50 protein-coding genes and 1 pseudogene (1 of these 51 cut by a window edge) are annotated in these 56812 nt (G+C 72.7%); 29 read left to right on the forward strand and 22 right to left on the reverse strand.

Annotated elements, in window-relative coordinates:
* Positions 1 to 50: 50 nt before the first annotated feature.
* Positions 51 to 1091 carry a septation protein SepH gene (sepH, locus tag ACWGN5_RS23065; RefSeq protein ID WP_351186904.1) on the reverse strand — a complete coding sequence of 347 codons (1041 nt, stop codon included), beginning with the start codon at positions 1089 to 1091 and terminating at the stop codon, positions 51 to 53.
* Positions 1092 to 1556: 465 nt separating this feature from the next.
* Here sepH and ACWGN5_RS23070 point away from each other — a divergent pair, with 465 nt between their 5' ends.
* Positions 1557 to 2441 carry a hypothetical protein gene (locus ACWGN5_RS23070; protein ID WP_453518184.1) on the forward strand — a complete coding sequence of 295 codons (885 nt, stop codon included), beginning with the start codon at positions 1557 to 1559 and terminating at the stop codon, positions 2439 to 2441.
* A gap of 3 nt (positions 2442 to 2444) precedes the next feature.
* On the opposite strand, the gene ACWGN5_RS23075 is transcribed toward ACWGN5_RS23070, so the two are convergent.
* Complete coding sequence (locus ACWGN5_RS23075) at positions 2445 to 3785, reverse strand: D-arabinono-1,4-lactone oxidase (protein ID WP_453518187.1); 1341 nt, start codon at positions 3783 to 3785, stop codon at positions 2445 to 2447.
* Positions 3724 to 4986, reverse strand: a complete 1263-nt coding sequence (locus ACWGN5_RS23080; protein ID WP_453518190.1) for an MFS transporter — start codon at positions 4984 to 4986, stop codon at positions 3724 to 3726. The genes ACWGN5_RS23075 and ACWGN5_RS23080 overlap by 62 nt, the downstream gene beginning before the upstream one ends.
* Before the next feature lie 155 nt (positions 4987 to 5141).
* On the opposite strand from ACWGN5_RS23080, the gene ACWGN5_RS23085 reads away from it, so the two are divergent.
* Positions 5142 to 6269 (forward strand): ferrochelatase, encoded by a 1128-nt coding sequence (locus ACWGN5_RS23085; protein ID WP_453518192.1) that lies wholly within the window; start codon positions 5142 to 5144, stop codon positions 6267 to 6269.
* A gap of 9 nt (positions 6270 to 6278) precedes the next feature.
* Positions 6279 to 7097: an inositol monophosphatase family protein gene (locus ACWGN5_RS23090; protein ID WP_453518193.1), complete on the forward strand. Its 819-nt coding sequence runs from the start codon at positions 6279 to 6281 to the stop codon at positions 7095 to 7097.
* Positions 7098 to 7198: 101 nt separating this feature from the next.
* Here the strand turns inward: ACWGN5_RS23090 and ACWGN5_RS23095 are convergent, their stop codons facing one another.
* Positions 7199 to 7372: a hypothetical protein gene (locus ACWGN5_RS23095; RefSeq protein WP_015036717.1), complete on the reverse strand. Its 174-nt coding sequence runs from the start codon at positions 7370 to 7372 to the stop codon at positions 7199 to 7201.
* Between the two features lie 374 nt (positions 7373 to 7746).
* Here ACWGN5_RS23095 and ACWGN5_RS23100 point away from each other — a divergent pair, with 374 nt between their 5' ends.
* The 4 genes from ACWGN5_RS23100 to ACWGN5_RS23115 all read left to right on the forward strand — a co-directional run bounded on the left by ACWGN5_RS23100 (position 7747) and on the right by ACWGN5_RS23115 (position 11396).
* On the forward strand, positions 7747 to 8400 hold the full coding sequence (locus tag ACWGN5_RS23100) for a response regulator transcription factor (RefSeq protein WP_315893449.1): 654 nt from the start codon (positions 7747 to 7749) through the stop codon (positions 8398 to 8400).
* A gap of 5 nt (positions 8401 to 8405) precedes the next feature.
* Positions 8406 to 9644, forward strand: coding sequence for a sensor histidine kinase (locus ACWGN5_RS23105; RefSeq protein ID WP_453518198.1), 1239 nt, complete (start codon positions 8406 to 8408; stop codon positions 9642 to 9644).
* 395 nt (positions 9645 to 10039) lie between these two features.
* A complete protein-coding gene (locus tag ACWGN5_RS23110; protein ID WP_003955561.1) occupies positions 10040 to 10336 on the forward strand; it encodes a DUF4193 domain-containing protein in 297 nt (98 codons plus the stop codon).
* A gap of 13 nt (positions 10337 to 10349) precedes the next feature.
* Positions 10350 to 11396: a hypothetical protein gene (locus ACWGN5_RS23115; protein WP_453518200.1), complete on the forward strand. Its 1047-nt coding sequence runs from the start codon at positions 10350 to 10352 to the stop codon at positions 11394 to 11396.
* 23 nt (positions 11397 to 11419) lie between these two features.
* On the opposite strand, the gene ACWGN5_RS23120 is transcribed toward ACWGN5_RS23115, so the two are convergent.
* Positions 11420 to 11911: a DUF3093 domain-containing protein gene (locus ACWGN5_RS23120; RefSeq protein ID WP_453518203.1), complete on the reverse strand. Its 492-nt coding sequence runs from the start codon at positions 11909 to 11911 to the stop codon at positions 11420 to 11422.
* 200 nt (positions 11912 to 12111) lie between these two features.
* Here ACWGN5_RS23120 and ACWGN5_RS23125 point away from each other — a divergent pair, with 200 nt between their 5' ends.
* From ACWGN5_RS23125 to ACWGN5_RS23160, 8 genes are all read left to right on the forward strand, one after another.
* Positions 12112 to 12696, forward strand: a complete 585-nt coding sequence (locus ACWGN5_RS23125; protein WP_351186886.1) for a PaaI family thioesterase — start codon at positions 12112 to 12114, stop codon at positions 12694 to 12696.
* A complete protein-coding gene (dut, locus tag ACWGN5_RS23130; protein ID WP_116158406.1) occupies positions 12696 to 13208 on the forward strand; it encodes a dUTP diphosphatase in 513 nt (170 codons plus the stop codon). The genes ACWGN5_RS23125 and dut overlap by 1 nt, the downstream gene beginning before the upstream one ends.
* A gap of 1 nt (position 13209) precedes the next feature.
* A complete protein-coding gene (locus ACWGN5_RS23135) occupies positions 13210 to 13971 on the forward strand; it encodes a DUF3710 domain-containing protein (RefSeq protein WP_453518207.1) in 762 nt (253 codons plus the stop codon).
* A 185-nt stretch (positions 13972 to 14156) separates the two neighbouring features.
* The gene (locus ACWGN5_RS23140; protein WP_453518208.1) at positions 14157 to 14885 is read left to right on the forward strand and encodes an ABC transporter ATP-binding protein; all 729 of its coding nucleotides are present in this window, start codon (positions 14157 to 14159) and stop codon (positions 14883 to 14885) included.
* A 107-nt stretch (positions 14886 to 14992) separates the two neighbouring features.
* Complete coding sequence (locus tag ACWGN5_RS23145; protein ID WP_453518211.1) at positions 14993 to 17539, forward strand: ATP-binding protein; 2547 nt, start codon at positions 14993 to 14995, stop codon at positions 17537 to 17539.
* Positions 17540 to 17774: 235 nt separating this feature from the next.
* The gene (locus ACWGN5_RS23150; RefSeq protein ID WP_398440035.1) at positions 17775 to 18461 is read left to right on the forward strand and encodes a response regulator; all 687 of its coding nucleotides are present in this window, start codon (positions 17775 to 17777) and stop codon (positions 18459 to 18461) included.
* Between the two features lie 69 nt (positions 18462 to 18530).
* Entirely contained in the window at positions 18531 to 18929 is a 399-nt protein-coding gene (locus tag ACWGN5_RS23155) for an OB-fold nucleic acid binding domain-containing protein (RefSeq protein WP_015036728.1), read from the forward strand.
* 3 nt (positions 18930 to 18932) lie between these two features.
* Complete coding sequence (locus tag ACWGN5_RS23160; protein ID WP_453518212.1) at positions 18933 to 19682, forward strand: DUF3159 domain-containing protein; 750 nt, start codon at positions 18933 to 18935, stop codon at positions 19680 to 19682.
* Positions 19683 to 19752: 70 nt separating this feature from the next.
* Here ACWGN5_RS23160 and ACWGN5_RS23165 read toward each other — a convergent pair whose 3' ends face one another.
* Both ACWGN5_RS23165 and ACWGN5_RS23170 read right to left on the reverse strand, forming a co-directional pair.
* Positions 19753 to 20430 carry a potassium channel family protein gene (locus ACWGN5_RS23165; RefSeq protein ID WP_351187805.1) on the reverse strand — a complete coding sequence of 226 codons (678 nt, stop codon included), beginning with the start codon at positions 20428 to 20430 and terminating at the stop codon, positions 19753 to 19755.
* A complete protein-coding gene (locus ACWGN5_RS23170) occupies positions 20430 to 21098 on the reverse strand; it encodes a potassium channel family protein (protein WP_041131658.1) in 669 nt (222 codons plus the stop codon). Before ACWGN5_RS23170 ends, ACWGN5_RS23165 begins: the two co-directional genes overlap by 1 nt.
* 234 nt (positions 21099 to 21332) lie before the next feature.
* On the opposite strand from ACWGN5_RS23170, the gene ACWGN5_RS23175 reads away from it, so the two are divergent.
* Positions 21333 to 23384, forward strand: coding sequence for an APC family permease (locus ACWGN5_RS23175; protein WP_453518216.1), 2052 nt, complete (start codon positions 21333 to 21335; stop codon positions 23382 to 23384).
* 103 nt (positions 23385 to 23487) lie between these two features.
* Positions 23488 to 24816 (forward strand): class I SAM-dependent RNA methyltransferase, encoded by a 1329-nt coding sequence (locus ACWGN5_RS23180; protein ID WP_453518219.1) that lies wholly within the window; start codon positions 23488 to 23490, stop codon positions 24814 to 24816.
* A 50-nt stretch (positions 24817 to 24866) separates the two neighbouring features.
* Here the strand turns inward: ACWGN5_RS23180 and ACWGN5_RS23185 are convergent, their stop codons facing one another.
* The 6 genes from ACWGN5_RS23185 to ACWGN5_RS23210 all read right to left on the reverse strand — a co-directional run bounded on the left by ACWGN5_RS23185 (position 24867) and on the right by ACWGN5_RS23210 (position 32021).
* Positions 24867 to 27116 (reverse strand): FAD/NAD(P)-binding protein, encoded by a 2250-nt coding sequence (locus ACWGN5_RS23185; protein ID WP_453518222.1) that lies wholly within the window; start codon positions 27114 to 27116, stop codon positions 24867 to 24869.
* Entirely contained in the window at positions 27113 to 28270 is a 1158-nt protein-coding gene (locus ACWGN5_RS23190; protein ID WP_453518224.1) for a pyridoxal-phosphate-dependent aminotransferase family protein, read from the reverse strand. The genes ACWGN5_RS23185 and ACWGN5_RS23190 overlap by 4 nt, the downstream gene beginning before the upstream one ends.
* Positions 28267 to 29445 carry a phosphonopyruvate decarboxylase gene (gene aepY, locus ACWGN5_RS23195; protein WP_453518226.1) on the reverse strand — a complete coding sequence of 393 codons (1179 nt, stop codon included), beginning with the start codon at positions 29443 to 29445 and terminating at the stop codon, positions 28267 to 28269. The genes ACWGN5_RS23190 and aepY overlap by 4 nt, the downstream gene beginning before the upstream one ends.
* Positions 29442 to 30377 carry an isocitrate lyase/phosphoenolpyruvate mutase family protein gene (locus ACWGN5_RS23200; protein ID WP_453518228.1) on the reverse strand — a complete coding sequence of 312 codons (936 nt, stop codon included), beginning with the start codon at positions 30375 to 30377 and terminating at the stop codon, positions 29442 to 29444. Before ACWGN5_RS23200 ends, aepY begins: the two co-directional genes overlap by 4 nt.
* A gap of 65 nt (positions 30378 to 30442) precedes the next feature.
* A complete protein-coding gene (locus ACWGN5_RS23205) occupies positions 30443 to 31342 on the reverse strand; it encodes a sterol desaturase family protein (protein ID WP_453518231.1) in 900 nt (299 codons plus the stop codon).
* 28 nt (positions 31343 to 31370) lie between these two features.
* Positions 31371 to 32021: a lysophospholipid acyltransferase family protein gene (locus ACWGN5_RS23210; protein WP_453518233.1), complete on the reverse strand. Its 651-nt coding sequence runs from the start codon at positions 32019 to 32021 to the stop codon at positions 31371 to 31373.
* Between the two features lie 258 nt (positions 32022 to 32279).
* Here ACWGN5_RS23210 and ACWGN5_RS23215 point away from each other — a divergent pair, with 258 nt between their 5' ends.
* Positions 32280 to 33503 carry a cytochrome P450 gene (locus ACWGN5_RS23215; RefSeq protein ID WP_453518234.1) on the forward strand — a complete coding sequence of 408 codons (1224 nt, stop codon included), beginning with the start codon at positions 32280 to 32282 and terminating at the stop codon, positions 33501 to 33503.
* A gap of 521 nt (positions 33504 to 34024) precedes the next feature.
* Positions 34025 to 34795, forward strand: a complete 771-nt coding sequence (locus tag ACWGN5_RS23220; protein ID WP_453518237.1) for an AfsR/SARP family transcriptional regulator — start codon at positions 34025 to 34027, stop codon at positions 34793 to 34795.
* 7 nt (positions 34796 to 34802) lie between these two features.
* On the opposite strand, the gene ACWGN5_RS23225 is transcribed toward ACWGN5_RS23220, so the two are convergent.
* The 3 genes from ACWGN5_RS23225 to ACWGN5_RS23235 are packed head-to-tail and all read right to left on the reverse strand — an operon-like array spanning position 34803 to position 36867.
* The gene (locus ACWGN5_RS23225) at positions 34803 to 35513 is read right to left on the reverse strand and encodes a FadR/GntR family transcriptional regulator (protein WP_453518240.1); all 711 of its coding nucleotides are present in this window, start codon (positions 35511 to 35513) and stop codon (positions 34803 to 34805) included.
* A complete protein-coding gene (locus ACWGN5_RS23230; protein ID WP_453518242.1) occupies positions 35510 to 36274 on the reverse strand; it encodes a thioesterase II family protein in 765 nt (254 codons plus the stop codon). Before ACWGN5_RS23230 ends, ACWGN5_RS23225 begins: the two co-directional genes overlap by 4 nt.
* Positions 36275 to 36309: 35 nt before the next feature.
* Positions 36310 to 36867 carry a TIGR00730 family Rossman fold protein gene (locus ACWGN5_RS23235; protein WP_453518243.1) on the reverse strand — a complete coding sequence of 186 codons (558 nt, stop codon included), beginning with the start codon at positions 36865 to 36867 and terminating at the stop codon, positions 36310 to 36312.
* Positions 36868 to 37086: 219 nt separating this feature from the next.
* Here ACWGN5_RS23235 and ACWGN5_RS23240 point away from each other — a divergent pair.
* Positions 37087 to 37521 (forward strand): annotated as a pseudogene (locus tag ACWGN5_RS23240) (4'-phosphopantetheinyl transferase family protein); the annotation flags it as partial.
* Positions 37522 to 37670: 149 nt separating this feature from the next.
* On the opposite strand, the gene ACWGN5_RS23245 reads toward ACWGN5_RS23240, so the two are convergent.
* Entirely contained in the window at positions 37671 to 39395 is a 1725-nt protein-coding gene (locus ACWGN5_RS23245) for a (2,3-dihydroxybenzoyl)adenylate synthase (protein ID WP_453518246.1), read from the reverse strand.
* The gene (locus ACWGN5_RS23250) at positions 39392 to 39679 is read right to left on the reverse strand and encodes an acyl carrier protein (RefSeq protein ID WP_453518249.1); all 288 of its coding nucleotides are present in this window, start codon (positions 39677 to 39679) and stop codon (positions 39392 to 39394) included. Before ACWGN5_RS23250 ends, ACWGN5_RS23245 begins: the two co-directional genes overlap by 4 nt.
* Before the next feature lie 262 nt (positions 39680 to 39941).
* Between ACWGN5_RS23250 and nadA the strand changes: the two genes are divergently transcribed.
* The 9 genes from nadA (at position 39942) to ACWGN5_RS23295 (ending at position 53595) form a co-directional block, all read left to right on the forward strand.
* Positions 39942 to 40988: a quinolinate synthase NadA gene (gene nadA / locus ACWGN5_RS23255; RefSeq protein WP_453518250.1), complete on the forward strand. Its 1047-nt coding sequence runs from the start codon at positions 39942 to 39944 to the stop codon at positions 40986 to 40988.
* Entirely contained in the window at positions 40985 to 42610 is a 1626-nt protein-coding gene (locus tag ACWGN5_RS23260) for an L-aspartate oxidase (protein ID WP_453518253.1), read from the forward strand. Before nadA ends, ACWGN5_RS23260 begins: the two co-directional genes overlap by 4 nt.
* Positions 42607 to 43533 (forward strand): carboxylating nicotinate-nucleotide diphosphorylase, encoded by a 927-nt coding sequence (nadC, locus tag ACWGN5_RS23265; protein ID WP_453518254.1) that lies wholly within the window; start codon positions 42607 to 42609, stop codon positions 43531 to 43533. Before ACWGN5_RS23260 ends, nadC begins: the two co-directional genes overlap by 4 nt.
* Entirely contained in the window at positions 43530 to 49148 is a 5619-nt protein-coding gene (locus ACWGN5_RS23270) for an SDR family oxidoreductase (RefSeq protein ID WP_453518257.1), read from the forward strand. The genes nadC and ACWGN5_RS23270 overlap by 4 nt, the downstream gene beginning before the upstream one ends.
* Positions 49145 to 50083 carry a 3-hydroxyacyl-CoA dehydrogenase family protein gene (locus ACWGN5_RS23275; protein WP_453518259.1) on the forward strand — a complete coding sequence of 313 codons (939 nt, stop codon included), beginning with the start codon at positions 49145 to 49147 and terminating at the stop codon, positions 50081 to 50083. The genes ACWGN5_RS23270 and ACWGN5_RS23275 overlap by 4 nt, the downstream gene beginning before the upstream one ends.
* Before the next feature lie 67 nt (positions 50084 to 50150).
* Positions 50151 to 50402, forward strand: coding sequence for a phosphopantetheine-binding protein (locus ACWGN5_RS23280; protein ID WP_453518261.1), 252 nt, complete (start codon positions 50151 to 50153; stop codon positions 50400 to 50402).
* Between the two features lie 18 nt (positions 50403 to 50420).
* Positions 50421 to 51557 (forward strand): acyl-CoA dehydrogenase family protein, encoded by a 1137-nt coding sequence (locus tag ACWGN5_RS23285; protein WP_453518263.1) that lies wholly within the window; start codon positions 50421 to 50423, stop codon positions 51555 to 51557.
* On the forward strand, positions 51554 to 52609 hold the full coding sequence (locus ACWGN5_RS23290; protein WP_453518265.1) for an HAD-IIIC family phosphatase: 1056 nt from the start codon (positions 51554 to 51556) through the stop codon (positions 52607 to 52609). Before ACWGN5_RS23285 ends, ACWGN5_RS23290 begins: the two co-directional genes overlap by 4 nt.
* Positions 52610 to 52854: 245 nt before the next feature.
* The gene (locus ACWGN5_RS23295) at positions 52855 to 53595 is read left to right on the forward strand and encodes an SDR family oxidoreductase (protein WP_453518268.1); all 741 of its coding nucleotides are present in this window, start codon (positions 52855 to 52857) and stop codon (positions 53593 to 53595) included.
* Positions 53596 to 53667: 72 nt separating this feature from the next.
* On the opposite strand, the gene ACWGN5_RS23300 is transcribed toward ACWGN5_RS23295, so the two are convergent.
* The 4 genes in view from ACWGN5_RS23300 to ACWGN5_RS23315 are tightly spaced (at most 16 nt apart) and all read right to left on the reverse strand, a layout consistent with a single transcriptional unit that may run on beyond the window.
* Positions 53668 to 54702: a hypothetical protein gene (locus tag ACWGN5_RS23300; RefSeq protein WP_453518270.1), complete on the reverse strand. Its 1035-nt coding sequence runs from the start codon at positions 54700 to 54702 to the stop codon at positions 53668 to 53670.
* Positions 54690 to 55367, reverse strand: coding sequence for a DUF5819 family protein (locus ACWGN5_RS23305; RefSeq protein WP_453518272.1), 678 nt, complete (start codon positions 55365 to 55367; stop codon positions 54690 to 54692). The genes ACWGN5_RS23300 and ACWGN5_RS23305 overlap by 13 nt, the downstream gene beginning before the upstream one ends.
* The gene (locus tag ACWGN5_RS23310) at positions 55364 to 55582 is read right to left on the reverse strand and encodes a tautomerase family protein (protein ID WP_453518274.1); all 219 of its coding nucleotides are present in this window, start codon (positions 55580 to 55582) and stop codon (positions 55364 to 55366) included. Before ACWGN5_RS23310 ends, ACWGN5_RS23305 begins: the two co-directional genes overlap by 4 nt.
* A gap of 16 nt (positions 55583 to 55598) precedes the next feature.
* Positions 55599 to 56812 carry the 3' portion of a DegT/DnrJ/EryC1/StrS family aminotransferase gene (locus ACWGN5_RS23315; protein WP_453518276.1) on the reverse strand. It continues 46 nt past the right edge of the window, so only the last 1214 of its 1260 coding nucleotides appear in the window; its start codon lies off the right edge, out of view; it ends in the stop codon at positions 55599 to 55601.

The raw sequence follows: 56812 nt of genomic DNA on the forward strand, positions 1-56812 counted from the left end.
TGGGGCGGCCCCCCGCCGCCGCCGGGCGCGGGCCCTCACTCGTACATCCGTCAGTCCTGCTTCTTCCTGCGGGTGCCGAAGACGATCTCGTCCCAGCTCGGCACGGCGGCGCGGCGGCCCGGGCGGACGCCGTCCGCCTCGGCCTGCCGGTCCGTGGCGCCGTGCAGCCGGTCCCGGTGGCCCGAGACCGCGCGCGGCATCAGGACGTCGGCGTAGGCCGAGCCCGCGCCCGCCGAGGCGGCCGGGGCCGGCGGCTCCTCCGCCTCCGCCTCCTCCGAGGGCTCGGTGTCCGGCGGCTCGGGGACGACCATGTCGCCGCGGAAGCTCGGCACGGCCTCCAGGAGGCTCGTCAGCGAGTCCCGCTCCTCCTCCGGCTCGACGGGCGCGGGCGCCCGCTCCAGCTGGCGGTCGGACCGGTCGATCTGCCGGTCGAGGGCGCGGTCGAGCGGCCTGTCCCGGGGCAGCCGGGCGATGCGCGGCACGAACGGGAAGCTCGGCTCCGGCGCGGCGGCGATCGTGTCGTCCGTCTCGCCGATCAGCGCCCGCGCCTCGTCGTCGACGGCCTGGACGAGCCGCCGCGGCGGGTCGTAGGTCCAGCTGGCCGTGTGGACCTCGCCCGCGACCCGGTAGACGAGCAGTACCTCCCAGGTGCCGTCGTCGCGCCGCCAGGAGTCCCACTGCACGGTGTCCTTCTCGGCGCCGCGCAGCAGCAGCCGCTCCTGCACCGCCTCGCCGAGCTGCGGGCCGCTGTTCTCCCCGGGCCTGCGGACCGGGGTCTTGCGGGCCCGCTCGGCCATGAAGGCGCGCTCGGCGAGCACGGGGCCCTCGAAGCGGCGCACACGGTCGACGGGGATGCCGGCGAGCTGGGCGACCTCCTCCGCGGAGGCACCGGCCCTTATACGGGCCTGGATGTCGCGGGGGCGGAGGTGGCTCTCCACCTCGATCTCGATCTGGCCGAGGCGCGCGCGGTCGTTGCGCACGGCGGCACGGAGCCGCTCGTCGATCGGAAGCGTGTACTCCGTGCTGTCAGCAGCCTTCAGCACCAGTCGTGTGCCGTCGTTGGAGACGGCCACGACACGCAGTTCGGGCATGGGGACCTCCCGGGTGGTGCCTGCCGACGTCACGTGCGTCGCTGCTTCCGCTAGTCGAGTGTGGCCTGCCCGGGTGCAGCCTGCCACTACCTTGCCGAGTTGCCCGGCGTGTCGGGCATGGACCCTGGAACGCCGTTATGGCACGGTTACCTGTTGGCTACTCGGAGTGACTGGCGGTCACTCTGTGCAGCCGGTTTCCGTGCGATGCCGAGGCGCCGCCGGTTCGAGCGCCGTGTCCGGCCCCCTCCCCGTGATCGCGGGCACCCGTGAGGGCGTCCGGACCCAGGGTTTGTCAATGTACTCCATTCGGGCCACCTGGGTGGACCGGCGCGCCGCCCAACTTCTCGGGCGGTACGGGAGTTGAGTCTCCGTGATCTTCCCCCGTACGTGTCACTCTTCACAGAAACAGCAGAAACGGAACTAATCGCTTCTCCTGTTTGTCCCTTCTGGGTGCAAGGCGAACGGATGAACCATCAGGGGCTGGAGATGCGTCACAGGCCGGAAACCGACAGGGACGAGCCGGAGGAGGGCGGGAAGAGCGACAGGAGAAGGATCGACCTGAGTGTCGCTCAGGTCTCCGGCAGCGCCCTGGCCGCGGTCATCGCCGCCAAACTCGCCTCGACCCTCGGCGTGTACGGCACGATCCTCGGCGCCGGTGTGATCAGTGTCATCGCGACGTGCGGCGGACCGCTCTTCCAGCACCTCTTCAAGCGAACCGGCGAGCAGGTCCGCGACGTGACCGCGGCGGCCAAGCCGAAGGCGCGTCAGGTCCCGCTCCCCGCCGGGCCGCAGGACGACCGCACCCTCCTGCTCACCACGGTCCAGGGCCCGCCGCCGTCCGACGAGGAGTTCGGCGCGGCGACCACCCACGGCACCCGCGTCCGGGGCTGGAAGCGCCCGGCGGTCGCCGCCGCCCTGGTCTTCGGCGTCACCATGGGCGGCATCACCGCCTACGAACTGGTCGCCGGGCAGGACTTCAGCGGCAAGCAGGGCACCACCACCTTCGGCTCCGTCGTCCGCGGAGGCGGGAGCACGGGCCGGGACGCGCCCGACCGGGACCAGGAGCCCACGCCCGCGCCGTCGGGATCCGCCGACGGCACCGGGCGGCAGCGGGGCGGCACCGCCACCCCCACGACGGGAGCCACGCCGACCGGGGAGCCGGCCACCGGGACCCCGTCGGCCGAGCCCACGCCCTCCGGTTCCGCCGGCGGCGGGACGACCCCCGCCCCGACACCGACCGGCCCGACGACGGAACCGACCGCGCCGACGCAGGAGCCGACCACGGGACAGCCCGAGGCCCCGACCACCCAGGCCCCGGCACCCGCCGCGGACGGTGCCGGAGCCGAGTGACCGTCAGTCGCCCAGGACCCGGCGCAGATAGTCGTTGCCGAACAGCCGGTCCGGGTCGAGCCGGTCGCGCAGCGCCGTGAACTCGGCGAAGCGCGGATAGGCCTCGGCGAGATAGGCGGCGTCGCGGGTGTGGACCTTGCCCCAGTGCGGCCGGCCCCCGTGCGCCGTCATGATGCGCTCCACCGCGGTGAAGTACCCGCGGTGGGGCGTTCCCCTGTAGAGGTGGACGGCGATGTACGCGGTCTCCCGCCCCGAGGCCGTGGACAGCGCGATGTCGTCGGCCGGGGCCGTGCGCACCTCCACCGGGAAGCTCACCTTGAGCGGCGAGCGCTCGACCATCGCCTTGAGCTCGCGCAGCGCGGCGACCGCCGCCTCGCGCGGCAGCGCGTACTCCATCTCCAGGAAGCGGACCCGGCGCGGCGAGGTGAAGACCTTGTACGGGATGTCGGTGTACGTACGGGCCGACAGGGCCCGGCTGGAGACCTTGGCGACCGACGGGATGACCGGCGGCACCGCCCGCCCCAGCGAGCAGGCGAGCTGGAAGATCCCGTTGGAGAGGAGCTCGTCCTCGATCCAGCCGCTGATCCGCCCGGGGGGAGCGGCGGGGCCCGCGCTGCGGTTGTTGCGCTTGGTGTTGCAGTTGTCCGTGTGGGGGAACCAGTAGAACTCGAAGTGCTCGTTCTCCGCGTGCAGCGCGTCGAAGTCCGAGGTGACCCGGTCGAAGCTCATCGGCTCCTCGCGCGCGGTGAGCAGGAAGACCGGCTCCACCGCGAAGGTGATCGCCGTGATCACGCCGAGGGCGCCGAGCCCGATCCTGGCGGCCGCGAAGACCTCCGGATTCTCCTTCTCCGAGCAGGTCAGCAGCCGCCCGTCCGCCGTCACCAGCTCCAGCTCACGGATCTGGGCGGCGATGGAGGCCGACTCGCGGCCCGTCCCGTGCGTGCCGGTGGAGGTGGCGCCGGCGACGGTCTGCTCCATGATGTCGCCCATGTTCGTGAGCGACAGGCCCTCCCGGGCCAGCGCCACGTTGAGCCGCTTCAGCGGAGTGCCCGACTCGACCGTCACCGTCATCGCCTCGCGGTCGATGCGCCGGATCCCGGTCAGCAGGCCCGGCCGGATCAGCACGCCGTCGGTGGCCGCGATCGAGGTGAAGGAGTGGCCGGTGCCGACGGTCTTGACCCGCAGCCCGTCCTCGGCCGCGCGGCGCACCGCCTCGGCGAGCTCCTCGGCGGAGGCCGGGCTCACCTCCCGCACGGGGCGGGAGGTGACGTTCCCCGCCCAGTTACGCCACGGGCTGCTCGCCGTCCTGGCGCTCCCCGACCCCGCTGCTGCCGTCCTGCTCACGCTGCCCCTCCCGGTTCGGCGCCGGCCTGCGCAGCCGGCGGTGTCCGAGGAGACCCACCGCGACCGCGAGCGCGCCCGAGACGACGGGCACCACGTACCCCGCCTCGGCCCCCGACGCGTCGACCACCCAGCCGGCGGCCGAGGAGCCGAGCGCCACGCCGACCGCGAGCCCGGTACCCGTCCAGGTCATGCCCTCGGTCAGCTTGGTGCGCGGTACGTGCGCTTCGACGAGGGCCATGGTGGTCACCATCGTCGGTGCGATGGACAGGCCCGCGACAAAGAGCGCCACGGCCAGCAACGGCAGGTTCCCGGCCAGTAGGAGGGGGATCATACTCACGGCCATCGCGCAGAGGCCCAGGAGCCACCTGCGGGACGCCTCGCCCTTGAGGTGGAGCAGCCCGAAGACGGCGCCGGCCACGCCGGAGCCCAGCGCGTAGACGGCCAGAACGAGGCTGGCGGCCGCCTTCTGGCCCTGCTCCTCGGCGAAGGCCACGGTCACCACGTCCACCGAGCCGAAGATGGCGCCGGTGGCGACGAAGGCGAGGGTGAGCACCTGGAGGCCGCGCGAGCGGAGCGCGGAGGTGCCCCGGGCCTCCTCCTTGGGGTGCGGCACCGGCTCCGTGGCGCGCTGCGAGGTCAGCCAGAAGACGCCGACGGCCAGGAACGCCCCGGCGAACATCGGACCGGCCTCGGGGAACCAGGCCGTGGACAGGCCGATGGAGAGGATCGGGCCGAAGATGAAGCACACCTCGTCGACGATCGACTCCCAGGAGTACGCCGTGTGCAGGCGCCGCTCCTCGCCCCGGTAGATCTCCGCCCAGCGGGCGCGGGTCATCGCGCCGACGCTCGGGACGCAGCCGATCACGGCGGTGAAGACGAAGAGGGTCCAGTCCGGGGCCTTCTGCTGCACGCAGAGGAGCAGTCCCGTGGCCGCGGCGAGCGAGACGAGCGTGACCGGGCGGAGCACCCTGCGCTGTCCGTGCCGGTCGACCAGGCGCGAGACCAGGGGGCCGAGGACCGCGGCGGACATCGCCAGGGTCGCCGAGAGCGCGCCGGCCAGGCCGTACCGGCCGGTGACCTGCGAAATCATGGTCACGATGCCGATGCCCATCATGGACAGCGGCATCCGTCCGAGGAATCCCGCGACGGAGAACGAGGCGGTGCCGGGCGCCGCGAAGATCGCGCGGTAGGGACTGGGCAAGAGAGGTCCTTGGTCAACACGTGTAATTAACGTCTAAAGCCTACGGTGTTGAAGTCGATAGGTCATCCCCATTTTTTTGGACAAGTGCTGCCGGACGCACGTCCCCGGACAGGCCGCGCCCCTCGCCGTCGGTGGCGGGTGGGAGGATCGGTGCCATGTCCGATCAGCACGATCCCGCCCCGTACGACGCCCTGCTGCTGCTCTCCTTCGGCGGCCCCGAGGGTCCGGACGACGTGGTCCCGTTCCTGGAGAACGTGACGCGCGGCCGCGGCATCCCGAAGGAACGGCTCAAGGAAGTGGGACAGCACTACTTCCTCTTCGGCGGCGTCTCCCCGATCAACGACCAGAACCGCGCGCTCCTCGACGCGCTGCGGACGGACTTCGCGCAGGCCGGGCTCGGCCTGCCGGTCTACTGGGGAAACCGGAACTGGGCGCCCTACCTCACCGACACCCTCCGCGAGATGATCACCGACGGGCGGCGCCACATCGCCGTCCTCACCACCAGCGCGTACGCCTCCTACTCCGGCTGCCGCCAGTACCGCGAGAACCTCGCCGACGCGCTCGCCACCCTGGAGGCGGAGGGGCTCCCGCTGCCCCGGGTCGACAAGCTCCGGCACTACTTCAACCACCCCGGCTTCGTCGAGCCGATGGTCGAGGGCGTCCTCGCCTCCCTCGCCGAGCTCGACCCGGCCGTACGGGACGGCGCCCACCTGGCCTTCACCACCCACTCCATCCCCGACTCCGCCGCCGACAGCTCCGGCCCGGTCACCGAGCACGGCGACGGCGGGGCGTACGTGAAGCAGCACCTCGACGTGGCCCGGCTCATCGTCGACGCCGTCCGCGAGGAGACCGGCGTCGACCACCCCTGGAAGCTGGTCTACCAGTCCCGCAGCGGCGCCCCCCACATCCCCTGGCTGGAGCCCGACATCTGCGACCACCTGGAGGAGCTGCACGGAGCCGGCGTGCCCGCCGCCGTCATGGTCCCGATCGGCTTCGTCTCCGACCACATGGAGGTCCTCTACGACCTCGACACCGAGGCCACGGCCAAGGCCGCCGAGCTCGGGCTGCCCGTCCGGCGCTCGGCGACCGTCGGGGCCGACCCGCGCTTCGCCGCCGCCGTCCGCGAGCTCGTCCTGGAGCGCGCCGCGAACGAGCGGGGGACCAGGACCGAGCGGTGCGCGCTCGGCACCCTCGGCCCGTCCCACGACCTCTGCCCGATCGGCTGCTGCCCGGCCAGGGCGGAGCGGCCCGCCGCGGCCGGCGCCGACAGCCCGTACGCCTGAGGAGCCAGCGTGACCCACGTTTCCGACGTAACCGACCCCCTGCTCACCGAACTGCTCGACCTCGCCCTGGAGGCCGCGCGGCGCGCCGGAGCGCTGCTCCGCGACGGCCGGCCCGACGACCTGGCCGTGGCCATGACCAAGTCGAGCCCCATCGACGTCGTCACCGAGATGGACATCGCCGCCGAGAAGCTGATCACCGGCTTCCTCTCCGAGCACCGCCCGCACGACGGCTTCCTCGGCGAGGAGGGCGCCTCGAGCCCCGGGACCAGCGGGATCCGCTGGGTGATCGACCCGCTCGACGGCACCGTGAACTACCTCTACGGCCTGCCCACCTGGGCGGTCTCGATCGCCGCCGAACGGGACGGCGAGACCGTCGTCGGCGTCGTCGAGGCCCCGATGCGCGGCGAGACGTACCGGGCCGTCCTCGGCGGCGGCGCGTACGCGGGGGAGCGGCGCCTCGCCGTCCGCCCCTCGCCCGCGCTCGACCAGGCCCTCCTCGGCACCGGCTTCGGCTACATCCAGGCCCGCCGCGCCCACCAGGCCGACGTCGCCCAGCGCGTCATCCCGCGCGTCCGCGACATCCGCCGCGGCGGCTCGGCCGCCATCGACCTCTGCGACGTCGCCGCCGGCCGCCTCGACGCGTACTACGAGCGCGGCCTCAACCCCTGGGACCTCGCCGCCGGCGCGCTCATCGCCCGCGAGGCGGGCGGCCTCACCGGCGGCCGTCCCGGTGAGCCGGAGTCCGGCGAACTGACGCTCGCCGCCTCCCCCGGCCTCTTCGGGCCGCTCCAGGAACTCCTGGAGGAGCTGGGCGCCTGGCACGACTGACGCCCCTCCCGGCGGGCCGGGAGGCGGACGCACGGGGGCCCCGGTGCCGGGTACGGCGCCGGGGCCCCCGCGTGCGTCACAGGTCGGACGGGTGGGACGGGTCAGACTCCCGGCGCGGCCACCTCCACGCCGTGCTCGGCGGCCAGCCGGTGCAGGTCCTCCAGCTCCGCCTGCTCCACCTCCGCCAGGTAGTCGTCGCCCGTCTCACGGGCCCGCGTGAGGTCCGTCTGCGTGGTCCTGATGCGGTGCAGCAGTCCTGCGGTGAAAGCGTCCATCGTGCGCCCCCTCCTCGTGGGTCCGGTGGCACGGGGGTGTGCCGAGGGTGGGTGGATCACACACTGCGAACTCTGGGGGACAGAGAGCGGTAGGTGGCGCGCCACATACAGGGCGTGATCACGGGGTGTGCAGTCGTCCTCCCCAGCCCTTTCCTCAGAGAAACCTCAACTGGCCCGAGAATCCGGTGAATTCTTGGTTCCGGGCCGCGCGCCCCACCGCGCGCCCCCCGCTCACCACCCGCCCGCCCCGGGCCCCGCACCGCCGTCTTACAGCCGGTTTACGCGCGTACGGGGCAGGATGGACACGCACAGTCAGTGCTCGGATTTCAGCCGGTCCCCACCTCGGACAGCGGCTCAACGGAAGGATCTACGACGTGCGCGTACTCGTCGTCGAGGACGAGCAGCTGCTCGCCGATGCGGTGGCCACCGGACTGCGCCGGGAGGCCATGGCCGTCGACGTCGTGTACGACGGCGCCGCGGCCCTGGAGCGCGTCGGGGTCAACGACTACGACGTCGTCGTCCTCGACCGCGACCTCCCGCTCGTCCACGGCGACGACGTCTGCCGCAAGATCGTCGAGCTCGGCATGCCCACCCGCGTCCTGATGCTCACCGCCGCCGGCGACGTCAGCGACCGCGTCGAGGGCCTGGAGCTCGGGGCGGACGACTACCTCCCCAAGCCCTTCGCCTTCACCGAGCTCACCGCGCGCGTGCGCGCCCTCGGCCGCCGCACCACCGTCCCGCTCCCGCCCGTCCTGGAGCGCGCCGGCATCAAGCTCGACCCGAACCGCCGCGAGGTCTTCCGCGAGGGCAAGGAGGTCCAGCTCGCACCGAAGGAGTTCGCCGTCCTGGAGGTCCTCATGCGCAGCGAGGGCGCCGTCGTCTCGGCCGAGCAGCTCCTGGAGAAGGCCTGGGACGAGAACACCGACCCCTTCACCAACGTCGTGCGCGTCACCGTCATGACCCTGCGCCGCAAGCTCGGCGAGCCGCCGGTCATCGTCACCGTCCCCGGCTCCGGCTACCGGATCTGACCCCGATGGCCACGACTCCCGCGCCTCACCCGCAGGCGCCACCGAAACCGACCTGGGACCCCCGGGACCCCGTCCGTCCGCTGCTGCGCCCGACCATCCGGATACGACTGACGCTGCTGTACGGCGGGATGTTCCTGATCGCCGGCATCCTGCTGCTGTCGATCATCTACCTGTTCACCGCGCAGGCGCTCACCGGCAGCGTCTCGGAGCTGCCCTTCAAGGTCGTCGAGGGCAAGGTCCAGCCGACCACCTCCTGGTGCCAGCTGCCCGCCCAGGGCACCGGGGAACAGCTCAACGACGCCGTGTCGGTCTGCCTCCGGCACCAGAGCGACATCGCCCTGGAAGACCTCCTGCGGCGGTCCCTCTTCGCCCTGCTCGGCCTGAGCATCATCGCCTTCGCCTTCGGTTACGCCATGGCGGGACGGGTGCTCTCCCCGCTCGGCCGGATCACCCGGACCGCCCGCCAGGTGGCCGGCTCCGACCTGTCCCGGCGGATCGAGCTGGACGGCCCGGACGACGAGCTCAAGGAGCTCGCCGACACCTTCGACGAGATGCTGGACCGCCTGGAACGGGCCTTCACCGCCCAGCAGCGGTTCGTGGCGAACGCCTCGCACGAGCTGCGGACCCCGCTCGCGATCAACCGCACCCTCCTGGAGGTCCACCTCTCGGACCCCGGGGCACCGGTGGAGCTCCAGCAGCTCGGCAAGACCCTGCTCGCCACCAACGAGCGCAGCGAACAGCTCGTCGAGGGCCTGCTGCTGCTCGCCCGGAGCGACAACCAGATCATCGAGCGCAAACCCGTCAACCTGGCCGAGGCCGCCGAGCGGGGCGTCGACCAGGTGCACGCCGAGGCCGAGGCCAAGGGCGTGGAGATCCGGGGCGAGCGCGCGCCGGCGGTCGTCCAGGGCAACGGCGTGCTCCTCGAACGGATCGCGCTGAACCTGCTCCAGAACGCCGTCCGGTACAACGTGCCGGAGGGAGGCTGGGTGGAGGTCACCACCGAGGTCAAGGACGGCCAGGCGGTCCTGGTCGTCTCGAACACGGGACCGGTGGTCCCCGCGTACGAGATCGACAACCTCTTCGAGCCGTTCAGACGACTCCGTCAGGAGCGGACCGGCAGCGACAAGGGGGTGGGTCTCGGCCTGTCGATCGCCCGATCCGTGGCGAGAGCCCACGGCGGCCGTATCATCGCGGAGCCGCGCGAGGGCGGCGGACTCGTGATGCGCGTCACTCTGCCGATCTGACACACTGCACGAGCCGACCGGTTCCGTTCGCTTTGCGCGGAATTCCGGAGCCCCGATTCTGAGACGCTCATGTGTGATCGATCACAGGAGAGGGTGTTCGGCCCTCCACTCTCCGTGACCGGGAAATCCCTCGGAAAACCAGTAAAAGTCCGGGTTTCCGGGGCCCGGAATGACGGGAAGTACACGGGGTGGCGCCCGTGAGGGCCGCCCGGAGGACCGTGTACGGTCCGGTTCGCCACCCGAAGCCGATCACTCGCGAGAGTGCGCGACGGGTGTCGATTGAGTAACAGACCTTGATGTGAGGCAAAATCTCCGCCTCAGGTCGGGCACAAGTCCGACCTCTCACGCGTTACGTGCGCTGGAGACACCGCAACCACCCAGAGGGGGAGAGCGACATGGCAACGGATTACGACACCCCACGCAAGACCGACGACGACGTCGACTCGGACAGCCTTGAAGAACTGAAGGCCCGCCGGAACGACAAGTCGACCTCGACCGTCGACGTCGACGAGTTCGAGGCCGCCGAAGGCCTGGAGCTTCCCGGCGCCGACCTCTCGAACGAGGAGCTGGCCGTCCGGGTCCTGCCCAAGCAGGCCGACGAGTTCACCTGCATGAGCTGCTTCCTCGTGCACCACCGCAGCCAGCTGGCCCGGGAGAAGAACGGCCAGCCGATCTGCCGCGACTGCGACTGAGACCGGCCCGGCCGTGGCAGGCGACACACCGTCCCGGAAGCGGCGTCTGCGGCTCCCCCGGAGCCCGGAGACGCACAAGGGCGGCCAGGGCCCGGCAGAGGGCGCCCAGGAGGCACCCGAAGCCGAGCGCACCGCCTCCCTGCCCTCCCTCGGCGCACGTGACGACGAGCGAGGCCTCCCGGCCTCGCTCGAAGCAGTCATCGAGATCGCCGAGACGGATCCGGCACGCCTGCCCGCGCGGCAGGAACAGGCCGGGTCGGGTGAGGCACGGCAGGGCGGACACCTCGGCGGCGTCCGGCGGCTGGCGAACCCCGCGCGGGCCCAGCTCGACCGGATCAGGATCGACTCCGGCCGGATCGACGCCGTCCGGCGCGGCGTCACCCAGGGCGTCCGGCAGGGCGTGAAGCGCGGCGGCGACAGCGCCAAGGCCGGCCTGGGCTACCTGGCCGACCGGCTGATCGAACTCGCCCCGCGGATCCCCGTCCGCGACCTGGCGACCCTGAGAAGACAGTTCCCCGGGCTCGGCCCCGAGCAGCTCGCCGACAAACTCGTCGCCGGCGCGGCGAACGCGAGCTCGACCGTGGGCGCGGGCGTCGGTGCCGCCGCCATGCTCCCCGTGGCCCCGGCCTTGCCCGCCGAGCTGGCGGCCGAGATCACCGGCGTCGCCGCCGTGGAGCTCAAACTCATCGCCGAACTGCACGAGGTCTACGGGCTGCGGCCCCCCGGCCGGATCACCCAGCGTTCGACGGCCTATCTGACCTCCTGGGCCGAGGAGCGGGGCATCGACCCCTCCAAGCCCACCACGGTCAACGCCGCACTCGGCGGTCAGCTCAAGCGCGAACTGCGCCAGCAGATCATGAAACGCATGGTGCGCAACCTGCCGAACCTCATGCCCTTCATGGTGGGCGCCGCCGTCGGCGCCGTCATGAACCGCCGCGACACCAAGAAGCTCGCCGCGCACATCCGCAAGGACCTGCGCGCCCGCCAGATCCCCTGGGACGCCCTCCCGGAGCTGCCCCCGCTGGAGCAGCCCGAGAACCCCAAGGAGCTGGGCTTCTAGGGCCTGTCTTTCGGATCAGGCCCTTAGGCGCGCTCCGCCTCCAGGGCCGCGACCAGCGCCTCCGGCTCGCGGCTGGACAGGTACACGTACGGCGTCGGGTCCGCCGGGTCCGTGACCTCGACCCGTACCGCCCCGGGTACATAGCTGCGCATCAGCATGAAGGCGCGCGGGTCCGCCTTGTGGGTGCGCCAGGCGCGCGCCTCCTCCGCGTCCAGCGCCTCGGCCGCCCCGAGCGCCGAGACCGGGATCCGCGCGTCGCCCGCCACCAGCGAACCGGCCACCACCCGGATCCGGGCGGAGCCGTACGAGGAGACCGCCACCCCGGCGAGCACCGCGGCCACGATCAGGCCGCCCAGCATCGGGACCGTGCCCAGCGGGAACATGATCAGGCCGCCGGAGATGCCCAGCAGACCCACGATCACCCACCACGAGCGCGGCGCCGTGAGCCGCTCGTCGAAGCGCGGCGCGGCGGCGGGCGCGGGGGAGGAGGCCTGGGACGGTACGGAAGGCTGCATGCGACCAAGCTTGGCACGACGCGAGCCGCCCCCCTCCGCGCGGGTCCGGCCCGACGCGCCCCCCCGCCGACACGGTGCGCCCCCGCCCCCGCCCGCATGGCGTGGCGCTGCCCCCGCCCGCACGGCGTCGCCCCGCCCCCGCCCGCGTGGGTCCCGTACAGCGCGACCTGCGGCCATCCGCGCGGGTAAGGTCTGCGGCTGTGACTGCAACATCTGCCGCCCTCACCCCGCCGGCCGACGCCATACCGCCGGTACGCCACCCCGACGCGCCGGCCCCCGGCGAGCTGCTCGGTGCGCACTACGAGCACTGCTTCGGGTGCGGCGGCGGGCAGCCCCACGGCCTCCACCTGGAAGCGCGCGCGGGCGAGGGCGTGACCGTCACCGCCGAGTTCACGGTGACCCCCGACCACCAGGGCGCCCCCGGCCTCGCGCACGGCGGCGTGCTCGCCACCGCGCTCGACGAGACCCTCGGCTCCCTGAACTGGCTGCTGCGGGTCATCGCCGTGACCGGCCGCCTGGAGACCGACTTCGCCCGGCCCGTCCCGGTCGGCACCGTCCTCCACCTGGAGGCCGCCGTCACCGCCGTGCACGGCCGCAAGATCTACTCGACCGCCGTCGGCCGGATCGGCGGGCCCGAGGGCCCCGTCGCCGTCCGCGCCGACGCCCTCTTCATCGAGGTCAAGGTCGACCACTTCATCGACAACGGCCGCCCGGAGGAGATCCAGGCAGCCATGTCCGACCCCGACCAGGTCCGGCGCGCCCGCGCCTTCGAGGTGAACCCCTGATGCGCAACCCTGTCGACGTACTGATCCGCCGCGTGGACCCGGAGGTGCCGATCCCGGCCTACGGGCATCCCGGCGACGCCGGGGCCGACCTGGTGACCACCGAGGCCGTCGTGCTGGCCCCCGGGGAGCGCGCCGTGCTGCCCACCGGGGTCTCCATCGCCCTCCCGGACGGGTACGCGGCCTTCGTGCACCCGCGCTCCGGTCTCGCCGCCCGCTGCGGAGTGGCGCTCGTGAATGCCCCGGGGACGGTGGATGCCGGGTACCGTGGAGAGATCAAGGTGATCGTGGTCAATCTCGACCCGCGCGAGGACGTGCGGTTCGAACGATTCGATCGGATTGCCCAACTTGTCGTCCAGCAGGTCGAGAAGGTGCGCTTCCACGAGGTGGCGGAGCTTCCCGGTTCGGCGCGGGCCGAGGGGGGCTTCGGGTCCACCGGCGGTCATGCCGCCGTGGACGGCACAACGGGTGGGAATCGATACGCTTCGGTCGTATCCGACCGGGAAGGACAGTGACGTGTTCGGACGTCGCAAGAAGAGCGGTGCCGCCGAGGACGCGGCGAGCGAGGCCGAGCAGGTCGTCGACGCGGTGGAGGACGAGGACGCGGCCGAGGCGCCGCGCCGCGTGAACCTTCCGCCGGCGCCCCGGCCCGACGGCCCCTGGGACGTCTCCGAGGTCGCCAAGCCCGACGAGGGCCGCGTGGACCTCGGCGGGATCTTCGTGCCCGGAGTCGAGGGCATGGAGCTGCGGGTGGAGGTGGCGGGCGACGCGATCGTCGCGGCCACCGTCGTCCTGCGGGACAGCGCAGTGCAGCTGCAGGCCTTCGCCGCCCCCAAGAACGAGGGCATCTGGGGCGAGGTCCGCGACGAGATCGCCACCGGCATCGTCCAGCAGGGCGGTGCCATCGACGAGGTCGAGGGCCCGCTCGGCTGGGAGCTGCGGGCGCAGGTCCCGGTGCAGCTGCCGGACGGCAACCGCGGCGTGCAGCTGGTGCGCTTCGTGGGCGTCGACGGACCCCGCTGGTTCCTGCGCGGAGTGATCTCCGGGCAGGGCGCGGTCCAGCCCGAGGCCGCCGGCCTCCTGGAGCAGATCGTCCGGGACACCGTGGTCGTCCGCGGCGAAGGCCCGATGGCCCCCCGCGACCCGATCGTCCTCAAGCTGCCGAACGACGCGCAGATGGTGCCGGACGGCGTGCAGCAGGAGGAGCAGGAGAACTCCCGCTTCTCGGGCGGCATGGGCCAGCTCCAGCGCGGCCCGGAGATCTCCGAGATCCGCTGAACCCCCGTCGGGCCGTCGCGGCGGCCCGGCATGACCGAGACACGGCCGGTGGGCCGCTTCCCGTACCTCACGTGCGGGCAGCGGCCCACCGGCTGTTTTCCACAGGCCCGCCCCCGGGCTCTGGCCCTCGGACGCGGCCGCGGACCATACTGACGGCGCACATGTTCGAGGAGGGGGAGCACAGGGTGAGTGAGAGCAGCACCGGGTCCGCCACGGCCGTCGTCGAGGACCCGGCCGGCCGGCCGATGGTCCGCGTCGAGGACCTGCGCCGTTCGTACGGCACGGGCGAGGCCGCCGTCCACGCCCTGCGCGGGGTCTCCTTCGACATCCCGCGCGGCGAGCTCGTCGCGCTCAAGGGCCGCTCGGGCTCGGGCAAGACGACCCTGCTGAACCTCGTGGGCGGCCTCGACACCCCCGACGGCGGCCGGATCGTCATCGACGGCACCGACCTCTCCAGCCTCGGCGAGAACGGGCTCCTGGAGCTGCGCCGCGACCGGATCGGCTTCATCTTCCAGTCCTTCGGGCTGCTCCCGATCCTCTCCGCCGCCGAGAACGTGGGCGTGCCCCTGCGGCTGCGCAAGGCGGACCCCAAGGAGCGCGAGGAGCGGGTCGCCCTGATGCTCGGTCTCGTGGGCCTCGCCGACCACGCCAACCAGCGGCCCGGCGAGCTCTCCGGCGGCCAGCAGCAGCGCGTCGCCATCGCCCGCGCCCTCGCCAACAAGCCGGCGCTGCTGATAGCCGACGAGCCGACGGGCCAGCTGGACGCGGAGACCGGGCTCGCCGTCATGCAGCTGCTGCGCGCCGTGGTCCGCAGCGAGGGCTGCACGGCCCTGGTCGCCACCCACGACCCCCAGCTCCTCGGCCTGGCCGACCGGGTCCTGGAACTGAGCGACGGCGAGATCATGGAGCACTGAACCGACGGCGGGGGTGGCCGCGGGGCGACATCAGGATCACGTCAATACCGTCCAGGGGTCGCTGCCCGCGTGCGGAATGTCCGATTGGCTGGACGTATGGTCGAGCCATGGGACGCGGCAAGCTTCGGATCTACCTCGGCGCTGCGCCGGGCGTCGGCAAGACCTACGCGATGCTGTCGGAGGGCCACCGGCGGGTCGAGCGCGGCACGGACTGCGTGGTGGCCTTCGTGGAGCACCACGGACGGCCGCGTACGGAGGTGATGCTGCGCGGCCTGGAGAAGGTCCCGCGCCGCCTCCTGGAGTACCGGGGGGCCACCTTCCCGGAGATGGACGTCGACGCCGTCCTCGCCCGCCGTCCCGCGGTCGCGCTCGTCGACGAGCTCGCCCACACGAACGTGCCGGGCTCACGGAACCCCAAGCGGTGGCAGGACGTCGCCGAACTCCTCGCGGCCGGCATCGACGTCGTGTCCACCCTCAACATCCAGCACCTGGAGTCCCTCGGCGACGTCGTCGAGGCGATCACCGGCGTACGGCAGCGGGAGACCGTCCCCGACGAGGTGGTGCGCCGGGCGGACCAGATCGAGCTGGTCGACATGTCCCCGGAGGCCCTGCGGCGCCGGATGGCCCACGGCAACATCTACACCCCGGACAAGGTCGACGCGGCCCTCTCCAACTACTTCCGCCCCGGCAACCTGACGGCGCTGCGCGAGCTGGCCCTGCTCTGGACCGCCGACCGGGTCGACGAGTACCTCCGGCAGTACCGGGGCGAGCACAACATCCGCTCCACCTGGCAGGCCCGGGAGCGCATCGTCGTCGGTCTGACCGGCGGCCCCGAGGGCCGCACCCTCATACGCCGGGCCACCCGGCTCGCCGAGAAGGGCGCCGGAGGCGAGGTCCTCGCGGTCTACATCGCCCGCAGCGACGGACTCACCGCGGCCTCGCCGAAGGAGCTGGCCGTCCAGCGCACCCTCGTCGAGGACCTCGGCGGAACGTTCCACCACGTCATAGGCGACGACATCCCCTCCGCGCTCCTGGAGTTCGCCCGCGGGGTCAACGCCACCCAGATCGTGCTCGGCTCCAGCCGCCGCCGGACCTGGCAGTACGTGCTCGGCCCCGGCGTCGGCCAGACCGTGGCCCGCGACTCCGGGCCCGACCTCGACGTCCACATCGTCACCCACGAGGAGGTCGCCAAGGGCCGGGGCCTGCCGGTCGCGCGCGGGGCCCGCCTGGGCCGCTCCCGGATCCTCGGCGGCTGGCTCGTCGGCGTCGCCGGCCCCGTCGGTCTCGCGCTGCTCCTCACGCACGTCGACGCCGACCTCGGCCTCGCCAACGACATGCTGCTCTTCCTCGCCCTGACGGTCGGCGCGGCGCTCCTCGGCGGATTCCTGCCGGCGCTCGCCTCGGCCGCCGTCGGCTCCCTCCTGCTCAACTGGTTCTTCACCCCTCCCCTCCACCGGCTGACCATCGCCGACCCCCTGAACATCGTCGCCATCGCCGTCTTCTTCGGCGTCGCGATGTCGGTCGCCTCCGTGGTGGACCTGGCCGCCCGGCGCACCCACCAGGCCGCCCGGCTGCGGGCCGAGTCCGAGGTGCTCTCCTACCTCGCCGGCAGCGTGCTGCGCGGCGAGACGAGCCTGGAGGCCCTCCTGGAACGGGTCCGGGAGACCTTCTCCATGGAGTCGGTGGCCCTCCTGGAGCGCGCGGACGAGGTCGAACCCTGGACGCGGGCCGCGAGCGTCGGCCCCCACCCCGCGGTCCGGCCCGAGGACGCGGACGTGGACATGCCCGTCGGTGACCACCTGGCCCTCGCCCTGTCGGGCCGGGTGCTGCCCGCCGAGGACCGGCGCGTCCTCGGCGCCTTCGCCGCCCAGGCCGCGGTCGTCCTCGACCGCCAGCGCCTCGTCGACGAGGCGGAGGAGGCCCGGAAGCTGGCCGAGGGCAACAAGATCCGTACCTCCCTGCTCGCCGCCGTCAGCCACGACCTGCGGACCCCCCTCGCGAGCATCAAGGCCTCCGTCTCCTCGCTCCGCTCCGACGACGTCGAATGGTCCGAGCAGGACCGGGCCGAGCTCCTGGAGGGCATCGAGGCCGGCGCCGACCGCCTCGACCACCTCGTGGGCAACCTCCTCGACATGTCCCGCCTCCAGACCGGCACCGTCACGCCCCTGATCCGCGCCGTCGACCTCGACGAGGTCGTCCCCATGGCCCTCGGCGGCGTCCCGGACGGCAGCGCCGAGCTCGACATCCCCGAGACGCTGCCCATGGTCGAGGTCGACAAGGGCCTCCTGGAGCGAGCCGTCGCCAACATCGTGGAGAACGCCGTGAAGTACAGCCCCGAGGGCGTGCCTGTCGCCGTCGCCGCCAGCGCGCTCGGCGACCGGGTCGAGCTGCGCGTCGTGGACCGCGGCCCCGGCGTCCCCGACGAGGCCAAGGACGGCATCTTCGAGCCCTTCCAGCGCTTCGGCGACGCCCCGCGCGGCGCCGGCGTCGGCCTCGGCCTCGCGGTCGCCCGCGGCTTCGTCGAGGCCATGGGCGGGACGCTCGGCGCCGAGGACACGCCCGGCGGCGGCCTCACCATGGTGCTCACCCTGCGGGCCGCCCCGGCCGGGACCCAGGCCCCGGCCGCCGACCTCCCGGCCCACGCCGTGACCTGACCGCGGGGCCGGCACCCGCACCCGAAGCCCGACCCGTACGCGATCCGCACCCGAACCCGTACGCGATCCGTCCCCCGAGCCCGTACGCGACCCGTACCCGAACGCGATCCGTACCCGAATCGGAACCCGTACGCGATCCGTACTCGTCTCCGTGCCCGATCCGTACTTGAATCCGTACGTGAATCCATCCGGGACTCCGTACTCCCCGACACAACGAAGAAGGTAGGCCCCCTCCATGACCCGGGTCCTCGTGGTCGACGACGAGCCGCAGATCGTCCGCGCCCTGGTGATCAACCTCAAGGCGCGGAAGTACGAGGTCGACGCCGCGCCCGACGGCGCCACCGCCCTCCGGCTCGCCGCCGAACGCCACCCCGACGTCGTCGTGCTCGACCTCGGACTGCCCGACATGGACGGCGTCGAGGTCATCAAGGGCCTGCGCGGCTGGACGAGGGTGCCGATCCTGGTCCTCTCCGCCCGGCAGACCTCCGACGAGAAGGTCGAGGCGCTCGACGCGGGCGCCGACGACTACGTCACCAAGCCCTTCGGCATGGACGAGCTGCTCGCCCGGCTGCGCGCCGCCGTGCGCCGCGCGGAGCCGGTCGGCGGCGCCGAGGACGGCGTCGTCGTGGTCGAGACCGAGGGCTTCACCGTCGACCTGGCCGCCAAGAAGGTCCACCGCGACGGACGGGACGTCCGGCTCACCCCCACCGAGTGGCACCTCCTGGAGGTCCTCGTCCGCAACAGCGGCCGGCTCGTCAGCCAGAAGCAGCTCCTCCAGGAGGTCTGGGGACCCTCGTACGGCACGGAGACCAACTACCTCCGGGTGTACATGGCGCAGCTCCGCCGCAAGCTGGAGACCGACCCCTCGCACCCGCGCCACTTCGTCACCGAACCGGGCATGGGGTACCGCTTCGAACGCTGAACCGGAAGCCGTACGGACGGGTGGTCCGGGGCCGCTTCCGGTGACAGCCCAGGCCGGTACGCTTTCTGTATGAGTGCTGCACCGCGTACAGAGAAGCCGGCCGGACGGTTCCGCCGGATGCTCGACCGGCTCTCCTCCTCCCCGGAGGACCTGGAGTCGGAGGAGCTCCAGGAGGATGCCGAGGCATCGGGGTGCACGCGCATCAGCGACTGCTCCGACCGCCAGATAGTCAAGGTGACTGGTACCTTGCGCACGGTCACGCTGCGTCCCCGGGCCGGTGTGCCCGCGCTGGAGGCCGAACTCTTCGACGGCACGGCACCGCTCGACGTCGTGTGGCTCGGTCGCCGTTCCATCGTGGGCATCGAGCCGGGCCGCAAGCTGATCGCCTCCGGCCGCATCTCCATGAGTCACGGCCGGCGGGTCCTCTTCAACCCCAAATACGAGCTCCGACCGCTCGGACAGGAGTAGCCGGTGACGTCCCTCGACAAGCCGACCGCGGACAAGTCGACCCCGGACCAGGACGCCCAGGCGGACAAGGCCGTCACCGAGGCCGCGCTCTTCGAGGCCTTCGGCGGCCTGCGGGGCATGATCGAGACGGTCGTGCCCGGCCTGCTGTTCGTCACGATCTTCACGATCAACAAGAACCTGCAGGTCTCGGCGATCGCCGCGCTCGCGGTCTCGCTCGTCCTGGTCGCCGTCCGGCTGATCCGCCGCGACACCGTCAAGCACGCCTTCAGCGGCGTCTTCGGCGTCGCCTTCGGTGTCGTCTTCGCGATGATGACGGGCAACGCCAAGGACTTCTACCTGCCGGGCATGCTGTACACCCTGGGCCTCGCCCTGGCGTACATCATCACCGCGCTCGCCGGAGTGCCCCTGATCGGCCTGATCCTCGGCCCGGTCTTCAAGGAGAACCTCTCCTGGCGCACCCGCAACCCCGGCCGCAAAAAGGCCTACACGAAGGCCAGCTGGGCCTGGGGCCTGATCCTGCTCACCAAGGTCGCGATCCTCTTCCCGCTGTACTGGTGGGCCGACCCGACCAAGTTCGGCTGGGTCTCCGTCGCCCTGAAGATCCCGCCGTTCCTGCTCGCGGTCTACCTCACCTGGGTGTTCCTCGCGAAGGCACCGCCGCCGATCGACGTCTTCGCCGAGATGGAGGCCGAGGAGCGCGCCGAGAAGGAGCGCAAGGCGGCCGCGGCGGGGCAGAACCACCCCGAGGCCTGAGCCGTCGGTACGCGAAAGGGCCCGGACCTGTTCGACAGGTCCGGGCCCTTCCTCGTACACCTCTCGGAGGTCAGGACTCCGGGGTCTCCCGGCGCACCTGGAGGAGGTCCTCCAGCTGCTCCTCACGGGCCTGCGCGGCCACGAACAGCAGCTCGTCACCGGCCTCCAGGGTCTCCTCGGCACTCGGCGTCAGCACCCGCGAACCGCGGATGATCGTCACGAGCGAGGTGTCCTGCGGCCAGGCCACGTCCCCGACGGCGGTGCCGGCGACCGCCGACTCCGGCGGAAGCGTCAGCTCGACCAGGTTCGCGTCGCCGTGGCTGAAGCGCAGCAGCCGGACCAGGTCGCCGACGCTCACCGCCTCCTCGACCAGGGCCGACATCAGACGCGGCGTCGAGACGGCCACGTCCACGCCCCAGGCCTCGTTGAACAGCCACTCGTTCTTCGGGTTGTTCACCCGGGCGACCACGCGCGGCACGCCGTACTCGGTCTTCGCGAGCAGCGAGACGACCAGGTTGACCTTGTCGTCACCGGTCGCCGCGATCACCACGTTGCACCGCTGCAGCGCCGCCTCGTCCAGCGAGGTGATCTCGCAGGCGTCGGCCAGCAGCCACTCCGCCTGCGGCACCCGCTCCACCGAGATGGCGGTCGGCGCCTTGTCGACCAGCAGGACCTCGTGCCCGTTCTCCAGGAGCTCGCCCGCGATGGAACGGCCCACCGCACCCGCGCCCGCAATAGCGACACGCATCAGTGACCGCCCTCCTCGGGACCCTCGGCGAAGGCCGCCTCGACCTTCGCGATCTCGTCCGTACGCATCATCACGTGCACCAGGTCGCCTTCCTGGAGCACCGTCTGAGAGGTCGGCAGAATCGCTTCGCCCAGCCGGGTGAGGAAGGCGACGCGGACGCCGGTCTCCTCCTGGAGCCGGCTCACCTTGTGGCCGATCCACGCCGGGGAGGTGTGCACCTCGGCGAGCTGCACGCCACCGCTCGGGTCGCGCCACAGCGGCTCCGCGCCCGAGGGCAGCAGCCGGCGGAGCATCTGGTCGGCGGTCCAGCGGACCGTGGCGACCGTCGGGATCCCGAGGCGCTGGTAGACCTCGGCGCGACGCGGGTCGTAGATCCGCGCCGCCACGTTCTCGATGCCGAACATCTCGCGCGCGACCCGCGCCGCGATGATGTTGGAGTTGTCGCCGCTGCTCACCGCGGCGAAGGCACCGGCCTCCTCGATCCCGGCCTCACGCAGCGTGTCCTGGTCGAAGCCCACACCGGTGACCCGGCGCCCGCCGAAGCCCGAGCCCAGGCGGCGGAAAGCCGTCGGGTCCTGGTCGACGACCGCGACGGTGTGCCCCTGCTGTTCGAGGGTCTGCGCGAGAGCGGCTCCCACTCGCCCGCAGCCCATGATGACGATGTGCACGTCCCCTTACCCCGCACTCCTGATCGTCTTGCTGACCTGCGAATACACCCTGCTCACAACTTTCCTCGCCCGACTCGCCCGGGCTGCGGCGGACAGCACAACGCCGCGCTGCCCGGTCCGAGCTTATGCGGCAACCCCGGGCGGGACCTCATCCGAGGTGGCGATCAGGGAGATTCGGTGCGGGAGTGGGGGCGCGGTGGTCCTGATGTTTTCTTAACGCTTACGATCCTCTGCGTGCCGAAACTGACCGATGTGCCCAAACGGATCCTGATCGGGCGGGCCCTGCGCAGCGACAAGCTGGGAGAGACCCTTCTCCCGAAGCGGATCGCCCTCCCCGTCTTCGCCTCCGACCCGCTGTCCTCGGTGGCGTACGCGCCCGGCGAGGTGCTGCTCGTCCTCTCCGTCGCCGGACTGTCGGCCTACCACTTCAGCCCGTGGATCGCGCTCGCGGTCGTGGTCCTGATGTTCACGGTGGTCGCCTCGTACCGGCAGAACGTGCACGCGTACCCGAGCGGCGGCGGCGACTACGAGGTCGCCACCACCAACCTCGGGCCGAAGGCCGGACTCACCGTCGCGAGCGCGCTGCTCGTCGACTACGTCCTGACCGTCGCCGTGTCGATCTCCTCGGGCATCGAGAACCTCGGTTCGGCCGTCCCGTTCATCGTCGAGCACAAGGTCGCCGCGGCCGTCGCCGTCATCGTGCTGCTCACCCTGATGAACCTGCGCGGGGTGAAGGAGTCGGGCAGCCTCTTCGCCATCCCGACGTACGTCTTCGTCGCCGGCGTCTTCATCATGATCGCCTGGGGCGCGTACAAGGGTCTCGTCCTCGACGAGACCATGAAGGCCCCCACCGCGGACTTCGAGATCAAGGCCGAGCACCAGGGCCTGGCCGGATTCGCGCTGGTCTTCCTGCTGCTGCGCGCCTTCTCCTCCGGCTGTGCCGCCCTCACCGGCGTCGAGGCCATCTCCAACGGCGTCCCCGCCTTCCGCAAACCGAAGTCGAAGAACGCCGCCAGCACCCTCGCGCTCATGGGCGGCCTGGCCGTCACCATGTTCTGCGGCATCATCTTCCTGGCCATGGCCACCGACGTCCGGATGGCCGAGAAGCCCACCGAACAGCTGCTGCACAACGGCGCCCCGGTCGGCGAGGGCTACGTGCAGGACCCGGTCATCTCCCAGGTCGCGGCCGCCGTCTTCGGCGACGGAACGTTCTTCTTCGTCGTCCTCGCCGCCGCCACCGCGCTCGTCCTCTTCCTGGCCGCCAACACCGCGTACAACGGCTTCCCGCTCCTCGGCTCGATCCTCGCCCAGGACCGGTACCTGCCGCGCCAGCTGCACACCCGCGGCGACCGCCTCGCCTTCTCCAACGGCATCGTGCTCCTCGCCGGCGCCGCCGCCCTCCTCGTCTGGATCTACGGAGCCGACTCCACCCGGCTGATCCAGCTCTACATCGTCGGCGTCTTCGTCTCCTTCACCCTGAGCCAGATCGGCATGGTCCGGCACTGGAACCGGCACCTGACGACGGAACGCGAACCGGCCAAGCGCCGCCACATGATCCGCTCCCGCGCGATCAACGCCTTCGGCGCCTTCTTCACCGGCCTCGTCCTCGTCGTCGTCCTCGCCACCAAGTTCACCCACGGCGCCTGGGTCGCCCTGCTCGGCATGGTGATCTTCTACGGGACGATGACCGCGATCCGCAGGCACTACGACTCCGTGGCCGACGAGATCGCCGCCGCCGAGGAACGCCCCGACGAGTACGTGCGCCCCTCCCGCGTCCGCTCGGTCGTCCTCGTCTCCAAGCTCCACAAGCCGACGCTGCGCGCCCTGGCCTACGCCAAGCTGCTGCACGCCAACGAGCTGGAGGCGCTGACCGTGAACGTCGACGCCGCCGAGACCAAGGCGCTCAAGGAGGAGTGGGAGCGGCGCGGCATCAACGTCCCGCTCAAGATCCTCGACTCGCCGTACCGCGAGATCACCCGGCCGGTCATCGAGTACGTGAAGAACATCCGCCGCGAGAGCCCGCGCGACGCCGTCTCCGTCTACATCCCGGAGTACGTCGTCGGCCACTGGTACGAGCACCTGCTGCACAACCAGAGCGCCCTGCGCCTCAAGGGCCGGCTCCTCTTCACACCGGGCGTCATGGTGACCTCCGTCCCGTACCAGCTCCAGTCCTCCGAGGCCGCGAAGAAGCGGGCCAGGAAGCGCCAGGAGTGGAACGCGCCGGGCTCGGTCCGCCGTGGCCCGGTGGAGAAGCGCCAGAAGGAACCGGCCGCGAAGAGCACCTGAGCCGCGAAGAACAACTGAAAAAGACGAACTAGACTGGTGGGCTGCCGTCCGGACCGAGGTCCGCACGCAGCCCACCTTCTTCTTCCTTCTGGAGTCCCCGGTCATGCAGAACACCCCTGTTACGTCGCTGGTCGGGGCGGAGTACGAGGTCGAGGTCGGCCCGGTGGCCCACGGCGGGCACTGCATCGCCCGCACGGAAGCCGGCCGGGTCCTCTTCGTCCGCCACGCACTGCCCGGCGAGCGGGTCCGGGTGCGGGTCACCGAGGGCGAGGAGACCTCCCGCTTCCTGCGCGCGGACGCGATCGAGATCCTGGACGCCTCCAAGGACCGCGTCGAGGCCCCCTGCCCCTTCGCCGGCCCCAGCAAGTGCGGCGGCTGCGACTGGCAGCACGCCAAGCCCGGCGCCCAGCGCCGCCTCAAGGGCGAGGTCATCGCCGAACAGCTCCAGCGCCTGGCCGGGCTCACCCCGGAGGAGGCCGGCTGGGACGGCACGGTCATGCCGGCCGAGGGCGACAAGCTCCCCGCGGGCGAGGTCCCGCAGTGGCGCACCCGCGTCCAGTACGCCGTCGACGCCGAGGGCCACGCGGGCCTGCGCAAGCACCGCTCCCACGAGGTCGAGGTCATCGACCACTGCATGATCGCCGCCGAGGACGTCTCGGAACTCGGCATCGAGAAGCGGAGCTGGGAAGGCATGGCGGCCATCGAGGCCATCGCGGCCTCCGGCTCGAACGACCGCCAGGTCATCCTCACCCCCCGCCCGGGCGCCCGCCTCCCCCTGGTGGAGCTCGACAAGCCGGTCTCGGTCATGCGGGTGGACGAGAAGGACGGCGGGGTCCACCGCGTCCACGGCCGCGCCTTCGTCCGCGAGCGCGCCGACGACCGCACCTACCGCGTCGGCAGCGGCGGCTTCTGGCAGGTCCACCCGAAGGCCGCCCAGACCCTCATGCTCGCCGTCATGCAGGGCCTCACGCCCCGCAAGGGCGAGACGGCCCTCGACCTCTACTGCGGCGTCGGCCTCTTCGCGGGCGCCCTCGCCGACCGCGTCGGCGACCAGGGCGCGGTCCTCGGCATCGAGTCCGGCAAGCGCGCGGTCGAGGACGCCCGCCACAACCTGGCCGGCTTCCCGCGCGTCCGCATCGAACAGGGCAAGGTCGAGTCGGTCCTCCCGCGCACCGGCATCACCGAGGTCGACCTCATCGTCCTGGACCCGCCCCGCGCCGGCGCCGGCAAGCAGACGGTCCACCACCTGGCCGGCCTCGGCGCCCGCCGCATCGCCTACGTCGCCTGCGACCCGGCAGCCCTGGCCCGAGACATCTCCTACTTCGCGGACCGCGGCTACAAGGTCCGGACCCTGCGGGCCTTCGACCTGTTCCCGATGACGCACCACGTGGAGTGCGTGGCGATTCTGGAGCCTGCCGACAAGGGTCGCTGACCTGGTGTTTTCTGAGTGTGCGTATGGGGCGTCAGGCGCGGGGCCTTCCCTCAGCGGGTGGCCGGGGCCGGATGGGGCTCTGCGGGGTGGGGGGCTTCCAGGAGGTGCCAGAAGTCGGTCAGCCAGGTGACGGTGTCCCGCATCACGTAGTGGTCGGCGGCGGGGCGGAGGGCGGAGAGGAGGAAGGACTTCTGGCCCTCGGCCGGGGGGCCCAGGACGGTGAGGCGGGGTTCGGGGGTTCCGTCGCGGCGGACGGGGTGGAAGCGGGGGGTGAGGTCGAGGCCGCCCGGTTCGAAGGCGTCACCGGTTCCGGAGACGTTGCGCCAGAGGCGCGCCAGGCCGTGGAAGAGCAGGTTGCGGAACAGGGGCGAGGCGTCCCGGTGCGGGGCGAAGGCGTGGACCCGGGCGTCGACCAGGGTGTCCACCTGGCAGGAGGCGGCCGTGGCCGAGCCGGCCACGCGGAACCGTCCGGTCTCCTCGTCCGGGTGCAGTTCGGCGCCGGGGCCGGTGCCGACGTCGAGCAGACCGTGCCGGACGAGGGCACGGATCCGCTGCATCACCTCGGGCGCCGCCCCGTTGGCGAGGCGGTTGTGCAGGCGGACGTAGCGGGTGAGGAAGACGCGGTGGGAGGCGGGCGTCAGGCCGCCGTCGTCCACCGCCCGGGAGATCACCGAGCGCAGGTCGCGCCACACGCCGTCGGCCGCGGCCTTGTGGGGGTTGTCCAGGTTTCCCTGCTCGGCCCACCGCAGGTCGCGGTCCATGAAGTCGAGCACCGCCTCCCGGTAGCGCGCGGGAGTGCCGAGCGCGGCGGCGTCCAGGGGCCGGACGGTGCGGTGCCAGTCGAAGCGGTTGCCGGCCGGCCGTTCGTCGAGACACCACGGCGAGGTCCACGAGGACACGGCACGGCGCAGGTCGTCCGGGCCCTGCCGCCACGCCCCGCGTGCCAGGGCGCTCGGCTCGGTGCCGAAGACGACCTCGATCCAGCGGAGCAGCGCCTCCTCGGCCGACCAGCCCGCTGAGCGCGCCTCCGTCCCCGCCGGCCGGTCACGGTCGCCCAGGATCGCTTCGAGCGTGCCGGTGATCTCGTCCACGGCCGCTTCGAGCGGGCCCAGGAGCCGCGTGGGATCGCCGGGCCGGTCGCCGTGCGGCGCTCCGCCGGCGAGGAACGCGCGGTACGTCGCGCCCGCCCGGTCACGCAGGAAGGCGGCGGCCTGCGGGCCGAACAGCGTCGCGTAGTGGAGCCAGGCCATCTCCAGTACGACGAGGGGCAGTACGTCCCGTTCGAAGTCCAGCTGACCGGGCCCGCCGTCGCCGCGCGGGGTGCCGACGCTCGCCCGCAGGCGGTCGACCGCCTCCTCGGTGAGGAACACCCCGCGGTGCTCCAGGCGTTCGGGATCGGCGTCCTTGTGGTTGTCGGGGCGGGCGAAGGTGAAGATGCCCGTCCCGCTGAAGGCCAGGAGCTTCGCCGGTTCGGCACCGCTGGGCTCGTAGCGCAGCCCGCCGTCCGGGCCGGGGACGAACGTCCCGCCCCGCCCCTCGGTCAGATGGAGGATCACGTCGATCGCCGTCAGTCCCATGCCGGCGATGCCGACGACCCGGCCGGCCCCGGTGATCCGCGGCGGCAGCGCCCGGTCCAGAGGGTAGGCGTACGGAACGTAGGCGCACCCGGTGCGGTCGGCGAAGTCCGCCGGACCGCGCGTGGCCGCCGCGCGCCGCGGGTCGTGGTGGGTGTGCCCCGTCACCAGGAGGACCTGGTCCGCGGGGAAGGTGTCGCCGTCGGCGGTGCGCACGGTGAGCCCGCCGGCGTGCGGCGCGATGTCCACCACCTCGGCGGGGTGCAGGTGCACGTCGACGCCGGGGTGGGCGCGCAGCTCGCGCACGAAGGTGCCGAACATGTCCTGCAGCGCCAGCCCGTGGACATAGCGCTTGGGCCAGTCCCCGGGGGCGAGGTCGAGGTCGGCCCGGCCCGTCTCGGCGAAGCGGCGCCGGCACCACGTGTGGAGGGTGGGCCGCTGCGAGGCGGGCCGCAGCGGCCCGGCGTCCCGCACGGACTCGTCCGCGGCGAACGAGACCTGACTGCTGATGCGGTTCAGATAACTGGTCCTGGGCTGCTTCGGGCTGTGGGCCTCGCCGGAGCCGAACTCCCCGGAGCGTTCGAAGATCCGTACCTCCAGACGCCCGTCGCGGCCCAGCCGGGCGATCTCCGCCGACAGGCGTTCCACCGCGTACGTGGCCCGGGGGCCGCCGCCCACGATCGCGAGCCGGTGGACGGTCGGCGCCGTGTCGTCCGCCGGGTTCACGCGGCCTCCCCGCCGGCCGCCGGTGCCCGGAGCCCGGGCAGGAGCCGGCCGAGGGCGGAGAGGAACCGGTCGATGTCCCGCTCGTCCATGGTGCCCATGGTGGAGAGCCGGAAGAAGCCGGCCGACAGCTCCTCCTGGGCCGCGTAGACCACGAACCCCTCGTCCTTCAGGACCCGGTGCAGATCCGGGTAACGGACGCCCTCCGGGAGGCGGACCACCGTGAGGCTCACGGCCCGGTGCCGCGGGTCGAGCGGGATGTGCAGCCCGAGCGCGGCGAGACCGGCCCGCAGTCGGCCGGCCAGGCCGCCGTAGCGGCGGCCGCGGGCCGCCACACCCTCGGCGAGGGCCAGGTCCAGCGCCGTCTCGAAGGCGTAGAACAAGGGGACCGCCGGGGTGAAGGCGGGCGCCTGGGCCTTCTCCTGCGCCGCGTAGTGACGGTGCAGATCGAGGTAGTAGCTCCGCCGGGGGTGGCTCGCGAGGTCCTCGAAGGCCGCCCGGGAGGCGCAGACGAACGCGAGGCCCGGCATGCCCTCCAGGCACTTGTTGGCGGTGCCGACGAGCCAGTCGATGCCGTCGCGGGCGAGGTCGAGGGACTCCGCGCCCACGCTGCTGACGGCGTCGACGATGATCCGGCGGCCGTAGGCGCGTGCCACCGAGGCGACGGCCGCCACGTCGTTGAGCATGCCGGTGCTCGTCTCGTGGTGCACGACCGCGACGTGGGTGAGGCCCGGATCCGCGGCCAGCTCCCGGCCGACGCGGTCCGCGTCGACCGGGGTGCCCCAGCCGAGTTCGAGGCGTACGCAGCGGATGCCGTGGGCCCGGGCGATGTCGTGGAGCCGCTGCCCGTAGTGGCCGTTGTCCACGACGAGCAGCGCTCCGCCGGCCGGCAGGGCGGAGGCGACGGCGGCTTCGAGGGCGGAGGTGCCCGAGCCGGTCAGGACGACCGCCGTGTGGGCGTCGCCGCCCCCGCAGACGGCGGTGGTCTTCCGCCGCACCCGGGTCATCAGGGCGCCGAACTCCGGCTCGCGATGGCACAGGTCGGGGCCGCCGAGCGCGGCCCGGACGGTCTCGTCGGTGTTCACCGGTCCCGGGTTCATCAGGACGGTCCGGGCGGCGGCGGAGCCGCCCGGGCGGGTGGTGCAGCGGGCCTTCATGCGGTGACCTCCGCGGAGAAGCGCGCGGCCGAGGCCGGCGGGGGCAGGGCGGGCCGGCCGAGGCCGGGGTCGGAATGGGCGGCGACGCGCACCCGCAGCAGCGACGGTCCGCCGCCGGTGGGCAGCCGCGACAGGGCCTCCGCGAGGCCCTCGGCGGTCGTCACGTCGGCGGCCCGGCGGTAGCCGCAGGCCGTGGCCACCGCGGCGAAGTCCACGTGGGCGGAGCCTGTCGGCTGGCCGCCCGTCGACTCGTAGGCGCCGTTGTCGAAGAGGACGTGCAGCAGGTTCGGCGGGGCGGTCCGGCCGATCGTCGCCATCGCCTCCAGGCGCATGAGCGCGGCGCCGTCGCCGTCCAGGACCACGACCCGCTTCGACGGCGCGTTCAGCGCGACGCCGAGCGCCACGCTCGACGCGCAGCCCATCGAGCCGACGACGTACAGATTCCCGGCCCGGTCCCGGTCCCGCTCCAGCTCGCGGGCGGTCTTGCCGGTCGTGGCGACGACCAGCGCCCGCTCGCCGACCAGCCGCATGACGTGGCCGATCGCCTCGCTGCGCAGCATCGGACCGCCGTCGCCGGACGGTTCCCGGGGCGGGCGGGGGACGGGGGCGACGGCACCCTTGGGGACGACGAAGGCGAAGGGCAGACCGGTGGCGTCCATGTGGGCGGCGGCGACGCGCAGCCGCTCCGCCAGCAACTCCCCGCTGTCCGGGAGGAGTTCGTGCCGGATGCCCATGGCGGTGAGGACGTCGGGCGTGATCTGCCCCATCAGCTCGTGCTGGGGCTCGTCAGGAGTGCCGGGTTCGCCCCGCCAGGTGACGAGGAGCAGGACCGGCAGCCGCAGCGTGTGGCAGAGCGAGGTCAGCGGGTTCACGGCGTTGCCGAGGCCCGAGTTCTGGAGGATGACGACGGGACGCCGTCCGGCCAGCCGGGCGCCGGCCGCGATGGCCACGGCCTCGCCCTCGTTGGCCGCGATGACGTAGTCGTCCGGGTGCCGGCGCTCCAGGCAGCTGATCACCGGGCCGAGGTAGGAGCAGGGCACTCCGGTGAACGGCCCGAGGCCCGCCGCGCGGAAGGCCGTCACGACCTCTTCCGCGTCGAGCGCCTTCGCAGGGGCGTTGGCGGGGGTCTTCGTGCGGGCCTTCGCGGGGGCGTCCGCGCGGGCGGCGCCGGTCATGACGCCACCTGCCCGGCGGCGGGCACACCGCCGCGGACGAAGCGCTCCTCGTCCTGCTTCAGCTCGGCAAGACCCTGGAGGGAGAAGACCGTGGAGAGCGGGGCGATCCGATCCTCGACCGCCGTGCTGCGCCCGTCGCGGAGGATCGAGTCGAAGACCTGGGTGACCGCGCTGATCGCCGCCCGCAGGCCGTGGTTGGCGTAGATGACCATCTTCGCGCCGGCCGCGCCCAGTTCGTCGGCGGTGATCGTGTGGTACGTGGTGGGCACCACGACCACCGGGACGTCCGGGCGCCAGTGGCGCAGGAATTCGAGGACGGGCCCGGGGGCGTCCCCCTTGGCGTGGATGAGGACGGCGTCCGCCCCGGCCTCCGCGTACGCCTCGCCCCGTGCCAGCGCCTCGTCCATGCCCCGGCCCGCGATGAGGGCCTCGATGCGGGCGATGACCATGAGGTCGCTGTCGCGCCGGGCGCTCCTCGCCGCTTCGATCTTCCCGCAGAACTCGTCCACCGGGGTGAGGTCCTGGCGTCCGGGGACGAAGCTGTTCACCTTGGGGAACACCTTGTCCTCGATGCTGACGGCGGCGATGCCCGCCCGCTCGTACCGCCGAATCATGTGCATGACGTTGAGCGCGTTGCCGTACCCCGTGTCGCAGTCCGCGACCAGGGGGACGTCCACGGCGGCGGCCATCGCGCCGGCCACCGCGAGCAGTTCCGACATGGTGAGCAGATCGCAGTCGGGCAGTCCTTGCGAGGCCGAGATCTCCAGTCCGCTCGACCACACGCCGTCGAACCCGGCCCGCTCCGCCAGGCGTGCTCCGAGCGGATTGTGGGCGCCGGCCAGGCGGACGACCCCCGGCCGCGCGAAGAGCTCCCGCAGCCGGGCGGCCCCGGAGTGCGTGCGGCTGGTGGTGGTGGTGTCGTCGGGCGTCATGAGGTTCCCCCTGTTGTCGGAATTCTCGAAGTGCCGGATCCGGTCACGGCCGGAGCCCCGGTCCGTCACGCCGGCATGCGGTCCGTCGCCGGTGCCGGACCGGCGTTCCCGAGGTCCTGGGCGGGCCGCCAGCCGGGCGGGCCGAAGACGTAGCCGGCCCGGTCGCGCCAGCTCCGCGCCCGGCGGATGTCCTGGATCATCCGGGCGAACTCGTGCCACTGGATGCGCCAGACGCTGTGGGTTTCCAGCTGCTTCGTCAGGCCGTAGGTGGGACGGTGGAGTTCGGGCTGGAACGTGCCGAACACGCGGTCCCAGATGATGAGGATGCTGCCGTAGTTCTTGTCGAGGTACTCCGGGTCGCTGCCGTGGTGCACCCGGTGGTGGGAGGGCGTGACGAAGACGGCCTCGACGGCCCGGGGCAGCTTGCCGATCTTCTCGGTGTGGGCGAAGAGCCCGTAGATGAGGTGGACCGAGTGCATCGTGAAGACCAGCACGGGGGGCACGCCCATCAGGGGGAGGGGCAGCCACATCAACTTCTCGAACCACTGGGCCCATTTGCGGCGCAGGGCGACCGACACATTGAGGTACTGGCTGGAGTGATGGACCTGGTGGCCGGCCCACAGCAGCCGGATCCGGTGCGTCATCCGGTGGTAGACGTAGATCGTGAGGTCGACCGCGAAGAACAGGACGACCCACGTGTACCAGGCGTTCGCGGGCAGCCGGAACGGCGCCACGGACGTGTAGAGCCAGGCGTAGAACACCAGGGCCGCGGTGCGCAGCACGCTGGAGATGACGAGGGCGCCGAGTCCGGTGACGATGTTCGCCCGGGTGTCCCGGTGGTCGTAGCGCCGGTCTTCGTCGCGGTCGAGGCGGATGGCCACGAACTCGACGAGGATGATGAGGGCGACCACGGGCAGCGCGTAGACCACCGGGTCGTGCAGTCGTTCCGAGAGATGAGAGAACAAGGGATTCCCCGTGGAGGAGTCGGGCCGCTCAGCGGCTGGTCTTCCCGGCCGGCGCCTTGTCCTTCGAGGCGAATCGGCCGACGTATTCGAGTCCCGACAGTTCCTGGATCTGCCGCATGATCTCGTCGGTGACAGAGCGGCGCAGCTTCGGGTCGCGCTCGGATCCGACGTGTTCGGGGAAGAGCATGGGCTTCCCGAAGTGCATGTCGAACCGGACCGGCCGGGGTACGAGGCTGCCGAGGGGCTGTACGTTCCCGGTGCCGGACAGGCCGCACGGCACCACGGGCGCACCGGTCGCCATGGCCAGCCAGCCCACGCCGGTCTTGCCCCGGTAGACGCGCCCGTCCGGGGAGCGGGTGCCTTCGGGGTGGATGCCGAAGACGCGTCCCGCCTCGATGACTTCGCGCGCCTGTTCCAGCGCGGCCACGCCGCCCGGGCCGCCGTCCCGGTCCACCGGGACGATGCCCACGGCGCTGAAGAAGACCTTGCTGACGAGCCCCTTCAGTCCGGTGCCGGTGAGCCGCTCGGCCTTTCCGATGAAGCAGACGGGCCGCTTGGTGGCCAGCGAGATGAAGACGTGGTCCGAGAACGACAGATGATTCGCCGCGATGATGCAGGGACCCGATTCCGGGATGTTCTCGATTCCGGTGATACGGGGTCGGAAGAATACGCGCATCATAACGGCAAGAATTGCCCTGAGTGATGACCGGAGCATGGTCCGCCTAGGATTGTGGTCAGGTGAGGGATTTCGCAGGGGCCTGGTGGAGCGAGAGGCAACCGCTGCGGAGTGCGGCGACTGTAGCAACGGGCGGCGGGAATTCTGCTAAAGCATGGCTAACCGGTGGGGTAAGCGGCACCGGGCATGGCGCCCGGTGTGGTGAATAATCCGGCCCAGGTCCTGTTTCCCGGCCGGGGGATTGGCGGCAGGGTGGAGCGCATGACGAACCACGCCTTACGCCCGGTCGACGCATTGTTCACCTCTCAGGTCCGCGAGAACCCCGTCCCGGTCTACCGGGAATTGCACGCGGGCGGGCCGGTGCACCGGCTGAACGACGAGTGGGTGGTCGTCTGCGGGTACGCGGAGGCGGACGAGGTGCTGCGCAGCCCCGTCTTCCAGGTCAAGGACAGTGCGTACCGCGAGCGGACCCGGCCGGGGTGGATCGCTGCTCACCCCTCGGCGGCCATGATCGGCGACTCGGTCATCCGGGCCCGGGCACCGCACCACGAACGCGTCCGGCGCCTGCTGAGCCGGCCGCTGACCTCCCGGCGGACGGCTGCCCTGCGGGAGGCCGCGCTCGGTCACACCCGCCGTCTCCTGGACGGCCTGGCCGAACGGGCGGCCGGCGGAGGGCCGGTGGACTTCGTGGACGCCTTCGCCTATCCGCTGCCCATCGCGCTGATCTGCGACCTGCTCGGCGTGCCCGCCGGGGACCGCGGCTGGTTCCGCGACCAGGCCACGGACCTCTCGTACGTGCTCGAACCCGCGGGCCGGGAGCGCGATCTGAGCCGGGCCGACGCCGCGGCGAGCGGACTGATGGAGTACTTCACGCGCCTCGTCGGCGAGCGGCGCGAGCGGCCGGAGCAGGACCTGATCAGTTCCCTGGTCCAGGTGAGCGACGCCGACGGCGCGCGGCTCGGCGAGCGCGAACTGGTGGTGAACCTGGTGCTGATGCTCGCCGCGGGCTTCGAGACCACCGCGAGCCTGCTGGCCAACGGGCTCGGCGTGCTGCTCGGCCGTCCGGCCGACCGGGACCGGATCGCGCGGGATCCCGCGGCGGCGGCTGCCTGTGTCCAGGAGGTCCTGCGCCACGACCCGCCCGCCCAGGTCACCGACCGGTGGGCGACCGAGGACACGGTGCTCGGCGGGCTGCGGATCGCCGAGGGCACCCAGGTGCTGCTGCTCCTCGGCGCGGCGAACCGGGATCCCCGCCGCTTTTCCGACCCCGACGCCTTCGCCCCGGGCCGCCCCGCCGGCCAGTCGCTCTCCTTCGGCGCCGGACCCCATTTCTGCCTGGGCTCCGCGCTCGGCCGTATGGAGGCGGAAGTCGCATTCCACGCGCTGTTCGCGCGCTTCCCCGCGATTGCACTCGCGGGGAAGCCCTTGCGCACCGACCGGCTGGCGCTACGGGGATATGTGTCGCTTCCGGTGACCCTCGGCTGAGCCGCGGTCGGCGCCGCGGTGGCGTGCAGGGTGATGTGCGCAAGATCACCTCCGCTTCGGTTTTCCTTGGCAGGCACGACGCAGGTCGGGAGGGGGGTTGGGGGGTAGGGCTCGGACTCCGGTTGTGAACCGCTAAAGCGACGGAAAAACCAGACCGCTCGGTACGGTCCGCCTTGGTGAAGAGTTTACCCGGCCGCATCACTATGTCACTTTCCGCGACTCCCGCGCGGTGTCGTTCGCGGTGGCGAAGCGGCCCGCGCGAGGCGTGAGGGCCTGAAATCGCTGGCAAATGTCCCGATTCGTCCCTCGCGTGGCGATCATTGTACGAGAATGGTGCCGCGCAAGGGCAATTTGTGGTCCAGGCCGAAACTTGACGGCCCCGGTTCCTTCTGCTGAAGATCGAACCAGCCGTGCGGTTCGTGCGGTCGGCGTCAAGTGTGTGGGCAGTTCAGGTGCGCAACTGTGCACACATGGCAAGTAGGGGGATGTCTGTGAAGATACAAATTCTTGGACCACTCGAGGTGAAGAACGACGAGGGAGAGGGGGTTACGCCTCGCCCCCTGAAGCTTCGTTCTCTTCTCGCAGCATTGTGTGTCAGTTCCGAACGATCGGTCACCGCGCCGCACCTGATCGATGTTCTGTGGTCGGACGAGCCGCCGCGCACGGCGTCCACCGCTCTGCAGGTCTATGTCTCCAAATTGCGCAAGCATTTTCAGGCCGTCGGAATCGACCCGGGCGTGCTCGCGACCACGCCGTCCGGTTATGTGTTCCGCCCGGGTGCCCATGTGATGGACTGCGACGGCTTCGACTCGCTGGTGGCGAAGGCCCGTTCCGCGGCCGGAGTGGGCCGTGCGGAGGAGGCGGCGAGCGTGTTCTCGGAGGCTTTGTCCCTCTGGAACGGACCGGCGCTCGCCGACCTCCGGGATGTGCCGGCCCTGCGGGACTACGCCCAGCAGATGGACGAGCGGCGCAACGCGGTGTACGAGCAGTGGCTCGAACTCGAGATCGGGCTGGGGCGCCACTCCATGCTCACCAGCGAGCTGTACGGGCTCATCGCCGAGAAGCCGATCTGGGAGAACCTCTATTTCTTCCTCATGATCGCCCTCTACCGCAGCGGCCGCATCTCCGAATGTCTCGACGTCTACAACCGCATCCGGAGAATCCTCATCGAGGAACTGGGCATGGAGCCCGGCGCACGGCTGCAGAATCTGCATCACGCCGTGCTGTCCAGAGAGCCGTGGCTGGAACCGTCCGCCGCGCCGCTGGCGGCCGTGGGCGCGCTGTCGGCGTGACGGCCCTTCAGCCCGCCACCCCGGTTGCCACCCCCGCGCCCAAGCCGGGGCCCGCGCCCCGCTGTCGCAGCAGCGCGAACAGGTGGGTGCCCGCCTCGGCCGCCGCCCGCTCGGCGTCGCCGGCCCGCACCGCTTCCAGAAGCCTGCGGTGGAAGGCGAGTCCGGGCTCCGCGCCGCACGGATCCACGCACGTCGGCACGCCGGCCGGCACCGCCTCGTAGATACCGCGGTACAGGCCGGCCAGCACGCTGTTCCCCGTGTACTCCACGAGTGCCGTGTGGAACTCGGTGTCCAGCTGCGCCAGGGTCTCCCACCGGCCCGCCCGCGCCACCGCCTCGCACTCGGCGAGCCGGGCCTCGAGCGCGCGCAGACCGTCCTCGTCCCGCACATCGGCCGCGAGCCGCGCCGCTTCGACCTCCAGGCCGCGCCGCACCTGGAGCACGTGGCGCAGCTCGGCCGTGTGCAGCCGGCGCAGTGCGCCGGCCAGCTCGCTGGTGGCCCGTACATACGTGCCGCTGCCCTGCCGGACCTGGAGGAGGCCGGAATGCGACAGGGCCCGGACCGCCTCGCGGACGGTGTTGCGGGCCACCTGGAGCTCGTCGGCGAGCACCGGTTCGGTGGGGATGCGGCGGCCCACCGGCCAGGCGCCGGCCGCGATCTGCTGCCGCATGTGCTCGATCACCTGGTCGACCAGGAGGGCGCGGCGCACCGCCGTCACGACGAGAGCCTCGCCTCGAGCTCGGAATTCAGCACGGAGAGGAACGTCTCCGCATTGTCCCGGAGGAAGAAATGCCCGCCCTCGATCTCGTGACAGCGGAAGCCCGCCGTGGTCTGCTCGGCCCAGGCGCGCACGTGCTCGATCGGCGCGAGCCCGTCGCCGGGGCTGGTGAAGGCCGTGACCGGGCACGGCAGCGGAGCCTCGTCGCGGTACCGGTAGGTGTCCACCACCGTCAGGTCGGCCCGCAGGGTCCGCACCACCATCGCGCGCAGCTGCGCGTCCTCGAAGACCCAGGCCGGCGTGCCGTGCATGTCGATGACCCGCTGGACGAACTCCTCCTCCGGGAGATGGTGGATGGCCGGCCACGGCGGCGGGATCTGCGCCGCTCCGCGGCCCGACACGATGACGAACTCGGGCGCCGGGCAGCCCTCGGCGCGCAGCCACCGCGCGGTCTCGAAGGCCAGCAGGCTGCCCATGCTGTGCCCGAAGAGGGCGTAGGGCCGGTCGGTACGCCCGGCCAGTACGGTGCCGAGCCGGGCGACCACGTCGTCGAGCCGCAGCGCCGGCTCCTCGCGGAACCGCTCCTCGCGGCCGGGCAGTTGGACGGCGTTGACCTCGACCCCGGCCGGCAGCCGGTGCGCCCAGCCGCGGTACATGGACGCGCCGCCGCCCGCGTACGGAACGCAGAAGAGCCGCAGCCGGGCGTCGGCGTCCGGCCGGGGGGTGATCAGCCACGGGTTCGTGCGGTTCGTGGTTTCCATGGTGTTCTCCGGGACCTTTCCGTGGGTGGGCGAACTCAGCGCGTCGTGGCGGCGGGCAGCAGGCCGGCGCAGGTGTCCAGGGCATCCGCGACGGTGCGCACCTGCCGCACCGCCGCCAGCGAGCGCTCCTGTACGAACCCGCGCGTCCGGGCGTCGGCGACCCAGTCGAGCAGTCCGCCGAAGTGGTCGTCGGGGTCGAGCAGGACGAGGGGCTTGTCGTGCACCCCGACCATGCGTTCCGTCCACGCGGTGAAGATCTCGTCGCAGGTGCCGAGGCCGCCCGGCAGCGCCAGCAGGGCGTCGGCCTCGTCGCACATCCGCTGCTTGCGGGCGGCCAGGCCCGGGGCGACGACCAGCCGGTCGCTGTCCCGGTCGGCGCGGTGCAGCAGCGAGTCCGAGACGATCCCGACCGTCTGCCCGCCGGCCGCCCGGGCGGCGGCGGCCACCGCGCCCATCATCGAGACGTGCTCGCCGCCGGAGACCAGCGTCCAGCCGCGGGCGGCGACGGCCGCGCCCACCTCCTCGGCCAGCCGGACGTACCGGGCGTCGACCGCGTCCGAGGAGCTGCAGAAGACACACACCGAAAGAGTCATGGAAACCGTCCCGTCCGATTCGTCGTGCACAGAAGTCAAAGGAGTGGTGCTCGCGTGAGGGCCGTCGTCGAGAAGAGTGCGGAACTGCCGCAGGGAACCGTCCACGTGTGGTGGGGGACGGTGGGCGACCTGCGTCCGCACCACCGCGACCTGCTCGGCGAGGAGGAGCGGGACCGCCTCGCACAGCTGGTCAGGGGCGGTGCCGTGGCCCGGTTCGTGATGGGCTGCGCCCTGATCAGACTGGCCGTGGGCGGCTACACGGGCATCGCGCCTCGCGCCGTACCGGTCGTCCGGACCTGCGACGGATGCGGCGGACCGCACGGCAAGCCCCGGGTGGCCCTGGGCGAGTCCTTCGAACTGTCCCTGTCCCACTCGGGCGAGCACATCGCGCTCGCCGTCGCCCGGGAGACACCGGTGGGGATCGACGTGGAGGGCGACGACGGAACCGTCGACCTGCCGGGACTCGCGCCCCGGATGCTGGCGCCCGCGGAGACGTCCGCCTACCTGGACCTGCCGGAATCCGCGCGCAGGCGCCGGCTGCTGTCGGTGTGGACCTGCAAGGAGGCGGCACTGAAGGCGACCGGTGACGGACTGCGGTTCCCCATGCACCGGCTGGGCGTCGCGGATCCGGAGGGCGCGCCGCGGCTCACGCACTGGGAGGGCCGGCCCCGACTGGCCGAGGAGACGCGGCTGGTCCGGCTGGACGCACCGCCCGGATACTCCGCGGTGCTCGCCGTGCTCGGGCCGCCCGGCTTCGCCGTCCGGCACGGGGAGTTCGCGGACCTGTCCGGGGCCGACACCGCTCATGAGCGGGCGGCCCGGTCGGCCGCCACCAGCCGCGCGGCCTCGGCGCGCAGGGCCACCTTGTTCACCTTGCCGACGCCGGCCAGCGGCAGCGCCTCCACCGGTACGAGCCGCTCCGGCAGCTTGTAGCGGGCCAGGCCCTTGTCCTCCAGGTGGCGTCGCAGCCCGCGCAGGGTCGGCAGGCCGTCCTCGGCGCCCACGGCGAAGAGGCACACGGCCTCCCCGTACAGGGGATGCGGCATCGCGACCGCCGCGACGGCGCGGACGTCCGGATGGGTGAGGACGACCGCCTCCAGCTCGTCGGCGGGGATCTTCTCGCCGCCCCGGTTGATGACGTCCTTCACCCGCCCGGCGACCACCAGGTTGCCGCTGGGGTGGAGCCGCACCAGGTCGCCGGTGCGGTAGTAGCCCTCGGCGGTGAACGCGCGGGCGTTGCCCTCGTCCTCGCCGTAGTAGCCGGCCAGCACGCTGGGGCCCCGGGTGAGGAGTTCGCCGGTCTCCCCGGGGCCCACCTCGCGGCCGGACTCGTCGACGACGAGGAGGTCGTCGCCGGCGGCCGAGGGACGGCCCTGCGTCTCGTCGACCACCGCGTCCGGGTCGTCGAGCCGGGTGAAGTTCAGCAGGCCCTCGCTCATCCCGTAGACCTGCTGGACCTGACAGCCCAGCCGCTCGCGGACCCGGCGGGCCGTGGTGGCGTCCAGACGCGCGCCGCCGACCTGCAGCACCTGAAGGCTCGTCAGGTCGTAGCCGCGCTCCTCGGCGGCCTCCTCGGCGGCGGCGAGCCACTGGAGCAGCACCGCGGGGGCCAGCGCGCAGTGCGTCACCCCCTCGCGCTCGACGAGCGCCAGGGTCCGCCGGGGGTCGTCGGGGGAGTCGAGGACGATCCGGCCGCCGCGCGAGAGGGTGCCGAGGATCCCGGGGTGGCCGAGGACGAAGCTGTGCGACGCGGGCATCACGGCCAGGTAGACGGACGAATCGGTCAGCCCGGACACCTCGGCCGCGGAGTCGATCACATGCCCGAACGCCTCGTGGGGACGGGGTATCGCCTTCGGCGGGCCGGTGGTCCCGCTGGAGAGCAGGAACAGCGCGTTGTCCCTCGGCGAGGACGGCTCCGGGGAGTCCCCCGCGGCGGGCCGCGGCTCGGGGTCCGGGGCCTCGACGCCGGGCAGTACGCCGCCCAGGGTCAGCGCCGTGAGGTCGGCCAGGCCCGTCCCGGCCGGCCTGTCCGGGGCCGCCGTGCTCCGGTCCTCGCGGGTGACGAGCAGGGTGCGGAGGTCCGGGTGCCGCTCGCGCAGGCGCTCGGCCATGGCCAGGTGGTCGAAGCGGCGTGAGCGGCGCGGTACGGCCATCGCGACCGGCCGGGTGACGCTCAGGACGTGCTCGAGTTCGTGCTCGCGCAGCGCCGGCAGGGCCACCACCGGAGGCGCGCCGAGCCGGATCAGGGCGAGCGTGGTGACCACGTGCTCCAGGCCGTTGGGCAGCTGGACCAGCACATGGTCGCCGCGGCCGATGCCGATGCCGCGCAGCCGGGACGCCGCCGTGTCGACGGCGACGGCGAGTTCGCCGTACGTGAGGCGGTGCGCGCCGTCGACGACGGCGCAGCGGTCCGGGTGGGCCGCCGCCGCGCCGAGCGCCACGTCGGTGAGGAGCTCGGGCCGCCACCAGCCGCGCCGGCGGTACTCCTCGGCGCGCTCGGCGGGGACGCGCACGATGCCGCCGGTCACCGGGCGCCCTCTGCGGCGGCTCCGGCCCCGGCCTCGTCCCCGCTTCCGGCCGCGTTCCCCGTCTCCCGGTCGATGACTCCGGCCAGCTCGGTCAGGGAGTAGTCGTGCCGGTCCCAGAGGTCGACCTGCGCGCGCAGCCGCTCCTCGATCTCCAGCTCCAGCTGGGCGGTCTCGGTGGAGTCCAGGGCGAGACCGGACCGCAGGCGGCAGCCGGGTGTCAGCTCGTCCTCCTCCACGCCCAGCTCCATGAGAATGCTGCGCAGTTCATCGAGAGTCGCGTTCACAGAACCTCCTGGAGAAGGGCTTTCTCCGCGTGGGCTTTTGACGGTAAACCGGAAGCCGAGCGGCCTTAATTCACGTGATGTGCCGTCATGCTAGCGCCCCGCCTGTTGCGATATTCCTCGGTCGCGCGGGAGTTCCGTACCTCTTTAGCGTCCGATATCCGACCGACTGGCGAACTTTAAGTTCGGTTTTAGGGCGCTCGATTACGTTGTTTCTCTCGGACAAATTCGTTCGCCAGGCTTTCGGTTGGAAGGGCTTGAACAGATGACGGCGGAAGCGAATCCCGTGCCGGTCTCGTCCGGAACGGAGCGCGCGGAGGATGACCTGACCCCGTACGGCGGGGTGGTGGCCGATGCGGCCTGGCGCGATGAGGTGCTGCGGCTCGCCGAACAGCACAACGCGGTGATCCTGGCGCACAACTACCAGCTCCCGGAGATCCAGGAGATCGCCCACCACGTGGGCGACTCCCTCGGCCTGAGCCGGATCGCCGCCGAGTGCGACGCCGACACGATCGTCTTCTGCGGCGTCCACTTCATGGCGGAGACGGCGAAGATGCTGGCCCCCGAGAAGCGGGTCATCATTCCGGACGCCAGGGCCGGCTGCTCCCTGGCCGACTCCATCACCGCCGCCGAGCTGCGTGAGTGGAAAGCGGAGCACCCCGGCGCCGTGGTGGTCTCGTACGTGAACACCACCGCCGAGGTGAAGGCGGAGACCGACATCTGCTGCACCTCCTCCAACGCGGTCGAGGTGGTCGAGTCGATCCCGGCCGACCGCGAGGTGCTGTTCTGCCCGGACCAGTTCCTCGGTGCCCACGTCAAGCGGGAGACCGGCCGGCAGAACATGCACATCTGGGCCGGCGAGTGCCATGTGCACGCCGGTATCAACGGGCCGGAGCTGGCCGATCAGGCGGCCGCCAACCCCGACGCCGACCTCTTCGTCCACCCGGAGTGCGGCTGCGCCACCTCCGCGCTGTACCTCGCGGGCGAGGGCATCGTGCCCGAGGAGCGGGTGAAGATCCTCTCCACCGGCGGGATGCTCGACGCGGCCCGCGAGACGGGGGCCCGCTCCGTCCTGGTCGCCACCGAGATCGGGATGCTGCACCAACTGCGCAAGGCCGCACCGGAGATCGACTTCCGGGCCGTCAACGAGCGTGCCTCCTGCCGATACATGAAGATGATCACGCCGGCCGCGCTGCTGCGCGCGCTGCGCGAGGGCGCCGACGAGGTGCACGTGGACCCGGAGGTGGCCGCTCGCGGCCGGGAGTCCGTGCGGCGGATGATCGCCATCGGCCGGCCGGGCGGTGGCGAATGACCGATCCGCGCTGGGAGGCTCGCGCGGACCTCGTGGTGGTGGGGACCGGCGTAGCAGGCCTCACCGCCGCGCTCACCGCCGTCGAACTCGGGCTGCGCGTCCTGGTGGTGACCAAGGGCGGGCTCGGCGACGGCAACACCCGCCATGCCCAGGGCGGCGTGGCCGTCGTGCTGCCGGCCGCGCACGAGCCCGGGGACACGGTCCTGCGGCACGCCCGGGACACCTGTGTGGCCGGAGCCGGACTCTGCGAACAGGACGCCGTCGCACAGATCGTCACGCACGGTCCGGACGCCGTCGAGCGGCTGCGCCGGACCGGCGCCCGGTTCGACACCGACGACGAGGGCGCCCTCGCCCGTACCCGCGAGGGCGGTCACAGCGCCTTCCGCATCCTCCGCGCCGGCGGCGACGCCACCGGCGCGGAGGTGGAGCGGGCCCTGCTGGCGGCCGTCCGTGACCGCCGCGTCGCCGTGCTGACCGGACACAGCGCCCTGGACGTGCTGCGCACGCCCGGCGGCGCGGTGGCGGGTCTCGCGGTGCTCGACAGCGCCGCCGTGCCGGGCCTGATCAGCGCCCCGGCCGTGCTCCTCGCCACCGGCGGCCTCGGCCGGCTCTATCAGGCGACGTCCAACGCGGAGGGCGCCACCGGCGACGGACTCGCCCTGGCGCTGCGCGCGGGAGCGAGTCTGGCGGACCTCGAATTCGTCCAGTTCCACCCGACCGTGCTGTTCACCGGCCCCGGCGCACGCGGCCGCCGGCCGCTGGTCACCGAGGCCGTACGGGGCGAGGGCGGCGTCCTGCTCGACACCAGGGGAGAGCGGGTGATGGCCGGCCTGCACCCGCTCGCCGACCTCGCCCCGCGCGACGTGGTGTCCGCCGCCATCACCCGCCGGATGGCGGAGACGGGCAGCGACCACGTCCTGCTCGACGCCACCCACCTCGGGCCGGAGGCCTTCCGGCGCCGGTTCCCGACCGTCCACGCCATGTGTGCCGCCGCCGGCGTCGACCCGTCGCGCGAGCCCATACCGGTCGCGCCCGCCGCCCACTTCGCCTGCGGCGGAGTCGTGGCGACCGTCGACGGCCGCACCGAGGTGCCCGGCCTGTACGCGGCCGGCGAGGTCGCGCGTACCGGACTGCACGGAGCCAACCGGCTCGCCTCCAACAGCCTTCTCGAAGGGCTCGTGGTGGGGGAGCGGGCGGCGCGGGCGGCCGCGGCCGATCTCCGCGACCGCACCCCGGCCGGTCCGGACGCCGCCGCGTGGCCGGACCGCGCCGCGGCCGCGGCGGTGGCGGACCGTGCCGTCCTGCAGCGGGCGATGACCCGCCACGCGGGCATCGGCCGCACCGCGGCCGGCCTCGCGGAGGCCGCCGGCACCGTCGCCGCCGTCTCCCACCGGCGCCCGCTCGACTCGGCCCGGGCGGTCGAGGACGCGGCGCTCACGCTGGTGGCCGACGCCCTCCTCGCCGCCGCGGCCGAGCGCCGCGAGACCCGCGGCTGCCATGTGCGCACCGACTTCCCCGGCACCGACGACACCGCCTGGGGCCGCTCGACGACCGTGCGCCTGGACCGGGCCACCGGACGGCCGGTCGTCAACCGTCCCGTTCCCGTGGGAGGAGCAGCATGATCGCCGAGGTCTGGTCGCCCGCGACCGACGAGCGGCTTCGCGCCGTCGGTGTCGACGTCGAGGACGCCCGTCGCGTGGTCGTCACCGCGCTGGAGGAGGACCTCCGCTACGGTGCCGACGCCACCACCGACGCCACCGTGCCCGCCGACGCCGTCACCGAGGCGGTGGTCGGCTCCCGGCAGGCCGGAGTGCTCGCCGGCCTGCCGGTGGCGCTCGCCGTGCTCGACCTCGTCACCGGGGGACGGTTCGAGGTCGCCGAGTGCCGGGCGGACGGCGACCGGCTCCGCCCCGGTGACGTGGCGCTCCGCGTGACCGCCCCCACCCGCGAACTGCTCGTCGCCGAGCGCACCATGCTCAACCTGCTGTGCCACCTCTCGGGCATCGCCACCCTCACGGCCCGGTGGACCGACGAGCTGGCGGGCACGCGCTGCACGGTCCGGGACAGCCGCAAGACCCTGCCGGGCCTGCGCCTCCTCGAGAAGTACGCGGTGCGCCGCGGTGGCGGCGCGAACCACCGCCTCGGCCTCGGCGACTCGATCCTGATCAAGGACAACCACATCGTCGCCGCCGGCTCGGCGGGCGCCGCGCTGCGCGCCGCCCGCGCCCACGCCGGCCACCTGCCCTGCGAGATCGAGGTGACCACCCTCGACGAGCTCGACGAGGTGCTGGCCCTCGGCGCCGACGAGGTGATGCTGGACAACTTCACCGTCGAGCAGTGCGCCGAGGCGGTCCGCCGCCGCGACGCCGCGGGCGCCCGCACCCGCCTGGAGGCCTCCGGCGGCCTCACCCTCGACGTCTGTGCCGCGTACGCCCGCACCGGCGTCGACCTGCTCGCCGTCGGCGCGCTGACCCACTCGGCGCCCGCCCTTGACCTGGGGCTGGACTTCGCCCCCCACACCGAAGGAGGAGAGGGGCAGCGATGAGCCGACGTGACACGGCCACCGCCGACACCGACACCGCCGACCGCCCCGCCGACGCCCCCGACGACCGCATCGCGGTGGTCGGCATCGGCTGCCGGTTCCCCGGCGCCGACGGACCCGAGGCGTTCTGGCGCAATCTGCGCGACGGCACCGAGAGCGTCACCTTCTTCGACGACCGGCAACTGGCGGCCGCGGGCGTGCCCGAGGCGCTGCGCGCCGACCCCGCCTTCGTCGCGGCCCAGGCCGTGCTCGAGGACGAGTTCGGCTTCGACGCGGGCCTCTTCGGGATCAACCCCCGGGAGGCGGACATCATGGATCCGCAGCACCGGCTGATGCTGATGTGCGCCTGGGAAGCCCTCGAGGACAGCGGACGCCGCCCCGACCGGCTCGGCGGCAAGGTCGGCGTCTTCGCCGGCGGTTACCGCAGCGACTACCTCCGGCACGTGCGAACCGACGGGGACGCGGCCGCGGAGTTCGCCCGCGACGTCGCCAACGACAGCGACTACCTGGCGACCCGCGTCTCGTACAAACTCAACCTGACCGGCCCGTCGATGACCGTGCAGACGGCCTGCTCCACCTCGCTGGTCGCGGTGCACCTCGCCTGCCAGAGCCTGCTCCTCGGTGAGTCCGACACGGCCCTGGCCGGCGGTGCCACGGTCCGCTCGGGCCATCAGCGGGGCTACGTCTTCCAGCGCGGCGGCATCCTCTCCTCCGACGGGCACTGCCGCGCCTTCGACGCCGCAGCCGAGGGCACCGTCATCGGTGACGGCGTGGGCGTCGTCGTGCTGCGCCGGCTGGCCGACGCCCTCGCCGACGGCGACCCGATCCGGGCCGTGATCCTCGGCTCCGCCGTCGGCAACGACGGCGCCGCCCGGGTCGGCTTCACCGCCCCGGGCGTGCAGGGCCAGTCCGAGGTCGTCCGCACCGCCCTGGAACGCGCCGGAGCCCATCCCCACACCATCGGCTACGTCGAGACGCACGGCAGCGGCACGCCGCTGGGCGACCGCATCGAGGTCGACGCGCTCGACCGGGCCTTCCGTGCCGCGGGCTGGCGCGAGGGCGGCTGCGCGCTCGGTTCGGTCAAGACGAACATCGGGCACACGCACGCCGCCGCCGGCATCGCCGGTCTGATCAAGACGGTCCTCGCGCTCCAGCACCGGATGCTGCCGCCGACCCTGCACTTCGAGCGGCCCAACCCGCGCATCCGCTTCACCCGCACCCCCTTCCGGGTCAACGCCGAACTCACCCCCTGGACGGCCGAGTCCGGCCCGTTGCGGGCCGGAGTGAGCTCCTTCGGCCTGGGCGGTACGGGCGCGCACGTCGTCCTGGAGCAGGCACCGGAGCCGGCCCCCGTCCAGAAGGACCGGCCGGACCGGGCCGAGCCCCGTGCCGACTGGCACCTGCTGCCGGTCTCCGCCCGCACCCCGGAGGGCGCCGAGCAGGCGGCCGAGCGGCTGGCCGGACACCTCGCGGACCGGCCCGACCTGCGGCTCGCCGACGTGGCCCGGACCCTCCAGCACGGCCGGAGCCCCTTCCCGCACCGGCGGATCGCCCTCGCCCGCGACCTGGACGGGGCCGTCGCCGCACTGCGCGGTGGGTCCGCCGACGCCCTCTTCGCCGGCCGGGCGGCGGACGACGCTCCGCCGGTCGCCTTCCTCCTGACCGGTCTGGGCGACCAGTACCCCCAGATGGGGCGTCAGCTCTACGAGACCGAACCGGTCTTCCGCGCCGAGGTGGACCGCTGCGCGGCGCTGCTGAAGGAGCGGTGCGGCATCGATCTGCCCGCCGCGCTCTACCCCGGGCCCGCCCCCGCCGACGAGCCGGACCAGGGTCCCGACCTGCGCAGACTGCTCGGCCGCGGGGCGGACCCGGTCGCCGGGCTGAGCGAGACCGAGCAGGCCCAGCCGGCCCTGTTCGTCGTGGAGTACGCGCTGGCGAGGCTGCTTGAGCACTGGGGGGTCCGGCCGGACGCCCTCATCGGCTACAGCCTCGGCGAGTACGTCGCGGCCTGCCTCTCGGGCGTCCTCACCCTGGAGGACGCGCTGACCCTGGTGGCCGCGCGGGCCGCACTGATCGGCCGGCTCGCGCCCGGAGGGATGCTCGCGGTGCCGCTGCCCGAGTCGAGGGTCCGCCCGCTGCTCGGCGACCGGCTCTCGCTCGCCGCGGTCAACGGCACGGACCTGTGCGTCCTGTCCGGAGAACCGGACGCGATCGCCGCCGTCGAGGCCGCCCTGGCTGCCGAGGGCGTCGCCGCCCGCCGGCTGAACGCCTCGCGCGCCTTCCACTCCGTCATGATGGAACCGCTCGTCGACGAGTTCACCCGGCTGGTCGCCGGCTTCGCGCTCAAGCCGCCGTCCATTCCGTACCTGTCCAACGTGACCGGTGACTGGATCACGGACGAGCAGGCCACCGACCCCGGCTACTGGGCACGGCACCTGCGCGAGCCGGTCCGGTTCGCCGACGGCGTCCGCAAGCTCTGGGCGGAGCCGGACCGCGTCCTCCTGGAAGTCGGCCCCGGCTCCACGCTCGGCGGCATCGCCCTGCGCAACCGCCCCGCCGAGGACACCACTGCCCACCTGGTGCTCGCCACGCTGCCCCCGTCCTTCGACCGGCGGCCCGCGGCCGCCTTCCTGCGCGGCACGCTCGGCAAGCTCTGGCTCGCCGGGGTCCCGGTGCGGTGGCCCGCCATCGACAGCGGCCCGGCCCGGGTCGCCCTTCCCACCACCCCCTTCGACCTGCGCGAGCACCGCGTCACGCCCCGCTGGGAGACCGAACAGGCTCCGTCGGCGGCCCCCGCGCTCGTCCGCAAGGAGAACCTCGCCGAGTGGTTCTCCGTACCGGGCTGGGAACCGCTGCCGCCCCTGCTCACCGGGACCGGCGCCGCCGGCGAGCCCGCCGACTGGCTGGTGTTCCTCGACGACCAGGCGGTCGGCGACCACGTCGTCGCCCGGCTGACCGGACGCGGACACCGTGTGGCGACGGTCCGGCCCGGCGACGCCTGGCAGGACCTGGGCGACGGGCGCTACACCGTACGGCCCGACCGCGCCGAGGACTACGCCGCCCTGCTGCGCGAGCTCGACCGGGCCGCCGCACTGCCGCGGCACATCGTGCACTGCTGGACGGTGACCGACCCGGACGGCGCCCCGGACCCCGACGAGCTCCGGTGGCGGACCTTCGACAGCCTGCTGCTCCTGGCCCAGGCGCTCGGCGGGACCGGCGCCGGCGTCGAGGCCGACGTCACGGTCGTCTCCAGCGACCTGCACCCGCTGCACGGCAGCGGTTCGCAGCCGGGCAAGGCCCTGCTGCTCGGCCCCACCCAGGTCTGGCCCCGCGAGTCGGCCGGCGTCGCCTGCCGCAGCGTGGACATCAGCCTCACCGCCCCCGCGAGCCGCCGTGACGTCACCCGGGCCCTGGACGCCCTCGTGGCGCAACTGCACCGGCCGGTCACCGACCACCAGATCGCGCTGCGCGGTACCGGCCGCTGGCGGCGGGTGTTCCTGCCCGCCCCGGTCGACGGCACGGAGCAGCGCAATCCCCGGCTGCGCCCGGGCGGCACCTACCTGATCACCGGCGGCCTGGGCGGCATGGCCCTGGAGCTGGCCGGGCACCTGGCCCGGACGGTCGGCGCCAACCTGGTGCTGCTCGGCCGGCACGGGCTGCCGCCCCGCGAGGAGTGGGACGCCCTGACCGCCGGGACCGGCGCGGACCCCACGCTCGTCCGGCGGATCGAGCGGGTACGGCGCCTCGAGGAGTCCGGCGGCCGGGTCGAGGTCGTCCGCGCCGACATCACCGACGGCCCGGCCGTGGCCGCGGCGATGCGGCGCGCCGTGGAGCGCTTCGGGACCGTGCACGGTGTCGTGCACGCCGCGGGAGTGCCCGGCGGCGGCCTGATGCAGCTCAAGGACCCGGCGGCGGCCGCCGAGGTGCTCGCGCCCAAGGTGCAGGGCACGCTCGCGCTCCTCGACGCCTGCCGTGAGGTCGCGGCGGACCTGGACTTCGTCGTCCTGTGCTCCTCCCTGCTGTCCGTCACCGGCGGGCTCGGGCAGGTGGACTACTGCGCGGCCAACGCCTTCCTCGACGCCGTCGCCCACCACCACGACGCCCTCGGCGACTTGCCGGTCACGGCGGTCGACTGGGACGCCTGGCGCGAGGTCGGCATGGCCGAGCGCACGGTCGGCGGGTCCACCGGGGCGAACCCCGGCGGCGGCGCCGCGGAGACCGGCCATCCGCTGCTCCCGCGTCGGCTCACCGCCACCGAGCGGCACGCGGTCTACGCGGCCGATTTCAGCGCCGACCGCAGCTGGCTCGTCGACGAGCACCGCATGCTGGGCCACCCGGTCGTCCCCGGCACCGGTCACCTGGAACTGGTCCGGGCGGCGGTGGCCGAGCACTCCGGCCGGGAGCCGCGGGAGCTGTCGGACATCACCTTCCTCTCCCCGATCGTGGTGGACGAGAACCGGCCCCGCGAGGTCCGGGTGGTGCTCGACCGCACCGCGGACGCCTACACGTTCTCCGTGGCCAGCCGGTACGACGGCAAGGCCGCCTGGCAGCTCAACTCCACCGGCGAGGTCACCGTCGGCGACCGGGCGGACCGGCCGGCCCCCGGACGCCTGGACATCGCGGCCATGACCGGGCCGGACGGCCTGCGCCCGGTGGAACGCCCGGTGCACGAGGGCCCGATGGGCTTCGCGGGCCGCTCACTCTGCCTGGAACGGATGTACGCCGGCGACCGGGAGTACCTGGCCCTGCTCGCCCTGCCGGAGCGGTACGCCCACGAGGTGCCGGAACTGGCCCTCCACCCGTCCCTGATGGACCTCGCCACCGCCTTCGTCGGGGTGCACGCGGCGGCGGAGTTCCGCATCCCCATCTCGTACGGCCGCGTCACCCAGTACGCCCCGCTCACCGCCCGCGTCTACAGCCACCACCGCTACGCCGTGGCCGACGACCCGGCACTGGAGACCCTCTCCGCCGACGTGACGCTCAGCGACGAGGACGGCCGGGTGCTGGTCGTCGTCGAGGGATTCGTCCTGAAGCGGACCGGCGACCTCACCGAGCGGCTCGCGGGCCTGCGCGACGGTACGTCCGAGGAGATCGTCGGCTACCGCTTCGCCGAGGACGGGCAGGAGCGCGAGGCACCGGGCGTCGCCTTCCTGCGGCAGCAGCTGGCGCAGGGAATCCGGCCGGACGAGGGCGTCGCCGCCTTCGACCGGATCGTGGCGGCCGCCCCGGGCCCCCAGGTCGCCGTGTGCACCCAGGACCTGGACGCGGTCATGGCCCAGGTGATCGCCGAGGGCGCCGGGCCGCGGGAGGCCGCCGACGGCGGTGCTCCGGCCGGGCCCGCCCACCCCCGGCCGCACCTGATGACCCCGTACACCGCCCCGCGCGGGGACACCGAGAGCGCGCTGGCCGCGCTCTGGCAGGAGCTGCTCGGCCTGGACCGGGTCGGCGCGCACGACGACTTCTTCGAGCTCGGCGGGCACTCCCTGCTGGGCATCCAGCTCGCGGCGCGGCTGCGCACGGAGCTGGGCGTCGACGTGGCCGTCGGCACCGTCTTCAACGCGCTCACGGTGGCCGGTCTCGCCACGGTCGTGGACCGGCTGAAGGAGGAGGCCCGGTGACGGCCGCCCGGCCGCAGGCCGGCCCGCAGCTCGAACGGAACGACAACGGCATGGAGGAGAACATGGAAGCGCTGCGCGCGGTGGGTGTGGCCGGCGCCGGAGTGATGGGCCGCGAGGTGGCCCAGGTGCTGTCCCAGCACGGACTGCGGGTCGTCCTCGTCGACGTCTCCGAGGAGGCGCTGGACGGGGCCCGCGAGGCCATCGAGCAGAAGGTCCGCTTCCAGCGGCTGCTGGGCGCCGGCGGGCCGGAGGTCCCCGTGGCCGAGGTGCTGGAGCGCATCACCTTCGCCACCGACTACCGCGGGTTCACCGAGGTGGACTTCGTCATCGAGAACGTCACCGAGGACTGGGAGACGAAGCGCCGGGTGTACGCGGAGATCGACCGGCTCTGCCCGGAGCACGCCGTCTTCGCGGTGAACACCTCCTGCATCCCGATCACCAAGGTCGGCGGCGCGGTCTCCCGCCCGGACCGGGTCATCGGCACCCACTTCATGAACCCGGTCACGCAGAAGCCGGTCGTCGAGGTCATCCGGGGGCACCACACCTCCGAGGCGACCATCGCCACCACACAGCGGCTGCTCGCGGCCATGGGCAAGGAGGGCATCGTCGTCAACGACGCCCCCGGCTTCGTGTCCAACCGCGTGCTCATGCTGACCATCAACGAGGCGGCCTTCCTCCTCCAGGACGGCGTCAGCACCGTCGAGGACGTCGACCGGATCTTCAGGACCTGCTTCGGCCACACGATGGGGCCGCTGGAGACGGCCGACCTCATCGGCCTCGACACCATCCTGCTCTCGATCGAGGGCCTGTACGAGAGCTTCGCCGACAGCAAGTACCGGCCCTGCCCGCTGCTGCAGCGGATGGTCCACGCCGGTCTGCACGGCCGCAAGAGCGGCCGCGGCTTCTACGACTACGGCGGGCGGCCCGCCGCCTGACGCGGCCCGCCGCCTGACGCGGCCCGCCCTCCCCTTCTCACCCGCACACCCGCACAGAGAGGTCCCGATGGACGCCATCAAGTCCGCCACCAGGGAATTCATCGGCAAGTACGTACGCAACCGCGAACTCGCCGACAGCGACGACCTGTTCGCCACCGGCTTCGTGAACTCGCTCTTCATCATGCAGCTGGTGATGTTCGTCGAGAGCGAGCTGGCGACCCCGGTCGCCGACGAGGACCTCCAGATGGACAACTTCCGCAGCGTGGACGCCGTGGCCGCCTTCGTGGCGCGCAAGGCCGCGGCCACGCCGACCGCCTGACGACCACGGGGTAGCGCGATGCAGTTGACGGCGCGGCAGGAGAGCCTGTTCGCGGAAGCCCGGTCGTACGTGGCGGCGGAGATCGCCCCGTACGCCGGGGCATGGGACGAGAACGAGGCCGTGCCCGAATCGGCCGTCGCCGGCTTCGCCGCGCGCGGCCACCTCGGCGCACTGGTGCCTCGGGAGTACGGAGGCACCGGGCTCGACGCGGTCTCCTTCGGCCTGCTGAACGAGGCCGTCGGACACGGCTGTTCGTCGATGCGCAGTCTGCTCACCGTGCACAGCATGGTGGTGCACGCGGTGACCCGCTGGGGCGGCGAGCGGCAGCGCGCCCACTGGCTGCCCCGGCTCGCCACCGGCGAGAGCATCGGCGCCTTCGGGCTCTCCGAGTCCGAGGCCGGCAGCGACGCCGGGCGGCTGCGCACCACCGCGGAACGCCTGCCGGAGGGCGGCTACACCCTCACGGGCGGCAAGAAGTGGACCACCTTCGGACAGCGGGCCGACGTCTTCCTGGTGTTCGCCCGGCTCGACGGGCAGATCACCGCGTTCCTCGTCGGACGCGACGCCCCCGGCCTCGAGGTCGTCCCGGTCACCGGCATGCTCGGCACCCGGGCCTCCCTCCTGGCCGAACTGCGGATGGACGACTGCCGGGTGCCGGCCGACGCCCTCGTGGGACGGCCCGGCTTCGGACTGTCGGCGGTGGCCACCAGCGCGCTGGACATCGGCCGCTACAGCGTGGCGTGGGGGTGCGTCGGCCTGCTCGCCGCGTGCGCCGACGCCGCCACGGCGCACGCGGACCGGCGCGTCCAGTTCGGCCGGCCGCTGGGCGAGCACCAGCTGGTGCGCCGCATGATCGCCGACATGGTCACCGACACGACCGCGGCCCGGCTGCTCTGCCTGCGGGCGGGGCAGCTGAAGGACGCGGGCGATCCGGCCACCGTGGACGCGACCTGGATGGCCAAGTACTTCGCCTCCGTCAAGGCGTTCCGCGCGGCGGCGGACACCGTACAGATCTTCGGGGCCGCGGGCTGCGCCGAGGGCCACCCGGCCCAGCGCATGCTCCGGGACGCCAAGATCATGGAAATCATCGAGGGAAGCACCCAAGTGCAGCAGGACTACCTGGCGCAGGCCGCCCTGCGGGAGCGTGCCGCATGAGCGAGACCGGCAGGACCGTGAAGACCGGCAAGACCGTGAAGTGCGTGGTGTGGGACCTGGACCACACCGTCTGGGACGGAGTCCTCCTGGAGGACGGGCAGGTCACGCTGCGGCCCGGCGTCGCCGACGCCATCCGGACCCTGGACGAGCGCGGCATCCTCCACTCGATCGCCAGCCGCAACGACCACGCCGCCGCCATGGCCCGGCTCGAAGAGCTCGGCCTGGCCGAGTACTTCCTGCACCCGCAGATCAACTGGGGTGCCAAGTCGGCGTCCGTGCGGTCCGTGGCCGAGGCGCTGAACATCGGCCTGGACACCGTCGCGTTCATCGACGACCAGCCCTTCGAGCGCGACGAGGTCTCCTTCGAACTCCCGCAGGTGCGGTGCCTGGACGCGGACGCGCTGCCCGGACTGACCCGGATGCCGGAGCTGATGCCGCGCTTCGCGACGGACGACTCCCGGCGCCGCCGCGAGATGTACCGGGCGGACCAGGTCCGCAAGGACGCCGAGGAGAGGTTCGACGGAGCCCAGGACGAGTTCCTGGCCCGCCTGGACATGCGGTTCGAGATCGCCCCCGCGGGCGCGGCGGACCTGCAGCGCGCCGAGGAACTGACCGTCCGCACCAACCAGTTGAACACGACCGGAGTCACGTACTCGTACGAGGAGCTCGACGCCTTCCGCACCTCGGACCGGCACCTGCTGCTCACCGCCTCCCTGACCGACCGGTACGGACCGTACGGCACCATCGGTCTCGCCCTGGTGGAGAAGGGGGAGGAGGACTGGCACCTCCGGCTGCTGCTGATGTCCTGCCGGGTGATGTCACGCGGCGTGGGCACCGTGCTGATCAACCACGTCAAGCGGCTGGCCCGGGACGCCGGCGCCCGGCTGATCGCGGACTTCGTGCCCACCGATCGCAACCGGATGATGTACGTCTCCTTCAAGTTCAACGGCTTCGAGGAGATCTCCCGCGAGGACGGTCTGGTGCGGTTCGCCGCCGACCTGTCGTCCATCCCGCCGGACCCTGCCCACCTCGACGTCCGGGCAGCCGGCTGACCGGCCGACCGGCCGCGGGGGGCGGCCCACCGGGCCGGCCCCCCCTCGCCCCTAACCCGTTCGCCAGTGCCATTTCCCCAGGGCCGGGACCCCCCCCCCCGCCCCCCCCCCCCCTCGCGGCGGGGGCCGGCGGGTGCGCGCCCGACCGGCCGCGGGGGCCGGCCATCGGGCCGGCCCCCGCTTCGCCATATCCCTTTCCGCATGTCCCTTTCCGCATGTCCGTTTCCGCACACCGAGGACACATGATGACTCTTTCCCAGAAGAAGGCCCTGGTCACCGGAGGCTCCCGCGGCATCGGCCGCGGGGTCGTCGAGCGGCTCGCCGCCGAGGGCGCCGACGTGGCCTTCACCTACCGCGAGCGCGAGGCCGAGGCCAAGGAGGTCGTGGCGGCGGTCGAGGCCGCGGGGCGCGCCGCGTACGCCATCCGCGTGGACCTGACCGAGGTCGCCGAGGTGCGCCGCACCATGGCGGAGGCGCACCGCCTGCTCGGCGGCCTGGACATCCTGGTGAACAACGCCGCCGCGGCGGCCACCGCCACGCGTATCGACGCCGTGACGGAGGAGGAGTTCGACGGGGCGATGGCGGTCAACGCCCGGGCCGTGTTCTTCGCCCTCCAGGAGGCGTCGCGGCTGATGAACGACGGCGGCCGCATCATCAACCTCTCGACCGCCAACACCGCGCTGCCGGTGCCGGGTGTGTCGCTGCACGCCGGCAGCAAGGCCGCCGTCGAGCAGTACACCCGTGTGGCGGCCCAGGAGTTCGGCCCGAGGGGCATCACCGTCAACGTGATCTCGCCGGGTGCCACCGACACCGAGCTGCTGCGGGCCAACATCACCCAGGAGGGCCTGGAGCTGGCCGTCCGGATGACGCCGCTGGGCCGGATCGGCGAGCCCGCGGACATCGCCGGTGTGGTGGCCTTCCTCTGCGGCCCGGACGGCGGCTTCGTCAGCGGCCAGAACCTGCGTGTGACCGGCGGCATGGTCTGACCACCGCGCCGCACGACGAGAGCCCGACCGGGTCCGAGGACCGGTCGGGCTCTTCGCTGTCCGGGCGCGGCCTCAGGCCGGGCTCAGCTCCTCGGCGGCGGGTTCTCCGGTCGCCGGTTCCCCGGAGGCCGGTTTCCCGGAGGCCGCCGCGCGGTCGTCGCGCCGGGCCGCCACGCGGTCCCGCAGCAGCCGCACCCGCCGCGAGAGCGCCCGGTAGTCCGCGTCGCGGACGAGCACGGCGTCGACGGCCATCATGGCGAGGCCGAACGTCATCAGGCCCATGCCGGCCATGATGCCGATGTGCATCCCGGCGATGCCCAGCACGACCGCCTCGCGGAACCGGCGGCGGGAGGTGAGCACCGCCGGGAGGACGAGCAGCTGCACCACGACGGCGAAGTAGCTGACGAGCGTCGTCAGGACCAGACTGTCCATCAGCTGGGGGAAGGTCGAGCTGTAGGTGTACTGCCAGACGTGACTGATGTAGTAGAGCGCCGTGCCCTCCTGCCACTGCGGTGCGGCCACCTTCCACAGCGCGGAGACGACGTAGACCACGCACGCCTGGAAGACGATCAGCACCGCCGCCGTGTTGTGCAGCGAGGTCCGCAGATGCGGCTCGCCGGCGCGCCGCTCGAGCCGCGCGCGGACGCGCTTGGCCAGCGGGCTGAAGTGGGCGTTGACCGTGGCGCCCATCAGCAGGATCAGCACGATGCCGGTGAGCGCGTCGCCGCCCTCCCACATCGTGTAGTTGCGGTGGTAGAGGGAGGTCATGAACACCGCGTGGACCACCGTCAGGCCGCGCGAGCCGAGCACGGTCCAGGCGAGCGAGACCAGCAGTCCGGCGAAGTACACGAGGTCGAACCAGGTGTCGCCGTCGCTGAGCGCGTACAGCGAGAAGATGTGGCCGTCCCCGGTCAGCGCCTTGAAGGCCGCGAAGCCGGAGTAGCTGTCCGGCCCCCACAGGAACGCGCGGTAGGGGATGTTGGAGACGTAGTACAGCGTGGTGCTCAGGCCCAGCAGGATGCGGCAGAGCGAGAGGCCGACGAGGTACTTCGGGTGGCTGGACACACCGCGCAGCGCACGCGCGGCGGAGGTCTTCAGTCGGTCCATGGCTGGGCTCCAGGCCGGTAGTCGAACCAGCCGAGGTCGGTGAAGACCTCGGAGCGGGGGTCCTCGGGCGAGTGGCGCACGTCGAAGCGCTTGACGGGGGTGTACGTGTAGTAGGCGCGCAGCCGGGTGACCCGGCCGTCCAGGTGGAGCTCGTCCACCAGCGGCGACAGCACGGTGGCGGTGTCCGTCCTGGCCGCCTCCCGCAGGGCCGTCAGCTCGTTCTGCTGACCGGAGAAGTCGGCGAGCGCCTTCTTCCGCGCCTCGTCGACGGCTGCCTCCTTGTCGTGCAGGCTGCCGAGCTCGACGCCGAGGTACAGGCCGACCGCGCCCATGCGGTTCGGGGCGATCCGGATCTCGCGGGCGGTGCCGGCCATCGTGCGGGACAGCGACGCCGGCTCGGTGGTGTGCCTGCCGGTCGCGTTCTCGTACTCGACCTGGTAGAAGACCTCGCCGTTGTAGTCCACCGAGTACGGCGCGAGGAGCATCCAGCTCTGCCGGAAGTAGGTGTCGGCGACCGGGGCGACCGCCTTGTAGGCCTGGGTCCGCGCGGGCGAGACCGGGGCGTTGACGATGAGCGTCATGGCGACGAAGGCCAGGCCGAGCAGCGGCGGCAGCCCCATGCTCAGCAGTCTCCACCGGCCGACGCCGGTGCGTGGTTCCGTCATGACCGGGGCTCCTGCTCCTGCGCGGCGGGGCGGGGGGCGGCGCTGCCGCCGATGCCCCAGCGGTGGGCCGGGACCGGGGTGAGGACCACCCAGGTCTGGTCCCGGATGTCCTCGCCGAACACGTTCACCGTCGCCTGGGTGAGCTGTTCGACCAGGTCCCGCTCGGTCTGCTCGGTCAGGCGCTGTTCGAAGATCTTGACCTCGATGAAAGGCATGGTGGTTCCTGTCTGTTCAGACGGCGGCGGCAGTGCCGCCGCGGGGGTTCGCGGCCGTGCCCGTGACGGCGGTGAGGCCCGCGGTCAGGGCGTCGACGAGATGGTCGACCTGGGAGTCGAGCAGTCCGGGGTGGCAGGGCAGGTTCATGTGCTGCTCGAACCAGAGCCGTTCGGCGACGGGGCACTCGCCGGGGCCGTGCCCGCGGAACCGCCATTCCGGCGTCAGATGCAGCGGGAAGTAGCGCAACTGGGCCTCCACGCCCCGCGCGTCGAGGTCGCGCAGCAGGGCGTCGCGCATCTCCCGGTCGTGTACGAGGAAGGTGTAGAGGTGGTACGCGTGGCCGACGCCCTCCGGCGCGGAGACCGGCCGGGCGGCGCCGGGGAAGGCCGCGACGACCTCGTCGAGCCTGCGGGCGATCTGCCGGCGGCGGGCCACCAGCTCGTCCAGCCGGTCCAGTTGGGCCAGGCCCACCGCGGCCGACGCCTCGGACATCGTGGCGTTCGTGCCGGCGTTGCGGATGCCGGTGCAGGCGCGGTCGTAGATCTCTTCGGCGAACATCATCCAGGGCAGCGCGGCGGGCGCCTCCGCCGCGTCCGCACCGGGCGGGACGTAGACGCCGTCCACCGTGTTGTCACGGTGCCGGCGCACCCGCTCCGCCCAGTCGTCGCGGTGCAGGGTGATCATGCCGCCCTCGCCGAGACTGGTGATGTTCTTGGTGGAGTGGAAGCTGAAGGCCGCGATGTCGGCCAGCGAACCGGGCCGGCGGCCGTGGTAGGTGGCGCCGAGCGCGTGGGCGCTGTCCTCGATCACCGTGATGCCGCGAGGCCGGGTGAGTCCCATGATGGCGTCCATGTCCGCCGGGCAGCCGCCGTAGTGGACGAGGATCACGGCCCGGGTCCGGTCGGTGATCAGCGGCTCGAGCGCGGCCGGGTCCATGTTCAGGGTGAGCGGGTCGATGTCGCAGAACCGGACGGTGACGTCCAGGTCGAGCAGCGGCTGGATGCTGGCCTGGAAGGTCTGCGGCGTCACCACGACCTCGTCGCCCGGGGCCAGGTCGAGCAGCCGGATGGCGATCTCCAGGGCCACCGTCCCGCTGGTCACCGACAGGGCGTGCCGGGCGCCGACGTGGCGGGCGAAGGCCTGCTCGAAGGCCTCCCGCCACCCCCCGGCGGAGAGCGGGGCGTCGGAGGAGACGAGCCGCCCCAGGACGTCCAGTTCGCGATCGCCGA

This window comes from Streptomyces sp. NPDC055815, from assembly GCF_053616475.1.

What these genes read in the sequence shown, in the direction of transcription:
- sepH (WP_351186904.1), bottom strand. Translation starts at nt 1,091, where the DNA reads ATGCCCGAACTGCGTGTCGTGGCCGTCTCCAACGACGGCACACGACTG.
- ACWGN5_RS23070 (WP_453518184.1), top strand. Translation starts at nt 1,557, where the DNA reads ATGAACCATCAGGGGCTGGAGATGCGTCACAGGCCGGAAACCGACAGG.
- ACWGN5_RS23085 (WP_453518192.1), top strand. Translation starts at nt 5,142, where the DNA reads ATGTCCGATCAGCACGATCCCGCCCCGTACGACGCCCTGCTGCTGCTC.
- ACWGN5_RS23095 (WP_015036717.1), bottom strand. Translation starts at nt 7,372, where the DNA reads ATGGACGCTTTCACCGCAGGACTGCTGCACCGCATCAGGACCACGCAG.
- ACWGN5_RS23105 (WP_453518198.1), top strand. Translation starts at nt 8,406, where the DNA reads ATGGCCACGACTCCCGCGCCTCACCCGCAGGCGCCACCGAAACCGACC.
- ACWGN5_RS23110 (WP_003955561.1), top strand. Translation starts at nt 10,040, where the DNA reads ATGGCAACGGATTACGACACCCCACGCAAGACCGACGACGACGTCGAC.
- ACWGN5_RS23120 (WP_453518203.1), bottom strand. Translation starts at nt 11,911, where the DNA reads ATGCAGCCTTCCGTACCGTCCCAGGCCTCCTCCCCCGCGCCCGCCGCC.
- dut (WP_116158406.1), top strand. Translation starts at nt 12,696, where the DNA reads ATGCGCAACCCTGTCGACGTACTGATCCGCCGCGTGGACCCGGAGGTG.
- ACWGN5_RS23145 (WP_453518211.1), top strand. Translation starts at nt 14,993, where the DNA reads ATGGGACGCGGCAAGCTTCGGATCTACCTCGGCGCTGCGCCGGGCGTC.
- ACWGN5_RS23150 (WP_398440035.1), top strand. Translation starts at nt 17,775, where the DNA reads ATGACCCGGGTCCTCGTGGTCGACGACGAGCCGCAGATCGTCCGCGCC.
- ACWGN5_RS23155 (WP_015036728.1), top strand. Translation starts at nt 18,531, where the DNA reads ATGAGTGCTGCACCGCGTACAGAGAAGCCGGCCGGACGGTTCCGCCGG.
- ACWGN5_RS23165 (WP_351187805.1), bottom strand. Translation starts at nt 20,430, where the DNA reads ATGCGTGTCGCTATTGCGGGCGCGGGTGCGGTGGGCCGTTCCATCGCG.
- ACWGN5_RS23180 (WP_453518219.1), top strand. Translation starts at nt 23,488, where the DNA reads ATGCAGAACACCCCTGTTACGTCGCTGGTCGGGGCGGAGTACGAGGTC.
- ACWGN5_RS23190 (WP_453518224.1), bottom strand. Translation starts at nt 28,270, where the DNA reads ATGAAGGCCCGCTGCACCACCCGCCCGGGCGGCTCCGCCGCCGCCCGG.
- aepY (WP_453518226.1), bottom strand. Translation starts at nt 29,445, where the DNA reads ATGACCGGCGCCGCCCGCGCGGACGCCCCCGCGAAGGCCCGCACGAAG.
- ACWGN5_RS23200 (WP_453518228.1), bottom strand. Translation starts at nt 30,377, where the DNA reads ATGACGCCCGACGACACCACCACCACCAGCCGCACGCACTCCGGGGCC.
- ACWGN5_RS23210 (WP_453518233.1), bottom strand. Translation starts at nt 32,021, where the DNA reads ATGATGCGCGTATTCTTCCGACCCCGTATCACCGGAATCGAGAACATC.
- ACWGN5_RS23215 (WP_453518234.1), top strand. Translation starts at nt 32,280, where the DNA reads ATGACGAACCACGCCTTACGCCCGGTCGACGCATTGTTCACCTCTCAG.
- ACWGN5_RS23230 (WP_453518242.1), bottom strand. Translation starts at nt 36,274, where the DNA reads ATGGAAACCACGAACCGCACGAACCCGTGGCTGATCACCCCCCGGCCG.
- ACWGN5_RS23235 (WP_453518243.1), bottom strand. Translation starts at nt 36,867, where the DNA reads ATGACTCTTTCGGTGTGTGTCTTCTGCAGCTCCTCGGACGCGGTCGAC.
- nadA (WP_453518250.1), top strand. Translation starts at nt 39,942, where the DNA reads ATGACGGCGGAAGCGAATCCCGTGCCGGTCTCGTCCGGAACGGAGCGC.
- ACWGN5_RS23260 (WP_453518253.1), top strand. Translation starts at nt 40,985, where the DNA reads ATGACCGATCCGCGCTGGGAGGCTCGCGCGGACCTCGTGGTGGTGGGG.
- nadC (WP_453518254.1), top strand. Translation starts at nt 42,607, where the DNA reads ATGATCGCCGAGGTCTGGTCGCCCGCGACCGACGAGCGGCTTCGCGCC.
- ACWGN5_RS23270 (WP_453518257.1), top strand. Translation starts at nt 43,530, where the DNA reads ATGAGCCGACGTGACACGGCCACCGCCGACACCGACACCGCCGACCGC.
- ACWGN5_RS23280 (WP_453518261.1), top strand. Translation starts at nt 50,151, where the DNA reads ATGGACGCCATCAAGTCCGCCACCAGGGAATTCATCGGCAAGTACGTA.
- ACWGN5_RS23285 (WP_453518263.1), top strand. Translation starts at nt 50,421, where the DNA reads ATGCAGTTGACGGCGCGGCAGGAGAGCCTGTTCGCGGAAGCCCGGTCG.
- ACWGN5_RS23290 (WP_453518265.1), top strand. Translation starts at nt 51,554, where the DNA reads ATGAGCGAGACCGGCAGGACCGTGAAGACCGGCAAGACCGTGAAGTGC.
- ACWGN5_RS23295 (WP_453518268.1), top strand. Translation starts at nt 52,855, where the DNA reads ATGACTCTTTCCCAGAAGAAGGCCCTGGTCACCGGAGGCTCCCGCGGC.
- ACWGN5_RS23300 (WP_453518270.1), bottom strand. Translation starts at nt 54,702, where the DNA reads ATGGACCGACTGAAGACCTCCGCCGCGCGTGCGCTGCGCGGTGTGTCC.
- ACWGN5_RS23305 (WP_453518272.1), bottom strand. Translation starts at nt 55,367, where the DNA reads ATGACGGAACCACGCACCGGCGTCGGCCGGTGGAGACTGCTGAGCATG.
- ACWGN5_RS23310 (WP_453518274.1), bottom strand. Translation starts at nt 55,582, where the DNA reads ATGCCTTTCATCGAGGTCAAGATCTTCGAACAGCGCCTGACCGAGCAG.